General features: G+C 47.3%; 55 protein-coding genes and 3 rRNA genes (1 of these 58 running past the window's edge). 25 read left to right on the forward strand and 33 right to left on the reverse strand.

The genetic code is table 11. The features are described 5' to 3' along the window. The first annotated feature begins 549 nt into the window (after positions 1-549). A complete protein-coding gene (locus tag PRUTH_RS11610; protein WP_045979511.1) occupies positions 550-1,008 on the forward strand; it encodes an RNA recognition motif domain-containing protein in 459 nt (152 codons plus the stop codon). A 25-nt stretch (positions 1,009-1,033) separates the two neighbouring features. Here PRUTH_RS11610 and PRUTH_RS11615 read toward each other — a convergent pair whose 3' ends face one another. Genes PRUTH_RS11615 through PRUTH_RS11625 form a run of 3 tightly spaced genes read right to left on the reverse strand, consistent with a single transcriptional unit; the run spans position 1,034 to position 5,366 of the window. Next, on the reverse strand, positions 1,034-1,774 hold the full coding sequence (locus PRUTH_RS11615) for a phosphoadenylyl-sulfate reductase (RefSeq protein WP_045979512.1): 741 nt from the start codon (positions 1,772-1,774) through the stop codon (positions 1,034-1,036). A gap of 25 nt (positions 1,775-1,799) precedes the next feature. Next, a complete protein-coding gene (gene cysI, locus PRUTH_RS11620) occupies positions 1,800-3,518 on the reverse strand; it encodes an assimilatory sulfite reductase (NADPH) hemoprotein subunit (protein WP_022946132.1) in 1,719 nt (572 codons plus the stop codon). Between the two features lie 36 nt (positions 3,519-3,554). Next, on the reverse strand, positions 3,555-5,366 hold the full coding sequence (locus PRUTH_RS11625) for an assimilatory sulfite reductase (NADPH) flavoprotein subunit (protein ID WP_151173326.1): 1,812 nt from the start codon (positions 5,364-5,366) through the stop codon (positions 3,555-3,557). Positions 5,367-5,661: 295 nt separating this feature from the next. Here PRUTH_RS11625 and PRUTH_RS11630 point away from each other — a divergent pair, with 295 nt between their 5' ends. Further along, complete coding sequence (locus PRUTH_RS11630; protein ID WP_151173327.1) at positions 5,662-7,284, forward strand: endonuclease; 1,623 nt, start codon at positions 5,662-5,664, stop codon at positions 7,282-7,284. 53 nt (positions 7,285-7,337) lie between these two features. Here PRUTH_RS11630 and PRUTH_RS11635 read toward each other — a convergent pair whose 3' ends face one another. Beyond that, positions 7,338-7,721, reverse strand: coding sequence for a hypothetical protein (locus PRUTH_RS11635; RefSeq protein ID WP_022946129.1), 384 nt, complete (start codon positions 7,719-7,721; stop codon positions 7,338-7,340). Positions 7,722-7,832: 111 nt separating this feature from the next. Here PRUTH_RS11635 and PRUTH_RS11640 point away from each other — a divergent pair, with 111 nt between their 5' ends. After that, on the forward strand, positions 7,833-8,540 hold the full coding sequence (locus tag PRUTH_RS11640; RefSeq protein WP_151173328.1) for a hypothetical protein: 708 nt from the start codon (positions 7,833-7,835) through the stop codon (positions 8,538-8,540). Between the two features lie 42 nt (positions 8,541-8,582). Here the strand turns inward: PRUTH_RS11640 and PRUTH_RS11645 are convergent, their stop codons facing one another. Then, on the reverse strand, positions 8,583-9,467 hold the full coding sequence (locus PRUTH_RS11645) for a LysR family transcriptional regulator (protein WP_151173329.1): 885 nt from the start codon (positions 9,465-9,467) through the stop codon (positions 8,583-8,585). A 120-nt stretch (positions 9,468-9,587) separates the two neighbouring features. On the opposite strand from PRUTH_RS11645, the gene PRUTH_RS11650 reads away from it, so the two are divergent. After that, positions 9,588-10,157: an NADPH-dependent FMN reductase gene (locus PRUTH_RS11650; RefSeq protein ID WP_022946126.1), complete on the forward strand. Its 570-nt coding sequence runs from the start codon at positions 9,588-9,590 to the stop codon at positions 10,155-10,157. On the opposite strand, the gene PRUTH_RS11655 is transcribed toward PRUTH_RS11650, so the two are convergent. The 3 genes from PRUTH_RS11655 to PRUTH_RS11665 are packed head-to-tail and all read right to left on the reverse strand — an operon-like array spanning position 10,141 to position 11,737. After that, a complete protein-coding gene (locus PRUTH_RS11655) occupies positions 10,141-10,647 on the reverse strand; it encodes a YgjV family protein (RefSeq protein WP_151173330.1) in 507 nt (168 codons plus the stop codon). The genes PRUTH_RS11650 and PRUTH_RS11655 overlap by 17 nt on opposite strands. A gap of 55 nt (positions 10,648-10,702) precedes the next feature. After that, the gene (locus tag PRUTH_RS11660) at positions 10,703-11,266 is read right to left on the reverse strand and encodes a Crp/Fnr family transcriptional regulator (RefSeq protein WP_235420161.1); all 564 of its coding nucleotides are present in this window, start codon (positions 11,264-11,266) and stop codon (positions 10,703-10,705) included. A gap of 21 nt (positions 11,267-11,287) precedes the next feature. Beyond that, positions 11,288-11,737, reverse strand: coding sequence for a tellurite resistance TerB family protein (locus tag PRUTH_RS11665; RefSeq protein ID WP_045979520.1), 450 nt, complete (start codon positions 11,735-11,737; stop codon positions 11,288-11,290). Positions 11,738-11,806: 69 nt separating this feature from the next. Between PRUTH_RS11665 and PRUTH_RS11670 the strand changes: the two genes are divergently transcribed. Then, complete coding sequence (locus tag PRUTH_RS11670) at positions 11,807-12,154, forward strand: hypothetical protein (RefSeq protein ID WP_052698221.1); 348 nt, start codon at positions 11,807-11,809, stop codon at positions 12,152-12,154. 10 nt (positions 12,155-12,164) lie between these two features. Here the strand turns inward: PRUTH_RS11670 and PRUTH_RS11675 are convergent, their stop codons facing one another. From PRUTH_RS11675 to fabR, 6 genes are all read right to left on the reverse strand, one after another. After that, the gene (locus PRUTH_RS11675; RefSeq protein ID WP_151173331.1) at positions 12,165-12,767 is read right to left on the reverse strand and encodes a hypothetical protein; all 603 of its coding nucleotides are present in this window, start codon (positions 12,765-12,767) and stop codon (positions 12,165-12,167) included. An 85-nt stretch (positions 12,768-12,852) separates the two neighbouring features. Then, positions 12,853-13,452 (reverse strand): 3-isopropylmalate dehydratase small subunit, encoded by a 600-nt coding sequence (gene leuD / locus PRUTH_RS11680; RefSeq protein WP_138510414.1) that lies wholly within the window; start codon positions 13,450-13,452, stop codon positions 12,853-12,855. Next, complete coding sequence (gene leuC / locus PRUTH_RS11685) at positions 13,449-14,852, reverse strand: 3-isopropylmalate dehydratase large subunit (RefSeq protein ID WP_130147987.1); 1,404 nt, start codon at positions 14,850-14,852, stop codon at positions 13,449-13,451. The genes leuD and leuC overlap by 4 nt, the downstream gene beginning before the upstream one ends. 20 nt (positions 14,853-14,872) lie before the next feature. After that, positions 14,873-15,949 (reverse strand): 3-isopropylmalate dehydrogenase, encoded by a 1,077-nt coding sequence (leuB, locus tag PRUTH_RS11690; RefSeq protein ID WP_022945941.1) that lies wholly within the window; start codon positions 15,947-15,949, stop codon positions 14,873-14,875. Continuing rightward, entirely contained in the window at positions 15,946-17,496 is a 1,551-nt protein-coding gene (leuA, locus tag PRUTH_RS11695) for a 2-isopropylmalate synthase (RefSeq protein ID WP_151173332.1), read from the reverse strand. Before leuA ends, leuB begins: the two co-directional genes overlap by 4 nt. A 385-nt stretch (positions 17,497-17,881) precedes the next feature. Then, positions 17,882-18,496, reverse strand: coding sequence for an HTH-type transcriptional repressor FabR (gene fabR / locus PRUTH_RS11700; protein ID WP_151173333.1), 615 nt, complete (start codon positions 18,494-18,496; stop codon positions 17,882-17,884). Positions 18,497-18,607: 111 nt separating this feature from the next. On the opposite strand from fabR, the gene PRUTH_RS11705 reads away from it, so the two are divergent. From PRUTH_RS11705 to PRUTH_RS11715, 3 genes are all read left to right on the forward strand, one after another. After that, positions 18,608-19,738: an acyl-CoA desaturase gene (locus tag PRUTH_RS11705; protein ID WP_022945938.1), complete on the forward strand. Its 1,131-nt coding sequence runs from the start codon at positions 18,608-18,610 to the stop codon at positions 19,736-19,738. 17 nt (positions 19,739-19,755) lie between these two features. Beyond that, on the forward strand, positions 19,756-21,195 hold the full coding sequence (gene sthA / locus PRUTH_RS11710) for a Si-specific NAD(P)(+) transhydrogenase (protein ID WP_022945937.1): 1,440 nt from the start codon (positions 19,756-19,758) through the stop codon (positions 21,193-21,195). Between the two features lie 124 nt (positions 21,196-21,319). Beyond that, positions 21,320-22,699, forward strand: coding sequence for an energy transducer TonB (locus PRUTH_RS11715; protein WP_151173334.1), 1,380 nt, complete (start codon positions 21,320-21,322; stop codon positions 22,697-22,699). Between the two features lie 73 nt (positions 22,700-22,772). Here the strand turns inward: PRUTH_RS11715 and hemE are convergent, their stop codons facing one another. After that, on the reverse strand, positions 22,773-23,837 hold the full coding sequence (hemE, locus tag PRUTH_RS11720; RefSeq protein ID WP_022945935.1) for a uroporphyrinogen decarboxylase: 1,065 nt from the start codon (positions 23,835-23,837) through the stop codon (positions 22,773-22,775). Positions 23,838-24,302: 465 nt separating this feature from the next. Between hemE and rsd the strand changes: the two genes are divergently transcribed. After that, positions 24,303-24,770, forward strand: a complete 468-nt coding sequence (gene rsd / locus PRUTH_RS11725; protein WP_151173335.1) for a sigma D regulator — start codon at positions 24,303-24,305, stop codon at positions 24,768-24,770. Positions 24,771-24,862: 92 nt separating this feature from the next. Here rsd and fkpA read toward each other — a convergent pair whose 3' ends face one another. Beyond that, positions 24,863-25,618 (reverse strand): FKBP-type peptidyl-prolyl cis-trans isomerase, encoded by a 756-nt coding sequence (fkpA, locus tag PRUTH_RS11730; RefSeq protein ID WP_022945933.1) that lies wholly within the window; start codon positions 25,616-25,618, stop codon positions 24,863-24,865. 208 nt (positions 25,619-25,826) lie between these two features. Here fkpA and PRUTH_RS11735 point away from each other — a divergent pair, with 208 nt between their 5' ends. Further along, positions 25,827-26,813, forward strand: coding sequence for a WD40 repeat domain-containing protein (locus tag PRUTH_RS11735; protein WP_151173336.1), 987 nt, complete (start codon positions 25,827-25,829; stop codon positions 26,811-26,813). Next, complete coding sequence (locus tag PRUTH_RS11740; RefSeq protein ID WP_022945931.1) at positions 26,810-27,022, forward strand: SlyX family protein; 213 nt, start codon at positions 26,810-26,812, stop codon at positions 27,020-27,022. The genes PRUTH_RS11735 and PRUTH_RS11740 overlap by 4 nt, the downstream gene beginning before the upstream one ends. On the opposite strand, the gene PRUTH_RS11745 is transcribed toward PRUTH_RS11740, so the two are convergent. Further along, entirely contained in the window at positions 27,023-27,223 is a 201-nt protein-coding gene (locus PRUTH_RS11745) for a YheV family putative zinc ribbon protein (protein WP_022945930.1), read from the reverse strand. 133 nt (positions 27,224-27,356) lie between these two features. Here PRUTH_RS11745 and PRUTH_RS11750 point away from each other — a divergent pair, with 133 nt between their 5' ends. From PRUTH_RS11750 to PRUTH_RS11765, 5 genes are all read left to right on the forward strand, one after another. Next, positions 27,357-29,270, forward strand: a complete 1,914-nt coding sequence (locus PRUTH_RS11750) for an ATP-binding cassette domain-containing protein (RefSeq protein WP_151173337.1) — start codon at positions 27,357-27,359, stop codon at positions 29,268-29,270. Then, positions 29,257-29,730 carry a TIGR02444 family protein gene (locus PRUTH_RS11755; RefSeq protein WP_170268939.1) on the forward strand — a complete coding sequence of 158 codons (474 nt, stop codon included), beginning with the start codon at positions 29,257-29,259 and terminating at the stop codon, positions 29,728-29,730. The genes PRUTH_RS11750 and PRUTH_RS11755 overlap by 14 nt, the downstream gene beginning before the upstream one ends. A gap of 85 nt (positions 29,731-29,815) precedes the next feature. Beyond that, the gene (locus PRUTH_RS19140) at positions 29,816-29,962 is read left to right on the forward strand and encodes a hypothetical protein (RefSeq protein ID WP_165381132.1); all 147 of its coding nucleotides are present in this window, start codon (positions 29,816-29,818) and stop codon (positions 29,960-29,962) included. Between the two features lie 164 nt (positions 29,963-30,126). Further along, positions 30,127-31,101, forward strand: a complete 975-nt coding sequence (locus tag PRUTH_RS11760; RefSeq protein ID WP_026111259.1) for a hydrolase — start codon at positions 30,127-30,129, stop codon at positions 31,099-31,101. Continuing rightward, entirely contained in the window at positions 31,098-31,361 is a 264-nt protein-coding gene (locus PRUTH_RS11765; RefSeq protein WP_045979527.1) for a YheU family protein, read from the forward strand. The genes PRUTH_RS11760 and PRUTH_RS11765 overlap by 4 nt, the downstream gene beginning before the upstream one ends. Positions 31,362-31,901: 540 nt before the next feature. Here PRUTH_RS11765 and PRUTH_RS11770 read toward each other — a convergent pair. Continuing rightward, positions 31,902-32,294, reverse strand: coding sequence for a hypothetical protein (locus tag PRUTH_RS11770; RefSeq protein ID WP_130147969.1), 393 nt, complete (start codon positions 32,292-32,294; stop codon positions 31,902-31,904). 224 nt (positions 32,295-32,518) lie between these two features. On the opposite strand from PRUTH_RS11770, the gene PRUTH_RS11775 reads away from it, so the two are divergent. Continuing rightward, on the forward strand, positions 32,519-33,712 hold the full coding sequence (locus PRUTH_RS11775; protein WP_022945922.1) for a dipeptidase: 1,194 nt from the start codon (positions 32,519-32,521) through the stop codon (positions 33,710-33,712). A gap of 48 nt (positions 33,713-33,760) precedes the next feature. Here the strand turns inward: PRUTH_RS11775 and PRUTH_RS11780 are convergent, their stop codons facing one another. From PRUTH_RS11780 to rph, 15 genes are all read right to left on the reverse strand, one after another. Then, positions 33,761-35,182, reverse strand: a complete 1,422-nt coding sequence (locus tag PRUTH_RS11780) for a protein adenylyltransferase SelO (RefSeq protein ID WP_151173339.1) — start codon at positions 35,180-35,182, stop codon at positions 33,761-33,763. Between the two features lie 8 nt (positions 35,183-35,190). Continuing rightward, entirely contained in the window at positions 35,191-35,883 is a 693-nt protein-coding gene (locus tag PRUTH_RS11785; RefSeq protein WP_151173340.1) for a DNA-3-methyladenine glycosylase I, read from the reverse strand. Positions 35,884-35,947: 64 nt separating this feature from the next. Beyond that, complete coding sequence (locus PRUTH_RS11790) at positions 35,948-36,892, reverse strand: hypothetical protein (protein WP_151173341.1); 945 nt, start codon at positions 36,890-36,892, stop codon at positions 35,948-35,950. After that, complete coding sequence (locus tag PRUTH_RS11795; RefSeq protein ID WP_138547939.1) at positions 36,889-37,956, reverse strand: vWA domain-containing protein; 1,068 nt, start codon at positions 37,954-37,956, stop codon at positions 36,889-36,891. The genes PRUTH_RS11790 and PRUTH_RS11795 overlap by 4 nt, the downstream gene beginning before the upstream one ends. Positions 37,957-37,962: 6 nt before the next feature. Next, positions 37,963-38,733, reverse strand: a complete 771-nt coding sequence (locus PRUTH_RS11800; RefSeq protein WP_151173342.1) for a MotA/TolQ/ExbB proton channel family protein — start codon at positions 38,731-38,733, stop codon at positions 37,963-37,965. Positions 38,734-38,864: 131 nt separating this feature from the next. Then, entirely contained in the window at positions 38,865-40,853 is a 1,989-nt protein-coding gene (locus PRUTH_RS11805; protein WP_151173343.1) for a PEGA domain-containing protein, read from the reverse strand. 5 nt (positions 40,854-40,858) lie between these two features. Continuing rightward, positions 40,859-42,295, reverse strand: coding sequence for a coiled-coil domain-containing protein (locus PRUTH_RS11810; protein ID WP_151173344.1), 1,437 nt, complete (start codon positions 42,293-42,295; stop codon positions 40,859-40,861). A 23-nt stretch (positions 42,296-42,318) separates the two neighbouring features. After that, positions 42,319-43,584 carry a hypothetical protein gene (locus tag PRUTH_RS11815; protein ID WP_257220930.1) on the reverse strand — a complete coding sequence of 422 codons (1,266 nt, stop codon included), beginning with the start codon at positions 43,582-43,584 and terminating at the stop codon, positions 42,319-42,321. A gap of 14 nt (positions 43,585-43,598) precedes the next feature. Next, positions 43,599-44,108, reverse strand: a complete 510-nt coding sequence (locus PRUTH_RS11820; protein ID WP_151173345.1) for a hypothetical protein — start codon at positions 44,106-44,108, stop codon at positions 43,599-43,601. A gap of 299 nt (positions 44,109-44,407) precedes the next feature. Further along, a 5S ribosomal RNA gene (gene rrf, locus PRUTH_RS11825) occupies positions 44,408-44,522 on the reverse strand. A gap of 115 nt (positions 44,523-44,637) precedes the next feature. Continuing rightward, positions 44,638-47,522: ribosomal RNA gene (locus tag PRUTH_RS11830) — 23S ribosomal RNA — on the reverse strand. Between the two features lie 260 nt (positions 47,523-47,782). Beyond that, a 16S ribosomal RNA gene (locus PRUTH_RS11835) occupies positions 47,783-49,317 on the reverse strand. The 16S, 23S and 5S rRNA genes sit together here, the layout of an rRNA operon. Before the next feature lie 625 nt (positions 49,318-49,942). Continuing rightward, positions 49,943-50,329 carry a diacylglycerol kinase gene (locus PRUTH_RS11840; RefSeq protein ID WP_026110905.1) on the reverse strand — a complete coding sequence of 129 codons (387 nt, stop codon included), beginning with the start codon at positions 50,327-50,329 and terminating at the stop codon, positions 49,943-49,945. 62 nt (positions 50,330-50,391) lie between these two features. Next, the gene (pyrE, locus tag PRUTH_RS11845; protein ID WP_138508657.1) at positions 50,392-51,036 is read right to left on the reverse strand and encodes an orotate phosphoribosyltransferase; all 645 of its coding nucleotides are present in this window, start codon (positions 51,034-51,036) and stop codon (positions 50,392-50,394) included. Positions 51,037-51,066: 30 nt separating this feature from the next. Continuing rightward, positions 51,067-51,780: a ribonuclease PH gene (gene rph / locus PRUTH_RS11850; RefSeq protein ID WP_151173346.1), complete on the reverse strand. Its 714-nt coding sequence runs from the start codon at positions 51,778-51,780 to the stop codon at positions 51,067-51,069. A 169-nt stretch (positions 51,781-51,949) separates the two neighbouring features. On the opposite strand from rph, the gene PRUTH_RS11855 reads away from it, so the two are divergent. The 8 genes from PRUTH_RS11855 to PRUTH_RS11890 all read left to right on the forward strand — a co-directional run. Next, positions 51,950-52,810 (forward strand): YicC/YloC family endoribonuclease, encoded by an 861-nt coding sequence (locus PRUTH_RS11855; protein WP_151173347.1) that lies wholly within the window; start codon positions 51,950-51,952, stop codon positions 52,808-52,810. A 167-nt stretch (positions 52,811-52,977) separates the two neighbouring features. Beyond that, positions 52,978-54,219: a tyrosine-type recombinase/integrase gene (locus tag PRUTH_RS11860; protein ID WP_045980694.1), complete on the forward strand. Its 1,242-nt coding sequence runs from the start codon at positions 52,978-52,980 to the stop codon at positions 54,217-54,219. After that, positions 54,220-54,972, forward strand: coding sequence for a hypothetical protein (locus PRUTH_RS11865; RefSeq protein ID WP_045980693.1), 753 nt, complete (start codon positions 54,220-54,222; stop codon positions 54,970-54,972). It abuts the gene before it with no gap. A gap of 97 nt (positions 54,973-55,069) precedes the next feature. Beyond that, positions 55,070-55,303, forward strand: coding sequence for a helix-turn-helix transcriptional regulator (locus tag PRUTH_RS11870; protein ID WP_045980692.1), 234 nt, complete (start codon positions 55,070-55,072; stop codon positions 55,301-55,303). Then, on the forward strand, positions 55,300-55,524 hold the full coding sequence (locus tag PRUTH_RS11875) for a helix-turn-helix transcriptional regulator (RefSeq protein WP_045980691.1): 225 nt from the start codon (positions 55,300-55,302) through the stop codon (positions 55,522-55,524). The genes PRUTH_RS11870 and PRUTH_RS11875 overlap by 4 nt, the downstream gene beginning before the upstream one ends. Before the next feature lie 179 nt (positions 55,525-55,703). After that, positions 55,704-56,711, forward strand: a complete 1,008-nt coding sequence (locus PRUTH_RS11880) for a YagK/YfjJ domain-containing protein (RefSeq protein WP_052698308.1) — start codon at positions 55,704-55,706, stop codon at positions 56,709-56,711. Continuing rightward, positions 56,698-57,234, forward strand: coding sequence for an HGGxSTG domain-containing protein (locus PRUTH_RS19360; RefSeq protein WP_045980690.1), 537 nt, complete (start codon positions 56,698-56,700; stop codon positions 57,232-57,234). Before PRUTH_RS11880 ends, PRUTH_RS19360 begins: the two co-directional genes overlap by 14 nt. Positions 57,235-57,562: 328 nt before the next feature. Then, positions 57,563-57,671, forward strand: partial view of a PM1101 family membrane protein gene (locus tag PRUTH_RS11890; protein WP_045980689.1) — the 5' end (the start) only. Its footprint extends 260 nt past the window's final position; only the first 109 of its 369 coding nucleotides appear in the window; its start codon is at positions 57,563-57,565; its stop codon lies off the right edge, out of view.

Raw genomic sequence — 57,671 nt, forward strand, 5'->3', positions numbered from 1 at the left:
TTTAATAACTTATGGTCACTCAGTTCATTTGAGACTCTAAATTTGTTTGCGTCATCTAGCGAACTAGAATCGGCTGTTAGAACTCAATCTGTACGAGTGCCCACACAGATGATTGCTTCATATTTTTAAAGAACGTTTTAGGCTTTCGCCTCGGAAGCTTTGCTCCCGTTCAGGGCTGCGCATTCTACGCTTTCCTGATTTTGTGTCAACACTTAATTTTAAGTTTTTTTAATTCGCTTTAAACTAAGTTTTATTTGACTCACCTGACTCATTGAAGTGCTTGTTTGTAAGCAGTCCGCCGTGTCGGTGGATGCGCATTATAGGGAGATCGAAAATGAGATCAACACTTTTTTTAAAGATCTTTTCTGATCGCTCAATTTAGCAACAAAAATGTGTTTTTTGCTCATTTTTAATACATCTATACTGAGCTTGAGCAATAAAACCCGAAGTTTCCCGCTTTACTTGTTGCTATGTGTTGTAATGTCGTTAAGATAACACACTGCATTTTGTTAATTTTATGTTTATTCTATGTATATTTGGTAGATCACAATGACGTCACCTAATTTAAAAGCAATTATAATCTCAGTTTCTATCGCTGTTCTGGGTTTTCTTATACTGCAATTTGCAGTTCCTCAGTTGCAGCTTTCACCAGCCGTTACATTTGCGCTAGGCGCTATATTGGCGGGTTTCGCTCCCTTAGCTTTCAACCAGTCACCGCAGCATGATGCGGTAGATGCCGATGTAACCGATACGAAAACACTCTATGTTGGTAACTTACCCTACCGTGCAAACGAGCATATGGTTAAGGAGTTATTTGAACAGCATGGCACTGTTTTCAGTGTGCGATTACTCAAAGATAAACATACAGGCAAGCGCCGAGGTTTTGGTTTTGTCGAAGTCGCATTGAAAGATGCGGATAAGATAATTGATAAACTGAATGACAATGAGTACCAAGAACGGACTCTGAAAGTTAGAGAAGCGAAGCAAAAGCAAGAAGGCAACGCATAAAAAAAGAGGGCTTAAGCCCTCTTTTTTATATTCCATCACCATCTATATGCAAACCACATTCTCGATTAAGGCCAAAGAAGCGCGTTTCCTCTTCGCTCATGCCCGGCTCCAGTTTACGAGTAGTATGCACATCCCCCATCGAAACATAGCCTTGCTCCCACAAAGGGTGATACGGCAGATCATGTTTAGTTAGATACTGGTATACATCACGGTTCGTCCACTCCAATATAGGATAAACCTTGACCGTACCGCGACTAATTTCAACCACATTTTTGTCCTGGCGAGTGCTCGACTGCTGACGACGTAAGCCACTGAACCACGTACCTACTTCCAGCTCGTTCAATGCTCTGGTCATGGGCTCAACTTTGTTGATCTGGTTATAAAGCTTAATGCCAGCCTCTCCCTGCTCCCACAACTTCCCATACTTAGCTTCTTGCCATGCGGGACTGATAGCTGCTTTATAGACTTTTAGATTAAGCTGTAAGCGCTCAGTCATCTGCTCTATAAACTGGTAGGTTTCTGGAAATAAGTACCCTGTATCAGTCAGCACTACGGGAATGTCGTGCTTTTGCGCCGTTAGCATATGCAGCATCACCGCCGCTTGAATACCAAAGCTGGAGGACAGCATGGGTGTGCTTGGCAAGTTATCCAGCGCCCATGCAACACGTTGCTCTGGGGTTTTGTCCGCAAGTATTCCGTTGATATCGGTTAGCAAGCTTTGTTGCTGCTCTTTTTCAAGCGTTAAAATGTGCTTAAAATCACTCATGACTTGTCCTCATTCCCGCACTTAGTTATGCGTGGAAATCTGTCTTTGATACTTTGACTTCAGTAACGATGCCTTGGCGAATAACAAAATCCCCAAACCCTTCGTCTTGCTCGCGTTCATTGGCCCAACGACCGATTAGCTCGTCTAGGGCTTCTAAGTAAGTCTCTTCGCCGACATTTTCGAGATACAACTTAGGAATACGTGTTCCTTCTCGGTTGCCCCCGAGATAGAAGTTATACTTACCCGGCCCTTTACCCACTAAACCAGCCTCGGCGAGCATGGCTCGACCACAACCATTAGGGCAACCAACCACGCGCAAAATAATGTGCTCATCGGCAACATTGTGCTTGGCTAGTAAGGCTTCCGTTTTTTCGATTAAACTCGGTAAATAACGTTCAGCTTCTGCCATCGCCAACGGACATGTGGGCAATGACACACAGGCCATAGACGCTTTGCGCTGCTCACTATCGCCGTCGTCTATCAGGCCATGCTCGCGCGCCAACTGTTCTATTGTGGCCTTTTGCTGTGCAGGTACACCGGCGATGATAAGGTTCTGGTTTGCAGTCATGCGGAAATCACCTTGGTGGATTTCAGCAATTTTTCGGCATCCTGTTTTTAAAGGCTTACCAGGAAAATCTAGGATACGGCCATTTTGAATAAACAAAGTAAGATGGTGTTTACCATCGATGCCCTCAACCCAACCAAAACGGTCACCACGATGAGTAAACTCATAGTCACGACTTGGTTCAAACTTGACGCCAGCGCGCTTTTCAACTTCCGCTTTAAAGGCATCGCTACCAAAGGTGTCTAAGGTGTATTTCGTTTTCGCGTTTTTACGGTTTACGCGGTTACCCCAGTCACGTTGTACTGATACCACATGCTCTGCAATCGCTAAGGTGTGTTCTAAAGGCACAAAACCAAAGTCGTCTGCTTTACGCGGATAGGTATTCACGTCACCATGAGTCATGGCTAAGCCACCGCCCACAAGTACGTTGAAACCAATAAGCTTGCCATTTTCAGCAATCGCTACAAAGTTCAAATCATTGGCATGTACATCCACTTCATTATTCGGTGGAATAGTGACCGTCGTCTTAAACTTACGCGGCAGATAAGTAGACCCCAAAATAGGCTCTTCATCTGTACTCTCTGACTTTTCACCATTAAGCCAAATTTCCGCGTATGCTCGGGTCTTCGGCAACAAATGCTCAGAAATCTTCGCAGCCCACTGATAAGCTTCTTGATGTAGCTCAGACTCTACTGGGTTTGTGGTACACAACACATTACGGTTCACATCACCCGCAGTAGCGATAGAATCGATACCGACACTATTGAGCATCTGGTGCATATCTTTGATGTTAGGTTTGAGCACGCCGTGAAACTGGAAGGTCTGCCGCGTCGTCAAACGGATACTGCCGTACATGGTTTTTTCATCCGCAAATTTGTCGATGGCCAACCACTGTTGTGGCTTGATAATACCGCCTGGCATCCGCGCCCGTAGCATCACATTGTGCAATGGTTCTAGCTTTTGTTTTGCCCGCTCTGGGCGAATATCGCGATCATCCTGCTGATACATGCCGTGAAAACGGATCAACTGGAAGTTATCAGCGTTAAAACCACCGGTGATCTGATCCTTAAGATCAGTTTCAATGGTGCCACGCAAAAAGTTACTTTGCGTTTTAAGACGCTCGTTGTCAGCAAACTTCGCCTCGGGGTCATGCTTGCTATTTGGCTTGTAGTCGCTCATATCAATTCCTACATTATTTGCGCTGACGGAGTGCGCTTAATAAACATCTTTTTGGTAACGGTTGGCGCTGCGTAAATCTTTAATGTACTGCTCAGCACTTTCGTCGTCTTTGTTGCCATGAGTTTTCACAACATCAATTAAAGCTTGATGAACATCTTTGGCCATACGGTTCGCATCACCACACACATACAGGTGAGCTCCTTGCTCTAGCCATGCGAAGAGTTGTTCACCTTGCTCACGCAGACGATCTTGGACATACACTTTTTCAGCCTGATCGCGACTCCAGGCAACATCAATGTTAGTGAGTAAACCCGATTTTAAATAACCCTGAATTTCGGTTTGATACAGAAAGTCTTGCGTAAAGTGTGGGTTACCAAAGAAGAGCCAGTTTTTGCCCTGTGCGTCACGGGCTTCACGCTCTTGTAAAAACGCTCTAAATGGCGCAATGCCGGTTCCTGGACCAATCATAATGACTGGCGTGTTATCATCACTTGGCAAACGGAAGTTATCATTGTGCTCAGTGAATACGCGAACTTCACTGCCTTCTTCTGCAACACGACATAAGTAACCTGAACAGCCGCCTAGGTGGTTCTCACCAAAGGCGTCAAACTCAACGACACCAACGGTAAGGTGTACTTCGTCCTCAACCTCGCTTTGGCTCGAGGCAATGGAATACAAACGCGGCTGCACCTTGCGCAAACTATCAACCAACTCTTGAGCACCAATTTGTGCCGGATGCTGGAAAATCACATCAAACGTTTGTCGCGCTTCAATGTATTCACGCATCGCCGCTTTATCTTCGATAAGGGCTAATAGCTCTGGTGTGTTAGTAGCTAAGGCATACTTTTCCACAAACCCTGGGTAAGACTGAGTAAGTTCTAACTTCTCTATTAACGCATCACGTAGGCTGAGACTCTCATCACCGAGCGTTATTTGCGTAGCACCATCCAGCTGCAAGAGTGACAATACCTTGTCGACCTTGCTTTGCTCATTTAAAAAGTACACACCTAATGAATCACCTGGAGTGTAGGTAATATCCGACCCCTCTAAGGAGATCTCGATGTGACGCACATCTTTGCTCGAATCACGGCCGGTAATTTTTTGCACCGTCAGTAGCTCTGCTGCAAAGGGGTTTTTCTTGTTGTACTGACTTACCGCTGGGCTCGCAGCACCAAATGGCATGCTCACCACATTTGCCTCGCCGCCTTGTTGCGCTTTCAGCTCAGGCTCAAATGCATCTAGGGCTCCAGCAATCCAGGTCTCGCTTTGATCTTCATAGTCAACATCTAGATCAGCGCGTTGGTAAATGCTTTGCGCCCCGAGCTTAACTAAGCGCTCTTCAAAATCTTTCGCCGTTTGACAGAAGAACTCATAGCTAGAGTCGCCTAACCCAAGCACCGCAATTTTAACGTCATCAAGCTTTGGCGCTTTTTTGGTGGTTAAAAATTCATGTAAGGCCTCAGCATCTTCTGGCGGCTCGCCTTCACCATAAGTAGAAACCACGATGCTAATAAATTTTTCTTTCTTTAATGCTGTAGGCTTGTAGTCCGCCATACTAACTAGTTTCGCGGCTAACCCTCTGCTTTGGGCTTGCTCTTTAAGTTGTGTGGCCACAGCTTTCGCGTTACCCGTTTGTGACCCGTAAAGGATCGTTAAAGCAGCAGCCTCAGTGGCAGCGGGCGCACTCACAGCTCCACCAGCCAAGGCTGCAGTATTTGCATTGGCAGCGAGATAACCACTGACCCACGCCTGCTGAATTGGATTAAGTTCAGCCACCAAACCTTGGAGCTTCTGCACCTGTTCAGGTGTAAGCGGGCTTGCAGCCGCATGCAGCTGGTTTAACAACATTTTAATTCCTCTGACCCATGAAAAACGCCACCATTTAAGTTTGCGGTGGCTGATTAAATTCGTACTACGTTGGCAACCCAAGTCACTTTTTTGGGTTTTTGTTAGCGTGAAGCATACCTATGAGCGACGCTTGGAAAAAAGAATAGAATCTGCTTTGTTATTCCATTTGGTTATGAAATTAGAATTTATCCAACAAAAACAATTTAACGGATCAGCGACTATAGTTACCCTGTGTCACTTTGGGGTAATACTCCTTCGGCACAATTTATAACCAAAAGAATCAACAGGTATAACAATGAGAAATTTTTCACACAACATCGTGGCGCTCACGCTACTGTCAACGGCTAGTTTCGCTGCTCAAGCTCAGGTATTGGATAATGGTGGGTTTGAGGCTTGGAACGCGAATGTTCCTTCCGGGTGGAGCACGATCGATACTGGTATTGAAGTAAGTCAAGAATCTGCCAATATATATGCTGGCAGCTATGGTGCCAAGGTGCGCGTAACCACTGGCTCACAAAGCAGTACGGATCTACGACAAAGCGTTGACGTAAGTGCCGGCCAGCAATATCAATTTACCGTTTGGGTTAAACATACCGAAGGCAACGTGCGTGCACGGCTGTACGTTGATGGCTATCAAAACTACTCTAATCCAGCACAAACAAATCAATGGCAACAATTAAGCTATACCTATACTGCTACTAGCAGTGGTCAGATAGAAGTTGGCTTACGCTTTTATGATGTCAGTGGCTTTGATGGCAGTGAAGTGGTTTATATCGACGAATTTACTCCGAACAACGGCCACAGTGAACCACCAACAGGCTCTTGCAGTGAGCACACTGTCACCTTAACTCTGCACACCGATAACTATGGTAGTGAAACAAGCTGGGAGCTGAGCCAACAAGGGGGCAACGTTGCCAATGGCAGTGGCTACCAATCTAACCAAGAATACAATGAAGACATGTGCTTGGCCGATGGTGACTATACCTTCACCATTTTTGATAGCTATGGCGATGGGATGTGTTGTGGACAAGGCTCTGGCTCTTACGAATTAAGCAATGGCAGCACCGTACTAGCCAGTGGCGGGCAATTCACCTATTCGCAAGCCACATCTTTTACCCTTGGCGACAGCGACCCAGTAGAGCCCCCTCCAGTCGACGGATACTATAGCTCAGCTTCAGGGTTAAGCGGATATGCCTTAAAAACCGAACTACATAACCTCATCAGTAACCATACCAATCAGGGTTATGGTGCCATTTGGGGTTTCTATGATCAGTACGCTCGAGACAGCTATTATGAGAATGACAACAGTATTCTCGATCGCTACTCAGAGCGTCCTTCAAGCACTGACTCACACAGCTTCATTAGCATCAACGACCAATGTGGCAGCTACAGTCGAGAGGGTGATTGCTACAACCGCGAGCATAGCTTTCCAAAGAGCTGGTTCGGTGGCAAGGTTGAGCCTATGAACTCAGACGTGCACCATATTTTCGCATCTGACGGCTATGTAAATGCCAAACGTGGAAGTTATCCTTTTGGCGAGGTCGGCAGTGCTAGCTACACTTCCAGCAATGGTTCAAAATTAGGCGTTGCGCGCAGTGGCTTAGGTTACAGTGGCACGGTGTTTGAGCCAATTGATGAATTCAAGGGCGACTTTGCACGTGCCCACTTTTACATGGCAACACGCTATCAAGACCGTATTGCCGGTTGGAAGAACAATTCGACTTATGGCAGTGCCGTGCTTGATGGCAGCAGCAATCAAGTATTCAGCTCATGGGCACTGACGATGTTATTGCAGTGGCATCAGCAAGACCCAGTCTCTCAAGCAGAAATAGACCGCAATAACGGCGCTTACAACCATCAAGGCAATCGGAACCCTTATATCGATCATCCCGAGTTTGCAGCCCTGATTTGGCAATAGTCGTTCACAACTAAAAAGGCGCCAATTGGCGCCTTTTTACACTTTAAATAACTTTAATCTTGTTCTAAGCCGTACAGCGTAATCTCAATACCTGCACCAATAGCAGAAATACGAAGTAAAGTGTCGGCGCTAATGGCTTCATTAAAACATTTAGGCGAGTGACCAGAACTAAAGCCCAAATCAAACGTACGACGTGAGCAGCTCAGCCATTGTTTAAGTCCGGCTTTAGAACATGACTCAATCAGCTCGCACAACTCATTGATGGCTTTATCTGGGCTCGGGCTATCGACGTTAGCCTCAATACGCGCAAGCTGGCGTGTTTCGTCTTTGTCGTAGTGCAAAACAATGGCGCTTTTGTCTAAATCAGCGACTAGCGCGCTAATATCATGTTGTGACTCCAGCTCAAGATCCACATTAAGAAATTGAATATCTGCCATGCACCGTTCCTATTATCCACGCACTAGTTATTAACTGCGTCATTGTGTCACATTGACCGCCAATAACAAGAGCGTAAACTGAGTTACACCTGCCACAAAGACAACAACAATATGAATAAACGTCTTTTCAAGCACAGCCGAACATTACACAAATGGGCTGGATACGTACTTGTGTTGCAATTATTTGCATGGCTCATGGGTGGCCTTGTGATGAGCGCACTACCACTCGACAAGGTACATGGTAAGCATTTGGCAAAGCGCACGCTAGAGAACCCCTTTTCCAGTAGCGACTATACCGCCTCCTTGGATAACATTCGCATGCAGATGCCCTCACTGAGGCGGCTACAGTTTACTCACCGCCTCAATCAACCAATTATTATCGCGGCAGAGGGCAAGCAAGAGCATGTTTTTCACGCCCGAACGGGTCAGCTATCTGCGGCTCTTAACCAAGAGCAGGCTGAGCGTATTGCCTATAACCATTATCTTGGTGAAGGTAAGGTTAGCCTCGCAGAGCACCTTATCACTGGGCCACAGGAGATCGGTTACCGTCAAGATGTGTGGCGTATCGAGTTCGATGACTGGTGTGCAACAACGCTATATTTAGACGCGTACAGTGGCCAGTTTATTACTGTACGCTCAACTATTTGGCGCATTTTCGATTTCTTCTGGATGCTGCACATTATGGATTACCAAGAGCGCAAAGATTTCAACAACCCGCTGCTGATAAGCTTTGCAGCTGCCTCTGTGTTATTTGCTATCACAGGAGGTGTGTTGTTGCTGCAAAACCCACCTTGGCGACGGCGGAAAAAGCGCAGCTAATGTCTAAAGAGCGATGTCTCAAAGGTGAGCACACCGCCATTGCTATTTACGAAAGTGTTGCTTCAATAATTGCGCGAAGGCTTGGACCTTAGCACTGCGATGCACTTGATGGTGAGTCACCAACCAAATATCACTGTGCCAGCTTAACTCACTGCCAAGCACAGGCTTTAGCTGTGAGTATAAAGCTGCCACTTCTTTTTGCATCCCGCCAATCCCTAGGCCGCTGGCAATCGCCCGATTGGCATCAGACGTTTCTGACACCCGCAAGGTGATCTGCTCACCCGGTATATGCTCATCCACCCAAGCAAAATAAGGGACTCGACTATTGAACCCGGCCACACCAGATATGAAATGATGCTGTTGCAACTGGGCCATGGACTGTGGTTCACCGGTGCGAGCCAAATAACGTTCATGAGCGTACAACCCTGCCTCGATAGTACTGAGGTGTTGGGCAATATAATCGCCCTCATCTGGGCGCGGACCAGCACGCACAGCAATGTGTGCTTGGCCATGATCGAGGCGCAAGCGCTTTTGATCCAACAGCACTTCTAATTGAACCTGGGGGTGCAGTGTTTGAAACTGCTCACATACCGGCGCCAACACATCGATAAAGCCGCTTACTGTTGTTAGCAGTAACGAGCCAGACAAAGTCGTGTCTGCAGCCATAATATCGTTGTGTAATAACTCTAACTTCTCGTTGATTTGCTCTGCACTTGCAAACAGTTTGGCACCGGTTTCTGTCATGGAGTAACCTCGAGCATGACGGTGAAACAATCGCGCATTCAAACTTTGCTCGAGATGATTAATGCGTCTTAGCACTGTGCTATGGTGCACACCTAAGGCTTCGGCCGCTGAGGTAAGAGTCCCTCTTCTGGCAACTTCAAATGCTACTTTGATATCCTGCCAGTCGTTAAATTCTATCGCCATAGTTGCATTCTCTGTGTATATACGCACACAAGCTTTGCGTTTTTTGCGCTTTTTTGCAAGTCTGATTTTGGCTAAAGTACGTACTAACACAGACCAACTGACAGCATTAGGATATTCACTATGGCAACAGCAAAAATTATCGCCCTCGCAGGCAGCCTTCGTAAAAATAGTTTCAATCAGGCAGTGATCAATCATGCCGCACAATTGGCGCAACAGCAGGGCGGCGAAGTCGAAGTAATTTCTTTGGCGGAGTTAAACTTGCCCATGTTTGATGAAGACATTGAAGCACAAGGTGTACCAAGCAGTGCGCAACAACTAAAAGATAAATTGCGTTCAGCGGATGCTATTTTACTTGCCAGCCCGGAATACAATGGCTCAATCACAGCGGTATTAAAAAACGCCATAGACTGGGCATCACGTACTGAAGCCGGTGCGACGCCCGCATTTCGTAACAAGGTGGTAGCGTTATTCGCAGCGTCTCCTGGCGGGCTAGGTGGCCTACGCGGCTTAAATCACGTGCGTGACATCCTCAGTGGCATTGGCGCATTAGTGCTTGGTGACCAACTCGCTATTGCTGGTATCCACGGCTTTGTCAACGACCAAGGAGAGCTGACCGACAGCGCCACCAGCGAGAAAATAGCCGGGCTTACGTCACAACTTATCGACGTAACGTCTAAGTTGAAAAGCTAAAAAGCTGCCGGCGATAGCGATATAGCGCAGTGACGTTGCTGCTTACAAACAAGCCCTCAAGTAACGCAGCCATGGGGGAGCCTGCAGCAACGCCATACGCTAGCCAACAACCACTACCCAAGAGCATCAGTAAACGCATCGTCAATTGCCGGCGCTGAAATGCAGCGCAGGTTTGTATACAACTTCCCGCCAAAGCCCACAGCGAAATAGGCGACTGCCATACAAATAAAGTTGTCAGTATCGACAGAGCTATAAATATCACCATTAGCCGCCGCTGTTGATAATGAATACTGAGCGCAAAGCGCAAAGACGCCAGCAGCATCAGGATGGCACCGCTGTACTGAGTTAATAAAACATAATGGCCACTGGTCAGAGCCGTAGATAGCACCAGGCATATTAGGACACTGCGCCTTTGTGGTAATTGAAACGATACTAAATCGCAGACAATAGCGATAGCAACCAGCAACTGAGATAACCAAAACCAATCCATACTCCCTCCACTGCCGGAGTATGCCGAGTATAGGCTGGGGCCGCCTTAACCTTTGTTAATTCAATCCTAAACGAGCGCGTATCCGCGACAGACTCACGGCACTAATCCCTAAATATTTGGCCACTTGCGTAAGCGATAATTGCGCCAACCAGTGTGGTCGGTGGGTTAATAAAAACTGGTAACGCTGCTGTGGACTTTGCAGCAACAGGAAGGCTTCTTTAGACTCTTTAAATAATACTTGTTGCTGTAGCAAAGCCATAGTTAATGAGTGCCACCGAGGCTGTGCCAGCTCTGCCAGGGGCACACGCAACAAGCGGCTGGGTTTGAGTACCTCTAAGCTGTAGTTTGCAGGCTGTTGAGTGATCCAGGCGCTGTATATAAAGGCCAATTCACCCTGAAAATAGAACTCTTTATAATGTTGTTGTCCTTGCTCATCGAGATACGCGGCAACTAACACCCCGGATTGTACAAAGTATGCATAATTCTGTTGTTGTTGCTGTTCGAGCAATACATCATGAGTGTTCATCTCTAAGCTTTTGATAGCATTACTGTGAGCGAGTAACTGTTGCAGTTGCTCACTCACAACTTGACTGGCCTGCCCTAATTGCTGATAAGCCAAGACACAAGCCTTTGCAACTGATTAATTTTGCACATTTGTCGCTGCCAACTTTGCTTGAATAAAATCATTGTGAGTTACATAGAGTAAATCAGCTACACGGCGAATAACATGCTCTTCATGCTTATCTAATTGACCATCTGCATAGGCCAATCGCCATAACAACTCGATAATCTCAATACGCTCCTGTGCATTGGTATTGTCATTTATCTGCTTAGAAAAACGGAAGTAATCAATGGCTTCATCAAGGTCTTGACTGGCCGCTGTGATTAAGTTGTTTACTTCTTCCTCACCTAAATCAAAGTATTTCTGTAACAGCACGACCATGGCTTTGCGCTCATCTTCTTGTAGTTCGCTATCGGCACGCATAACCTCAACCAGTAGCGCTGCGACTGAGGTTTTAAAATCAGGCGAGTCATCTTGCTGTGGCTGTGACTGTAAAGAATTAAAGAACCGTTTTAAATTATTGAGCATGGCACGCCTCCCGCTTGGTGTTACACTCACTGTAAAGGATACTCCCAGTACACACAACAAGGGTTGTTTATGTCGTCATATCGCTATGCTTTTCTGCTTTTCATGGTCGCAATGAACTGGGGATGTAGCTACACTCCTGCGCCTATTGGTGAGCAAGAAAAGTTCTATGACTTTGATAATAAAGTGCATTACTACCAAACTAGGTTAAGTAAAAAGCGCTATCGTCTGGAAGTGGTTGAGGATGGCTACCAACAGTTCACCAACCAGAGTGTGTTTTTATTACGTCACAGTGCTCAGTTGTGTAACGATTCCACCTTCTCTTTGCGCATTACCCAAGGTGTGCAAGACTATGAACGCTTCCCTACTCACCCGCGAGGTTATGAGCCCAACTTGGTTGCTGAGCTCATTTGTGAGTAGCCCTGCGCAATTAGTCTTTATATCCCCAAGGGGCTTTTGGCGGGGTAATGGGCTGGGTCAAATCAAAATCAACGCGAAACTCTCGTCCTTGGCGCACTAGCCGATAAGTAAATTGCTCTGGGTAAATATACATTTGCCAAGTATTACCCTCTGATTGCGGGATCCCTTGCTGTACAAATAACTCTTTAGAGTACTGATCGGCCGGGAATGACTGCATGGTGGCATAACCGGCATCCACGGTATGACCGCCGTACATAGTCGAGACGTCATCGCTGCCATCCTTATGGCGATGGTCATGCTTTAAGCTTAAACCACTGCCCGTTTTAGTAATAATCCAGGTGCGCGAGGCATCATCACCGACATGAAACGGCACTTGTAACTCGCGCTCTGTACAACGGCGCACGTGCATAACCAGCTTTGCTTCGCTGAAGCTACTTGGTCCAGCGTTATCAACCGTCACCTTTCCTTGATACGCTTTACCACAATGCGCTTTGATATTATTAAAAAATGCATCGTGGGAAGGGATTGAGACCAAAGGCGCAGGGCGCGCTTGCGCACCAGTGGCAACAGCGCCTATCACAGATAACGCCGCACACGTAATCGCTAATTTCATGCTGAGTTCCAAGTAAAGTAAAAGCGCCAATATAGCGCTTTCACTGTTGCTTTCCTACTTTTTACGTTGAAGTACTAGCGGCCACTCACTGCCAGGGGCGCTGCGCCTTTAGTTGCTGTTCAAAGGCATCAATTTGAGCATTGTATTGCTCAGTCACACCGATAAAATCCAGGCCACTTAGCAACCGCTCTTTCACGTCTGCACGTACCGAGAAAGTAATCGGTGCAAAGCGTGAACTGCGCAGCTGCTGATTCGCCAAGTCCACCTCAATATGCAGTGCTTGCTCAGACTCACACAGTGCAAATAAGGCATCCAGCTGCGCGCTCGCCAAGGCGATAGTCAACATTTGGTTATTAGCACAGTTATTAAAGAAGATATCAGCAAAGCTCTCGGCAATGATCACCGTAAACCCATATTGCTTCAGTGCCCAGGGTGCGTGCTCCCGTGACGAACCACAGCCAAAATTATCACGGCTAAGAAGAATACTAGCCCCTTGGTATTGCGGGTAATTAAGCACAAACTCTGGATCGGGTTGGCCATCGCCAAGGTAACGCCAATCGTAAAACAGGGCTTTATCGAACCCATCTCGACTGGTGGAGGTTAAAAATTGCTTGGGGATAATCTGGTCGGTGTCGACATTATTCTTATCCAACGGGGCCACTAGCCCCTGATGAAAACAGCTCATTGTGCCTCTCCTTGAATATCAGTAAAGCGCCCAGTTATTGCGGCCGCAGCGGCCATCGCCGGACTCACCAAGTGGGTGCGCCCGCCCCGCCCTTGGCGTCCTTCAAAATTGCGGTTGGAGGTCGACGCACAACGCTTGCCCGGAGCGAGTCGGTCATCATTCATAGCTAAACACATGGAGCATCCAGGCTCTCGCCATTCAAAGCCTGCGGCTTTGAAAATATCCGCCAAGCCTTCTTCCTCAGCCTGCTGTTTTACCAGTCCTGAGCCGGGCACAATTAATGCTTCTATGTCTTTGGCTACCTGCTTACCGGCGACCACCGCAGCGGCCGCGCGCAAGTCCTCAATGCGGCTGTTGGTGCATGAGCCAATAAACACCGTATCGACACAGATATCACTGATCTTTTGCCCAGGTCGCAAATCCATATACTTTAAGGCACTGCGAATAGCATCAGCCTTTATCAAATCCGTTTCTTTATCCGGATCGGGAATAACCTCATCCACGCCCAGCACTTGCTCTGGACTGGTACCCCAGGTGACTTGTGGCTGCACCTGCTGAGCATCAATGTCGATGATCTTATCGAAGTGCGCGTCAGCATCCGAGTGCAATGTGCGCCAATAGGCAACGGCCTTGTCAAAGTCTTCACCTTGCGGGGCAAAAGGCCGCCCTTTAATATACTCATAGGTGGTTTCATCGGGGGCAATAAGTCCTGCTTTGGCCCCCATTTCAATGCTCATATTGCACAGCGTCATACGCGATTCCATCGACAAAGCGCTAATTGCCTCGCCACAGAACTCGGCAACATAACCGGTGCCACCCGCCGTTCCTAACTGGCCGATTATAGCCATAATTAAGTCTTTCGCTGTTGCCGTGCTTCGCAGCTTGCCATGAACGTGAATTTTTAACGACTTCGCCTTTTTTTGCTGCAATGTCTGGGTGGCAAGCACGTGCTCAACCTCGGACGTACCAATACCGTGAGCCAATGCCCCAAACGCACCATGCGTGGAGGTATGGCTATCACCACAGACAATGGTAGTCCCGGGCAGCGTGATCCCCTGCTCGGGACCCATCACATGCACAATGCCCTGATTAATGGAGTTGAGGTCGTACAATCTAATGCCGAATTCATCACAATTCGCCTGCAATGCCAGTAACTGGTTACGCGAGACAGTACTTGCGGCATCCAAAGAGCGAGATTTGGTCGAGACGTTGTGATCCATGGTTGCGAAGGTTTTTTCTGGACAACGTACGGTGCGATTTTTCTCGCGCAATCCGGCAAAGGCTTGGGGTGAGGTGACCTCATGCACAAGATGACGGTCTATGTACAGTAAGTCGGTTTGTTCATTTAGGCTGGCGACGCAATGAGCCTGCCAAATTTTATCGTATAACGTGTATGCCACTTGCTACATCCTTTTACTAGTTAAATGCGCTCGACGATGGCTGCCGCTACATCGCGCGTGGTATAGCCTGCATCGGGAAAGATATCTGGCGTGCCAACCCCTGCAGCTACGGCTTCGGCTACGGCTTTCTCAATACGCCGTGCAGCCTCGTCTTGCGCTAATGAGTAGCGCAACATCAATGCCGCACTAAGTATTTGCGCAATGGGATTAGCGACCCCTTTACCAGCAATATCTGGTGCCGAGCCGCCGGCAGGTTCATATAAACCGAAGCCGGATTGATTAAGACTAGCCGAGGGCAACAACCCCATAGAGCCGGTGATCATGGCGCACTCATCAGACAAAATATCGCCAAACAAGTTGTCACACAGCAGCACGTCAAACTGGCTCGGCTGCTTCACGAGCTGCATCGCGGCATTATCAATGTAGATATGATCGAGCGTGACATCCGGGTAGTCTTTACTTACGTCATTCACTACCTCTCGCCACAACACACTGGTGGCCAAGACATTGGCCTTATCTACCGAGGTAACATGATTATGGCGCAGCCGCGCCGCTTCAAAAGCAAACCGAGCGATGCGCTCAATTTCACTACGAGCATAGGTTTGCGTATCAAACGCAGCTTCGTGCTGCCCTTCACCACTGCGTCCTTTCTCTCCGAAATAAATCCCCCCTGTTAACTCGCGTACACAGAGTATATCGAAACCATGAGCGCTAATATCTTGGCGCAGCGGAGAGGAGGTGCTCAGTGCAGGCAATAATTGCGCCGGGCGTAAATTACAAAATAACCCAAAGTGTTTGCGTAGCGGCAATAATGACGCCCGCTCCGGCTGTTGCTCCGGGGGCAGGTTTTCCCATTTTGGTCCCCCTACGGCGCCAAACAGTATCGCGTCAGCGGTTTCACATGCCGCCAGCGTTTGCTCCGGCAGCGCTACACCAAACTCATCAATGGCGCCGCCGCCAACGGCGTGATGGTGCAGGTTAAGGCTAAAGCCAAATTCGCGACTGCAGGCCGCTAATACCATTTCTGCTGCGGCCATCACTTCTGGACCAATGCCATCGCCGGGTAATACGGCGATACTGTAACTGTTTTGACTCATCCTGCTTTCCTTTGTTGCTGCTTTAAGCTCGACACTTGCTGTGCTCGATGAATAATGTTGTAAACGCGGATCATGGCACGTACCGACGCTTCGACGATGTCGGCGGCAAGCCCCGCACCGTGATAGGTACGCCCCTGATATTGGGCAATAATGTCAACCTGGCCTAAAGAGCTAGCTCCTTGCCCGGTGGCATCTAAGTTGTATTCAATCACCTCCACCGCCATGCCGGTTAGTCGGGCTATGGCAGCAAAAGACGCTTCTACCGGGCCGTTACCCGTGGCCGCTTCTTGACGCTGTTCACCGGCAATACTCAAGCCGATGGTCGAACTGGCGACTGATTGTGAGTTCGACGCGGAATTAACAAACTGCAACTGGTAATAATCGTCTTTATCGGTGATTTGATTGAAATAAATAATGGCTTCAAGGTCGTAGTCGTATACCGTGCCTTTTTGATCGGCTAGCTCCAAAAAGCTGGCGTATAAGCTATCCATATCGTAGTCACCGCCTTGATAACCTAGTTCACTCAAGCGATGTTCAATAACATGGCGGCCTGAGCGTGAGGTCATATTCAGTTGATTATTGGGCACTCCAACACTCTCTGGCGACATGATTTCATAGGTATTTTGCGCCTTGAGTACACCGTCTTGGTGAATACCTGAGCTGTGGGCAAAAGCATTTTCGCCGACAATGGCCTTGTTCGGCTGTACTGGCATATTGCAGATCTTAGCGACCTGGCGCGACGCCCGATATATCTCCTCACTGCGAATATCGCTGTGCACTTGCAGATGGTCTTGGCGCATTTTCATGATCATCGCTACTTCCTCTAACGAGCAATTTCCAGCGCGCTCACCAATGCCATTAATGGTGCATTCGATTTGTCGTGCTCCCGCTTGCACAGCGGCAATAGAGTTGGCTACCGCTAAGCCTAAATCATTATGGCAATGCACACTTAAGCGCGCTTGATCAATATTGCTGACATGCACTTTGAGATAACGGATCATGGCCGCGTATTCATCTGGAGTAACATAGCCGACCGTGTCAGGCAGATTAATGGTGCTGGCGCCAGCGGCAATGGCGCGCTCAACGACGTAACATAAATCATCATGGGGGGTGCGCCCGGCATCTTCGCAGGAAAACTCAACGTCATCGGTGTATTGGCGGGCTTGGCTAATTGCTTGCACCGCCATGTCGGTGGCCTCGGCGAGCGTCATGCGTAGCTTATGTTCCAGGTGCAGTGGACTGGTGGCGATGAAGGTATGTATGCGGGCCCGCTGCGCGCCCTTGAGCGCCTCCCCGCATGCTTCAATGTCTTTGCTCACTGCTCGTGCTAAGCCACAAATAATGGGCCCTTGCACCTCATTAGCAATACGCTGGACAGCACGGAAATCAGCAGGGCTGGACACCGGGAAACCAACTTCCATCACATCCACGTTAAGACGACTGATTGCATGAGCCAGTTGCAGTTTGTCGTCTTCCGTCAAACTTGCTTTCAATGCTTGCTCACCATCGCGAAGGGTGGTGTCAAATATCCATACCTTGTCTTGCATACTCAGTCCTCTAAAAGATTACCGCCGGAAATAAAAAACCCCGCTCGGGAGGGCGGGGTTGTGTTCGTTTCGTATTACTAACAATCAATACATCACGCCCCGCTAAAGCTCACAAGGAGTAGCAGGTTTAGGAGCAATGTAATGAATTGATTGGTGCGCATAATTGAGCATCGCTGTTAGTAAGATGGCTATTTTTTAACACTAAGAGAACAGCGGGGCAAGCATAAATATTTCAACAATACCGGTTAAAACCCGCAAATAAAGAAATATAAATCCAATAAAAACAACCAAAATGAATTAATATAACAAATTAGAGATCAAGAGAACAAAGAAGGCGCTCGAGAAACAGAAATAGCGCCAAGGTTATTTTATTTTCCAAAAGCGTTTATTTGCTCGCTTTTTGTGCATAGTGGTTGCCGCCATGAGAGATATAACGCAGCTGCCAAATCAGCCGTTCTATTAACTCCTCACGCGACTGCCCTTCTGGGTCGAGCGCTTCAGCGCCAGATGTGAACACTATGGTGACCATGGCTTCGGCTTGCATATGGGCGTGCGAGGCATCACAGCGCGTCTCGCTTTCCAAATAATGCGCTAATTCGAGGATAAAATGCTTAATTTCTCGGGCCACGGCGGCACGGAACGCTTTTGAGGTGCCTGAGCGCTCGCGCAATAGCAGTCGAAACTGATTCGGTTGATTATCGATAAACTCCAAAAAGGTCAGTACCGATGTGGAAATGACGCTGCCACCACTGGCTATTCGTCGCCGAGCTTGGCGCATTAGCTGACGCAGAGTCAGGCCTGCCTCATCAACCATAGTTAAGCCCAGCTCATTCATATCTTTAAAGTGGCGGTAGAAAGAAGTGGGAGCAATCCCCGCCTCGCGCGCGACTTCACGTAAACTCAAATTGGAAAAGCTATGTTCAGCACTGAGCTGATTGAATGCTGCTTCTATCAGAGCTTGACGAGTTTTTAGTTTTTGCTGGGCGCGAACTCCGGCCATCTTTGCCACCTAAGCAGTTAAAAACTTAAGTCTAATACTTGACGCTAAAGGATTGAACCTCTATTTTAGCGTACAGTTGTACGCTGAGATTATTTATAGAATAGTTATAGAATGAAAAAACCACCTATTTTGTGGGTCAATGTGCTATTTTTTAGCCTGTCATTTTTGGCCGCCATTACGTTAGTTCCCTGGTATGGAATCACCTACGGATACACAAGCGCGCACTGGATTGCCTTTATTGCCTGTATGTTTTATGCCGGGCTGTCGATCACGGCTGGATATCACCGATTATGGGCGCACAAAGCCTATGAGGCACACCCTGTTATCGAAGTGATTTTCGCACTCGGCGGGGCCTTCGCACTGCAAAACAGTGCGTTGCATTGGAGTAGCGATCACCGCGTACACCACGGCCAGGTTGACGATCCAGTAAAAGACCCCTACGCCGCCACGCGCGGATTCTGGTACAGCCATATTGGCTGGATGCTCAGAGATTATCAGGGTGAACAATACAGTAATTACAACAACGCCCGTGACTTACAGCGCAATAAAGTAGTGATGTGGCAGCACCGCCATTATATGAAGCTGGTCTGGGCGATGAACCTCGGCCTGCCGCTGCTATTAGGGCTGATCTTTGGTAACGTGCTAGGCATGATGTTACTCGCAGGCTTACTGCGCCTGGTACTATCACAACACTTTACGTTTTTTATTAATTCTTTGGCGCATATTTGGGGTTCACGCCCATACACCGAAAAAAACACCGCCCGCGATAATGGTTTCTTGGCGCTATTAACTTATGGTGAGGGCTATCATAATTTTCACCATATTTTCGCCAGCGACTATCGCAATGGCATTCGTTGGTGGCATTATGATCCGACCAAGTGGCTGATCCGCGCCTGCTCATGGGTCGGCTTAGCGAAAAAGCTAAAGCGCACTCCAGTGGAGCGTATTGAGCGCGCCAAAGCACAAACTTTAATGAGCCGTACCCAAGGTAAACTGGCAGCCATTGAAAGTGCTCAGGAAAAACTGGTTTTGCTTCAAAGCGAGTATGATGTACTGTTGAAAAAACTTCAGCATTTTTGCCAAGTGCAAAAGCAAGTACTTGAAGCAAAGCGCGATTCGGTGCTGCAACAATGCGAAAAATCCGCTTTAATGAAGCAATACCATGAATTAGAAGATGCCTGGCAAGCGCAAAAACAAGCTTGGTTAGCCCTCAACGCCCGCTTGCTTAAGGCTCATTGTTAATGCCCTAAGGAGTCACCGTGGCAAAGCAAACAGCAAGCAAAAAACAGCAACCTAAAGCAGAGGCATCGTATCAGTACGATGCCATTATCATTGGCACAGGTCCTGGCGGTGAAGGAACCGCCATGAATCTTGCGAAAAGCAATAAGAAGGTTGCTGTCATTGAACGTCAGCAAGCCGTAGGCGGTGGCTGTGTGCACTGGGGAACCATCCCCTCAAAGGCGTTGCGACACTCTGTGAGCCGCTATATTGAGTACAAAGCAAACCCGCTATTCAATATCACCGAACGCCCAGGGCGCATTACCTTTGCCGACATCTTGAATCATACCAGTTCAGTGATCTCTAAACAGTCAAGTTTACGCAGCAGCTTTTACGAGCGTAACCGCATTGACTTGTTTCAAGGAGAAGCCAGTTTCGTTGATAAAACAACAGTGAACGTGCAGCATCAAGATGGTTCGTTTGAACGCTTAAGCGCGCCTATTATTGTAATCGCCACGGGCTCACGCCCTTACCGCCCTAAAGAAATTGATTTTAACCATCCTCGGGTATTCGACAGCGACACCATTTTAAGCCTCAAAGATGATCCTCAGCGCATCCTTATTTACGGTGCTGGCGTGATTGGCTGTGAGTACGCATCTATTTTTAAAGGTTTGGGCATGAAGGTAGACTTGGTCAACACTCGCGACCGTTTGCTGGCCTTTATGGATGATGAAATATCCGACGCTTTAAGTTATCACTTTTGGAACAGTGGCATCTTCATTCGCCATAATGAGGAATTCGACCACGTCGAAACCAAAGACGATGGCATTATCATGCATATGAAATCAGGCAAGCGCGTTAAAGCCGACTGCTTATTATTTGCCAACGGCCGTACCGGTAATACCGATACCCTAAACTTGCAAGCCATTGGTCTTAAAGCCGACGGTCGTGGTCAGCTGAAAGTCAACGAGAGCTACCAAACCGAAGTCGATAATGTTTATGCCGTTGGTGATGTGATTGGTTACCCAAGTCTAGCCAGTGCAGCTTTTGATCAAGGCCGTATTTGTGCCGATGCCATTGTTCAAGGTGAGTGCAAAGAAAAGCTGATTATTGATATTCCTGCCGGGATTTATACCATTCCTGAGATGAGTTCAGTGGGTAAAACAGAGCAACAACTCACCGCCGCAAAAATTCCTTATGAGGTGGGTCGCGCCCAATTTAAACACCTAGCTCGAGCGCAAATCGCTGGCACCGACGTCGGTAGTTTAAAAATTCTTTTCCATAGTGAGACTAAAGAAGTACTGGGTGTGCATTGCTTCGGCGAACGCGCCTCGGAGATTGTCCACATCGGCCAAGCTATTATGGAGCAAAAAGGCAGTGGCAATAATGTCGAATACTTTGTTAACACCACCTTCAACTATCCTACGATGGCCGAGGCCTACCGCGTTGCAGCGCTTAACGGGCTAAACCGTTTGGTTTGATACACATCATATATAACTGAAAAAATGGGCATTGTGCCCATTTTTTCTATAAGAGCTCTTGTTCGCCTGTAAAATTATTGTAAACTCTTAAACATATAAGAAAAAAAAGACAGGTAATGAGGGAATGGGTATACGTGCATTAGGGCTTTGTGCCGCGCTCGGTCTTGCTAGCTTCACCGCTTTCGCTGACTACTCCAGTGCAACAAAAGATCTCAAAAATGAAGATTACACTGCTGCGTTTAACGAATTTAAACAGCTAGCACAACAAGGCCACGCTAAGGCAATGTACGAGCTGGCACGTATGTATGAACTTGGGCTCGGTACCGAGGAAGATATTTACAGTGCATTCTCGTGGTACATGATTGCTTTGGACTTTGGCAACGATGATGCCAAAGATCGCTATCGTAAGATCCGTCGTTTGGTCCCTTCGCGCAAAGAAGGCAAAGATCACTACAAAGCGCTCGCTCGTGATTTTGGTTTTGATGTTCACCAGCGCGTCTTGGCTCCAGTAAAAGATAAATCTGGACATGATGCCCGCTATATCACCGTCAAAAGCAAAGTTGAGCCGGAGTATGGAAGTAGCTTATCTGAAGTACAAAGTGCTTGGGCTACCGTGGGCTTTGACGCTAATCAACAAGGCCAGGTTGTTAACCACCGTGTTATTGCTTCATTCCCTAAAGATGTCATTGATGACGCCGCCCTAGAGGCCATTAGCCAATGGCAATATAAGGTGCCCAACGACTACAGTGGTGAACCGCAAGCCGTTTATGACCTAACCCACACCTTCAAGTTAGAAGCTTCTAAAAAGAGCCATCGTCGCGAGTATGAATCGCAGTTAGCTGAGTATGCACAAAAGCTAAAAGCACTGGCCGAAGATGGTAATAACTATGCTCAGGCTCGCTATGCCATGATGCTAGAGAGCGATCTGATTGAACAGTCAAAAGATCACTATCTAGATTGGTATTACCGTGCTGCCCGCAATGGTAACTATGACGCGCAATTGTGGATGGTGCGCTGTTTTGAGTACGGCACCGCGTGTAAAGCCGATAAAGATAAAGCCTTTTCATGGTTAGAGCTTGCAAGTAACAGTGGTAATGAGCGGGCACAGTATCAACTAGCAACTAAACTACTTGATTATGAAACCATTCATTATGACTTAGATAGAGCTGCAGATATCCTCAGAAAAGCAACTCATAACCAGTATTTACCAGCCATGATCGCATACGCAAAGTTGCTCGCTTTCGCAGACAAAGAGTCAATTCGTAATTACGAAGAAGCGGTAAAATATGCCGAGCTAGCGCGCTCAGATGCGCCTGACAACCCAGTGTTACTGTCAGTACTGGGAGTGGCTTATAGCGAGCTGGGTCGCATGCAACAGGGCGAAAAGTACCTGCGCCAAGCCTATGACGAAGCTAAACGTCGTAATTGGCCAACACAAAACTACTTAGAGCTGATGGAAGGCCGCGCATCCATGATGGCCAATGGCACCAGCTTAATATATTAACGCCTGATATAACCTCTTCATTACAAATACAAAAAAGCCCGCGAAAGCGGGCTTTTTATTGCTTAGTAAATCGTTACTTGTGGTATTTACGGCTTAACTCACCTACGGCATTAATAAACGCACCAGCGTGCTCTGGGTTAACATCCGGAGTAATACCGTGGCCCAGGTTAAAGATATGTCCTGTGCCCTCGCCAAAGCCTGCAAGAATAGTTTCAACCTCTGAGCGGATGCGCTCAGGCGAAGCATGCAGCATAGACGGGTCCATATTTCCTTGCAGAGCGACTTGGTCTCCCACTCGGCGCTTAGCATCGGCAATATCAATGGTCCAATCCAAACCGATTGCATCACAACCGGTAGCCGCGATTTTTTCAATCCATTGGCCGCCATTTTTAGTGAACAAGGTGACAGGCACTTTACGACCATCATGCTCCCTGATTAAACCATCAACGATCTTTTGCATGTAACGCAAAGAAAACTCTTCGTAATCACGCGGGCTTAACACCCCACCCCAAGAATCGAATACCATGAGTGATTGCGCACCGGCCTTTACTTGCGCATTCAAATAGCTAGTAACCGAGTCTGCGAGCTTATCTAATAGCAAATGTAAAGTTTTAGGCTCAGCAAATGCCATTTTCTTAATTTTGCCGAACGTCTTGCTGCTACCGCCTTCAACCATGTAAGTAGCAAGTGTCCAAGGCGAGCCAGAAAAGCCTATCAGTGGCACCTCACCTTTTAATTCTCGGCGAATAGTACGCACTGCATTCATCACATAGCCAAGCTCGTCTTCAGGGTCTGGAATAGCAAGATTGGCAACTTCTTGATAGCTACTTAATGGGCGCTCAAACTTAGGCCCTTCTCCGGTTTCGAAGTAAAGCCCAAGACCCATTGCGTCAGGAATAGTAAGAATATCACTGAAGAGTATGGCGGCATCTAAAGGGTACCGACGCAGTGGTTGCAGAGTCACTTCACAGGCCAGTTCCGCGTTCTTACATAAGCTCATAAAGTCACCCGCTTGAGCTCGTGTAGCGCGATACTCAGGGAGGTAACGTCCAGCTTGACGCATCATCCAGACCGGAGTTTGGTCCACTGGCTGTTTTGCTAGGGCGCGAAGATAACGATCATTTTTCAATTCGCTCATGGCGTGACTCTTTTTTACTGAAAATAAACTGCGATTATTCTAACACAACCGTACTGTGGCACTATGAATTAGATCATTGAATCAAACAAAATCTTGCGCTTTTAAAAAGATTCACTGTTCAGCTTTTAGTGATTTTTGATAAAAAAAAGTAAATTTTTCTGTTAAAGAACTTGCAACACACATACGACCTTGGTATAACTATATCCGTTGCTAGAGAACAATAATAAAAAGCTAGAAACACATTAAATAAAAAGAAGCTCGGTCAACGAGACTGCTAAAGAAATTCGGCCACCCTTGCGGTGGCTTTTTCTTTTCTAACGCCTTCCCCCGCAATACGCCTTGTATAGCCAAGTTTTATGCTGATTCCATACACTTATAGATCGATTAATTCGCAAAAATAGGTTGACCTTTGACGCAGATTTCCTTTTTATAGGGGTATGACCAACGCAGGTTAGGAGAGCAACGATGTTATCGCGGTTGGAAAAAGCACAACAGAAATGGGGCGGCAGCCACACAGTTATTGATAAATGGTTAGCAGAGCGCCAGGAGCTGCTTGTGCAGCACTGCAATATGGCGGGCAATTCGCACAACGCGAAGCATGATAAAGCATTGCCCGAGCCGGCGACTATCCAGCAATTTTGTCAGTTGTTAATGGATTACTTATCTGCCGGACACTTTGAAATCTATGATGACATCGTTAAGCAATGTGAAAGTCGTGGACCAGAGAGCTTAGAGCTGGCTCAATCCCTTTACCCACAAATTTCTGCAACTACAGATGTGGCTTTAGACTTTAACGACAGCTACGCCGAGGTTAAAGGTGATGACCTGATGGAAAACTTCGACAATGACTTGTCAGCATTAGGGGAAGCACTTAGCACCCGCTTTGAATTAGAGGATGAACTAATTCACAACCTCTACACCAATCATACATAGAAAAATAAAGCCTCAGCAAAAAGGAGGCGTTTTTTTAGTGCTTTACAGACACAAAAAAAGAGAGCCTAGGCTCTCTTTTTTTATCTAGCTACTTATTCTGCTGCAGCTTCTTCTTTAGGCTTAACAATCTCGAGCAACTCAACTTCAAATACTAAAGTAGAGTTAGCTGGGATCTTGCCAAGGTCACGCTCGCCATAAGCAAGCTCTGACGGAATAGTAAATTTGTACTTCGCACCCACAGGCATAAGTTGTAGGCCTTCAGTCCAACCTGGGATCACACGATTAAGTGGGAAGGTAGTCGGTTCGTTACGTGAGTATGAGCTGTCGAACTCAGTGCCATCAAGTAAAGTACCTTTATAGTGTACTTTTACAGTATCTGTTTCAGCAGGCTTTTCACCATCACCTTGCTCAAGTACTTCGTACTGCAGGCCTGACTCAGTGACTTCAACGCCTTCTTTTTTAGCATTTTCAGCAAGGTACTTCTCGCCCTCTGCTAGGTTTTCTTGTGCTGCCGCTTTCGCCTGCTCTTGTTGCTTAGCGCGAACAGACTCGTCTAGTGCAGTCAGTACTTCACGGATTTTTTCTTCTTCGATTTTTGCATCACCAGCAAGTGCATCTTTAAAACCACGTAACATAAGCTCTTGATCAAGCTCGATACCCAGTTCTTTTTTATCGGCTAAATCTTTGTTTAAGAAGTTACCAACAGACGCACCAATGCCATAAGATTGCTGCTGAGCTTCGGTTTCTAGTTTTACTTCTTTTACCTCTGGCTTAGCCGCTTCTTGATTACACGCCGTAAGTGCTAGTACAGACGCTGCAACGAGCGATAGCTTAATTGTTTTTTTCATACATAGTCTCCAGCAACTTGGTGTTGCCATTTTAAGGTTACAAAACTAAATTTTGATTAGAGTTAGCATAAAGCTAGCTCTGGCTTTCAACTCCAGCATGAGGCTGTTTTTCTAATTACTTTAATGAAATAATTAGGAAAACAACCTAGAGTTGTGACTTCTAGTCTAACTGCTTGCGACAGCAGAGTTAAGGGACGCTGGTAAATTTATGTTAATAATTCGCTCACTCTCCATTGTTATCTGCTTAGCGCTCTTAATTGCTTGCCAGCCACAACATTCGGATGCCATAAAGCAGTATCAACATGCCAGCGCAGGGGCTTTTGATGCCGCCATTTCTGCCGATGGCCAATACAGCTTGGTCTCCACCATAGAACATGGTGTCGCAGTCTGGGACAATCAAGCCAATGCGTTAAAATTTCAATGGTACCTTAAAGAAGATGAACAGAATCTTGTTATCGCATTAGCTATTGCCGACGACAATAGCACCGCTGTCACGGCAACTAAAACAGAGTTTGCAGTGTGGGATATACAAAGCGGTGAGAACCTTGGCTTTTATAGCATTAAGGCGTCTCACATTCGTGACATCGCCATAGCAAATCAAGGCCGTTATGTGCTTTATGGTCGTGCTGATGGGGTCGCTGTGCATGTAGATTTACAAACCGGGCGGCGCATTGAGTTTTTAGGCCATCAAGAGAAAATTAACGCCGTCGCCTTATCACCTAACGGCCGCTACGCGCTAAGCGGTGCCAATGACTACGCAGCTTATCTGTGGGATACGCGAAGTGGCCAAGTGGTCTATCGCTTTAACCATGCTAGTCGCGTCACCCAAGTTGCACTCGACCCCCAAGGGCGCTTCGCTTTTAGTGCTGGGAGCAAACGCCAAGCGAGTATTTGGGATTTGCGCACAGGTGCACAACATAGCCAATTGCAGTATATTGCGCGACAAAAGATTTTCAGCGCGGTGCGCTTTTCCAATGATGGTCAATGGCTGGCTACAGGTTCGCCTAGCCGCGAGCTTGCGCTATGGGATACTCACTCGGGTAAGCGAGTATTAGACTACCAAGTGGCAGCTAGAGCAAATAGCCAGCCAAAATCTGCGGTGGTGTTTGCCGTCGCCTTTACCAACAACAATCAATTACTCACGGAGAGCTCCAGCGGCTTGAGTGAATACTTCAACATAAAGGGCATGCCATGAACCAATTAGAAACACGTATAGAGAACCTTGAAGCCAAGGTAGCGTTTCAAGACGAAACGATTGATGTGCTCAATGATGAAATCAAGGCCCACCAGCAGCAACTCGCTAAAATGCGCCGACAAATGGAATTGCTGGGTGAGAAGCTAAGAGAAGTGCAAAGTAACTCCGGTGGCACGCAAGAACTTGAGCCACCGCCGCCGCATTATTAATTATTCCGGCTTGAAAACGCCAATCACTTGTTCAAACTGACGCGTGGACGCCTGCACGGCGTTTTCGGGCTGGGTCATAATATGGCCACATTGCACGCACTGCACTTTTTCTACATCGTGCTCTTTATATAGCATCATGGTGTCCATTTGCTGACATTCAGGGCAGCTAGCCCCTGCGATAAAGCGCTTTTTCTGTTTCATTATCATTACCTCTTTGGCCATCGCCGCGTGTGGCTTGGTGCAGCAACTGCCGCTAGTGTATCACAAAAACTTTCCCGCTTGAGTGTGCTGGCCGTGTTATCATTCGCACATTACTAATCAGCGTGCAGTAACTATGATTCAGATTACCGATATCGAGCTTTTACGCGGCCCTAAATGCTTGTTAAAAAATGCCAATGCCACCTTGTTCCCGCAGCATAAAGTGGGCCTAGTGGGCAGCAACGGGTGCGGTAAATCAAGCCTGTTTGCCCTACTCAAAGGTGAGCTACAACTCGATGCAGGCAACGCTAAGGTGCCAAAAGAGTGGTCTATAGCCTCGGTAAAGCAGGAAACGCCTGCATTGGCGATCACTGCCTTGGAATACGTGCTACAAGGTAATCCGGATTACTACGCGTTGCGTTGTCAGCTTAAACAAGCAGAGCAACAAGGCGATGGCGAGACACAAGCTCAAGTGCACCAACAGCTTGAGCTGATGAAGGGCTATAGTACTGAGGCCAAAGCTGGCGAATTGCTGCATGGCCTCGGCTTTTCCAATACCCAAATAGACTATGCGGTCAGTGACTTCTCTGGTGGTTGGCGTATGCGCTTGAATTTGGCGCAAGCGTTGATCCGTGATGCCGATTTATTGTTGCTGGATGAACCTACTAACCACCTAGACTTAGACGCTGTATATTGGCTCGAACGATTTTTACGCAGCTATGCCGGGACCTTGGTTCTGATTTCTCACGACAGGGAGTTCTTAGATGCAGTAGTCGGTGAAATTTGGCATATCGATCAGCAGCAAATTAATGCTTATAAAGGTAACTACTCTCAATTTGAGCGACAAAAAGCCGAGCGTTTAGCGCAACAACAAGCGCAATTCGACAAGCAACAAGAGCAAATTGCTCACTTGGAAAAGTTTATTACCCGCTTTAAAGCGAAAGCCAGCAAGGCCAAACAGGCGCAAAGCCGCGTGAAAGCCCTGGAGCGCATGGAAAAACTGGCGCCTGCGCATGTCGACTCGCCGTTTGATTTTAGCTTCGCAGAGCCGGATGCCCTGCCCAACCCCTTGATTGCCCTCGATGGCGCCCAGGCCGGCTATGGTGACACCACCATTTTACACAGTATTAAGCTAAACCTAGTCCCGGGCAGCCGCATTGCCCTACTCGGGCGCAATGGCGCAGGTAAATCGACATTAATTAAGCTACTAGCCCAAGAGTTGGCCCCGCAAGCGGGTGATGTATTTTTCCACCAAGGCCTCAAAGTGGGTTACTTTGCTCAGCACCAGCTTGAAGCGCTTGATTTACAAGCAAGCCCGGTAACTCATTTACAGCGCCTAAACCCGCAGGCCAGCGAGCAATCGCTACGCGACTTTTTGGGTGGCTTTGCCTTTATCGGCGATAAAGCCTTAGACCCTGTAGCGCCGTTTTCAGGCGGTGAAAAAGCACGTTTGGTATTGGCCATGTTAGTGTATCAAAAGCCCAACTTACTGCTGCTGGATGAGCCCACTAACCACCTTGACTTAGAGATGCGCCATGCCCTCGTGATGGCGCTACAAAGCTTTGACGGCGCCATGGTCACCGTGTCCCACGATCGCCACCTACTGAAAAATACCGCCGATGAGTTTTACTTGGTTGATAGTGGCGAAGTTCGCCAGTTTGGCTATGACTTAGATGCTTACTACCAGTGGCTAACGAAGGCTAACCAAGAGCAAAAGCAGACTCAGGTTGAGCCCGATAAAGCCAACTCCAGCGCCAACAGAAAAGAGCAAAAGCGCAAAGAAGCAGAGTTTCGCAAACATGTGCAACCGCTAAAAAAAGCCATCGACAAGCTGGAAAAACAGCTCGATACACTCGCGCCCAAGCTGGCCGATATTGAAAGTCAGCTCAGCGACAATAGTGTTTACGAGGAGCAGCATAAAGAGAGACTAAAACAATTATTGGCTCAGCAGAGCGATTATGCTCAGCAGCAGGAGGCTGCCGAAGAACAACTGCTCGAGCATATGGATGAACTTGAGCAACAGGAGCAGGCCTTTTATGAAAGCAATTGATGCCGCCGATTTTTGGCAATTCAGCCTAAGTGTGTATGACAATGAGCAAGTACAAAAAACCTTGCTTAATTGGCAAAATGATTATGGTCTGAACGTCAATCTGTGTTTATTTTTGGCTTACCTAGATTATCAACATGTGGCACTTCAAGCAGAGCAGTTAGACTCCTTGATAGCCAGCATTGGCGATTTTAATGAGCATGCACTGCAACCACTGCGTGATATTCGCGGTTACCTCAAACGCAACCAAAGCAGTGTTGTGAACTACAATAATATTCGCACACAGATACTGGACTTAGAGCTGGCCATGGAAAAGCTGCAGCAGCATCAACTTGTGAGCGCCTGCAACACCTTAACTCTGCGCCATAATCCCCAGGCTTTTAACCTCGCATTGTATTTACCTAATGCGTTATTGCCATTAAAAGCTGATCTGGATCAAGCTCTACACCAAAGCCCTGCTTAAGGCCAACGCGATATTGATCTAGGTCATATCTCATCCCCCTGGCGTCCCCTACACTTAACACATCAAAGGAACAGGAGACGCCACCATGCAAGTATTTTTTCGCGACTTTTTCTCAGACCCAGTATTGTTTTTGTCGTTCGGCTTCCTCACTGTAGTGATCCTACTTTGCTTGTTTTATGTGGGCTTTTTTATCAAGAAAGTAATGGACGCTGAGGTTCCTGAAGGACAGTAACAACCAATCACCTCCTCGCTGTGCGAGGTGATAACCAACCAAATTAAGCACGACGCACAAAGCCTCCTCTAATCTCGGTATTAGCGGGGGCTTTATTTTTGTGTCTATAGCCAGCAGTGAAAGTTTGATACTATTAGGCTCTGGATATTCTTGGTTAACATGTTGTGAGCACACATTTTACTCCTGCTTGGTGGATGCCAGGCCGTCACTTACAAACTATCTTACCGCGCTATTTTCGTCCCGGCTTTAAAGTGGCTTATCACCGCGAAGTGATCACCACCGAAGACGATGACTTCCTCGATCTTGCTTGGGCACAGCCCGCACAACCCGATAAGCCGTTGGTGATTATTTTGCATGGCTTGGAAGGCAATATAGATAGTTTTTATGCTAAAGGCATGATGAAGGCATTGCAGCAATCAGGACTTGATGCCGTATTAATGCATTTTCGTAATTGCTCTGGCGAAGTGAACCGCCAACCTCGCGCTTATCATAGTGGTGAAACCGAGGATCTGGGATTTTTAATTCGCACTTTGCAGCAGCGCTTTGGCCAACGCCCCTTAGCGGCCGTGGGCTTTTCGTTAGGGGGAAATGTACTGGCCAAATACCTGGGTGAGCAAGGTGAAAAAAGTGGTCTCAGCGCTGCGGCAGTGGTCAGCGCTCCCCATGACTTATCCAGTTCATGTCAGGTGATTCGTAAGAGTCTAGGAAAGATTTATCAGCACTACCTACTCGGTAGAATGAAAAAGTCCATGGCGCGTAAACTTCCCCAGCTGCAAGACACGCTGGCACTCAATGAACAACAGTTACGCAATATTAATGACCTATGGGATTTTGATAATCAAGTGACGGCGCCACTGCATGGCTTTACCGATGCTGAGGACTATTACCTAAAGAGCAGTGCCAAGCCCTATTTAAAACGCATAGCCACCCCCACACTAATTATCCATGCAGAGGATGACCCGATGCTGGCACCCGAAGCCGTGCCACGCCCTGAGGATGTGTCACATGCCGTCGACTTACGCGTATCCAAGCGCGGAGGGCATGTTGGCTTTATTAGCAATAAAGGCCTATTTGGGGTGGAGTTTTGGCTCGAGAAAGCCGTCCCTGAGTTTTTTGCCAAACACCTAGGACAATCATGATTATTCCCTATCAAGAACTAAGTAAAGAAGCACTTACCAACCTTATAGAGCAGTTCATCCTGCGTGAAGGAACCGACTATGGTGAAACCGAAGTGGGCAACCAAACTAAAATTGAGCAGGTTTTGACACAACTGAAAAACGGCGAAGCACTGATTGTGTACTCTGAGCTTCATGAAGAAGTGAACATTATGAGTGCACAGCAGTTTAAGCAAATGCAGGCCGAAGAAGGGGATTACCAAATCGATCGCGATGAGTTTTAACTCATCGCCCCAGAGCATACAAACTCAATAAGGCCCTGACGTCCGCGAATCCAGCAACGCTTTACAAAACTCGAGTATGGAATGGGCCAGTCCTGACAAGACTCGTATATGTTTACGTATCCCTTATGTAGTGAATTGTCGCAATATATAAAAAAGGGATAGATGCCAACATGAAGAGTATAAAATAAGCTATAAATAAACGCCGAGTGGTTGTTGATACTTGAGCTAATTTATCTTCAACGCCATACCGCCTAGCGGTCCACCTTAAACAGTAAAAACCTCCAAAGTGTAAACCACCTAAACCCGCTAAGATAAAGTTCAGCGAGTACATGCGCTGCCCATCACCAAGAATGTCTTCCATTTCTCGCATTCTCTTACCCTTTATCAGCCAGTGGAGCGGCAACACAGCGAAGATATATAGCACTATACAAGCAAGGCTAATATACATCTCTATATGGTGTAACACTATTTACCTCTCATACATGTCGCTTAAGCACTTTCCAAAGGCTCGCTGATCCGCATCGGCTAAATAAAAAGCGCTCAGTTATTCATAAACTCTTGGATAAAAGCCTCGCTAGCGACGTTTAAACATTGTGTAGTGATACTAGCATCCATCAACTGCCTGCGACCAAACCGACTACCTGTACACCGCCCTATTTTGCCACCCCATTCAGTCGCTTGTGCACGCGATGTAATTGCATTTGGCACCTGCGGAGCAATAGACGCCATGCACTCGGAAAGGTGGTTTTGAGTATGCTGCACACATTGATTGAAATTATAAGTGAAACAAACACGGGCAAATTGCTCGGGCTGACAAAACATCTCCGGAAACTGTTGTTCAAACATATCGAGGAAATGATCCGATGCTAGCTCTTTTTGCGCCAAAGAACTCAGGGGAAGAAGCGAGATAAACGCAATTATCGCCTTTTTCATTATATGTTCTCAACAGGATAAGTTTGCTTCGCGGTACCGGTTGAACTGTTATATAAGATGGCATTTTCAGGTGGCATTGCGTACTCCTTGCTAAAACGAACTTCCTTGCTGTCTACATTATATGCACGGCTGTTCGGTTGGCAACCACCGCGCTGCACTTGAGTTACCGGCTAATTCTAGCGACAATGGTTCACTCACTACGATAACAATAAAGAGCGGCAGATATGAAACTTTCCACCCTAGGCGCAGCGCTAGCAATCGCACTAGGCAGCACAAGTGTTGCAGCACAGGATGACTACCAGGCATCAGAAAAAGCAATTCAACTGGCAAAAGACAATATTCTTATCGATACCCATATCGATGTACCCTATCGCATTCACAATAAATGGGATGATGTCAGTAAAGCGACCGAACGCGGTGACTTTGATTACCCGCGTGCTATCGAAGGCGGCCTTAACGCGCCGTTTATGTCTATTTACATCCCCGCCCACTTAGAGTTCGAAGGTAAGGGGAAAAGCTACGAGTTAGCAAACCAACTTATTGATATGATGGAGGCGCTCGCATACCGTGCCCCAGACAAATTTGCCATTGCTGATTCAGTGGCCGATGTTGAGCAGCAGTTTAAAAATGGCGTTATGTCGCTGGCAATGGGGATGGAAAATGGCTCACCCATTGAGGGCGAGCTGAAAAATCTGCACCACTTCTATGAGCGTGGTGTGCGTTATATCACTCTTGCGCACTCGCAAAGTAACCATATTTCTGACTCAAGTTACGACATTCGCCGCAAATGGAAGGGTTTAAGCCCATTTGGTAAAGAGTTAGTACAGGAAATGAATAACGTCGGCATGCTTATTGATGTTTCGCATATTTCCGACGATGCATTTTATCAGGTCATGGATATTTCCAACGTACCCGTTATTGCCTCGCACTCATCGCTGCGTAAGTACACGCCCGGCTTTGAGCGCAATATGGACGATGACATGCTACTCGCGCTGAAGAAAAATGGCGGAGTGATCCAAATAAACTTTGGCTCTAGCTTTGTGACTAACCAAGCCAACACTTGGTACGACCGCCGTGATGAAGCGCAGCAGCAAGCCAAGCAGTCTGGTAAGGACACCACCGACTTTAAAGCCGCATTCCGTAAAAAGAACCCTTTCCCTTATGCCAGTTTAGAGCAAGTGCTGGATCACATTGATCATGTAGTGGAGCTTATTGGCATCGAACACGTCGGTATTGGCTCTGATTACGACGGTGTTGGCGATTCACTGCCGGTGGGCTTAAAAGACGTGTCGACTTACCCGAACCTAGTACAAGGGCTATTAGATCGTGGCTACAGCGACGCCGACATTAAAAAGATTTTAGGCGAGAATCTACTGCGAGTATGGCGCCAAGCCGAAAGCTACGCCAAAGCCCATTAACTCATAAAGCCCGGTTCATACCGGGCTTTTTTACCGAACGCAGGCGTTTTAAGTGCCGCAGAAAGTTTGATACTGCTCATCACTCGTAGCGGGCGGTTGTTGCAGGTAGTGATGTTGTGCTTGCACTTGATAAGGGTCTTTTAAAGCCGCCAACAAGGGCGCAAGCTTGTCACTGTGGCCTTGCTGTTCAAAGTCCGCAATCACCGCTTCAACTTGATGATTACGGGGGATCACCTGGGGGTTTGCCTTACTCATCAAGGTCGCACTTTGGCGTAAGTGTTGGTTCACCACACTCTGCCATTGCTCTAACCACGGGCCTAAATCCGCTTCGAGTTGAGCCAAGCCCGTTTGTTTACCTTGGCAATAGTCAGTGAGTTGCGCAAAGGTATTGGTAAAATCCAATTGCTGTTGCTGCATGCTCATCAACAGCTCATTAATTAATGGCTCTTGCTCACCGTCCGTTGCCAGTAATCCCAGCTTGCTCATCCACATCTGTTTTAATGCCAAATTAAATTTGTCACCAAATTGGTTTAGCGCATTCGTCAGCGCTTCCACCGCCTGCTCTCGCGACGCCGCAAACAGATCAATTAAGGTCTCAGCAAAGCGCGCTAAGTTCCAGTTGGCCATCTGTGGCTGGTTACCATATGCATAGCGGCCTTGGCGATCTATCGAGCTAAAGGCACGATTAAAATCAAATTGATTGATCATCGCACACGGGCCGTAGTCTATGGTTTCACCACTCACCAGGGTATTATCGGTATTCATAACGCCATGAATAAAGCCAACCCGCATCCACTGTACCACCAGCTCAATTTGCTTCGCCATCACCGCATTAAACAAAGCCAGTAAACGCGCGCCCCCCGTTTCACCTGCCAACTCCGGGTAGTGACGGGCAATAGTCAGCTCCACTAGCTGTTGCAAGGCTTGCGTTTCTTGCTGCGCCGCCAAAAACTGAAAGCTGCCGACGCGGATGTGGCTACTAGCAAGACGACTGACGATGGCGCCGGCACTTGGCTGCTGACGCATAAGGGTCTCGCCGGTTAAGGCCACGCCTAAACAACGGCTGGTAGGCACACCCAACCCTGCCAGCGCTTCACTCATAATAAACTCACGAATTGCGGGCCCTATGGCACAGAGGCCATCGCCGCCACGAGAAAATTGCGTAGCTCCCGAGCCTTTCAGTTGAATATCCCAACTTAAACCTTGCTCATCCACTAACGCGCCAAGCAAATGTGCCCGCCCATCTCCCAATAACGGCACATAATTGCCAAACTGATGTCCAGCATAAGCCAAGGCCGTGGTTTTCTTCACTCCTTGACCCAGCAGCAAGCGCTTTTGCTCATCGTCGCCTAGGCCAAATTGCTCAGCCAATGGGGTGTTCCATAACAACACTTGGGCTTGCTCGAAGTGCTTAACTTCGGCCTGATGACTCAGGGCTGGAATATGTTGATATGGGTTGTGAAGCTTCATAATTGTCCTTAGCTGGCGATGCCAACACAGTTGTCGCCAACACTGTAGGCGATAAGTAAGCTGAGCTCTTGTAAAGAGCGGCCACTTTGTTGTTGCAAGTCGTTAAACATAGCTTGAATAGCGGTGAGTGAGCGTTTACTGTGCAAACCACCGTCGATCACCTCGTGGGCGCGGCAATAGGCTTCCACATCCCGCGATAACACAAAGGTGTCTTTGCCCATACTGCGCAGCGCGTAAGCCCCAGTGTTACCACCTAGGCGCGCACCCTGTTTTTTCAAATACTGCCACAGGCCAATAATGTCGGTGCTTGGCCACTGCGCTACGAAGTTGCTAAAACTGCCGTGCTGCTGCGCTGTTTCATAGATCATATAGCAATTTTCAGGCACCGTTTGTACCTTTTTAAAATTGCGCACGATGCGCTCATCGGCGGCCTTTTGCTCGAGTATTTCTGGCGACATCATCAGCAGCTTGTCGATATTGAAGTCCCAAAAAACCTCACGAAACCCTGACCATTTGGCATTAATAACCGACCAATAAAAGCCACTTTGAAATATCTTACGAGTAAATTCTTCTAACCAGGCATCATCGCTAAGGCGCTGCAGTTGTGCGGTGCTCAGGGGTTGACTCAATAAGGCTTCTAGCTGCGCTGACGAGCCTTTTCGCTCAAGCGCACGCTCGTATATAGCGCGATAGGTTTCCATAACGTACTTACCAATAGACTCTATAGCCGCTATTTAAACATGCGAGCAGCATCAGGAGAAGGCTCTATAAGCCCATAAAAGTGCCGTTGTTTTGTCGCGCCACTTCGCGCATTAACGTGGAGAACTTGATCATATCCCGCGAGGCCCCGCTATGGCGTTTAAAGGCGATACCATGAATCCGAGCAATGGGTTTATTGCCATGGTTTCGATTGAGGCGATTAATTTGTGCCAATGCTGCATCATAGCTAGTGCCAGTATAATCATCACCAAACACATACAGGGCTAAATCACCTTGGTAACGGGCATAAGCCTTTAAGCTGGCGGCAATCCCCTCAACCGGTGAACTGTTTGAGCTGCCACTCCAATGCTGCAATCCCCGTAATACCCCGGCTCGTTGCGCTTTACTGTCGCTACGCCATGAACCGAGTTGACTGCCACCTAACACATCACCGTTATCGGATAATACCTGAAAGCCGGTAACTTGAGGGTGGTTGTTAAGTACCTCATCCAGCGTTGTTAACACACGCGGCCAAATTGTCTTCATTGACCCTGAGGTGTCGATAATAAACACCACATAATTACTATCTACCGGAATGCCGCCTACTTCATCATCACGAGCTGGGGCCTGAGCGGCACTAATGGCTGCTCGTTGGCGTTCAATTAAGCTTTGTTCGAGGCCAGAGGCGGCATCGCTCAGTTGCTGCACGTTATTTTTGGCACGGGCCACTTGCGCTTCCAGTGCGCGTTGCTGGCTGGCATTACTGGCACCTTGTGCTTGCGCCTGCGCCAATGCTTGCTCACTTTGCTTAAGCGCTTGCTGTAATTGCTGTAGTTGCTGCTCGGCGCCATCGAGGGCAATCACTAGATTGGCAACTTGACCGGCGTCGTTATACTCGCCCTGATCGGCATTTTTTGCTAATAAAATAAGCATAACAACCGCCCCAAAGGCACAGGAGATAATATCCAAAAACGACAGGCTGAATATCTCTATGGGCTCGCGTCTTTTCATGGCCAACTCCCTGCCGGGCTTATCATTAAGCCACCGGTGGCATTCGCCCAGTTCCAATAAAGAGCCGGAGCTAAAGGGTCGCCCTCAAGCGGTAACAACACAATATGAGTGGGCACCTTTGGGGCCGCCTCAGCAACACTAAACTGGTGAATACGCGCACGGCAGTCACCATCGATTGTTTTCATATTGCCGCTCAGGGGTTTGCAGTTTTTAGTTTCCCGAAACCCGGGGGCACCGGCCATCATGGTGGGTAAGCCATCGGTAATGATATACAGGGCATCAAGGTTTTCCAAGGTACTGCGCATCGTCTTTAAAGCGGTATATAAGTCTGTGCCATGCTCTGGCACCAAGGCATCAATATCGGCAACGATGGCTTGCATGCTGGACTCGACTTTGGCCGAGTTGATAGCGCGTAGACCCAGTACTTGGGTGCTGGAGTTAAAGCTTATTACACTGACTTGAGCATTGTTAGGAAGGCGCGCTAACAGCCATTTTGCTACGCGCTTAGTGCGCAGCCATTTGGGCCCTTGCTGTTTTTGCTGCACCGAGCCGATTTTTCGCCGGATCACCTGAATTAACTGCTCATCGGTCATTGACGCACTGGTATCAATCAAGATACCAATGCGCTGGCCCTCGACCTTAAGGCCCAACAAGTACTGCTCTTCACCACTCCCACTCAAGGCGACAGGATCATCGGCCTTGGCCGGCCCCGCTGCGGCAATTGACTGCTGCAACTGAGCAACGAGTGCTTGTTGCTGCGCTAAGGCCTGCTGCGCCGCTTGTTGAATCACTTGCAATGCCTCCACCCGCGCTTTACTGATCTGCCCATCCGCCTGCGCTTGCTTAACTTGCGCGCTCATATCGTCCAGCTGTGCTTGTGCTGTCTGAACACGCTGCTGTGCAGCCGCCAATTGCTGCTGTAAGCGCTCTATTTCGGTGCTGGGCACTGCTGTATAAGCTTGAAACTTAATGACAATTAAGATCAGCAATACCGCGCCAAGGCCACATGCCATGACGTCTAAAAAAGATAAGTTAACCCCCTGCTCAGCGCGGCGTTTAAACATCAGCAGTTACTTATGCAAATGCGTCAGCAGATGGGTTTCACAGTTGTTTTTGGTCTTCAACACCATTTCATCTTGGCGGTTATTTAAGTAGAACAACACATACATCAAGACAATGGACAACAGCAGTGACACTAAGGTTGAATTAAAGGCGACACCAAGGTTATCGACCATGCCGGCAATATCCCCAGCGACGGCTTCTTCGGCCTTGGCCAGCGCCGAGCCGATACCGCGCACTGTGCCGACAAATCCGATACTGGGAATGGCCCAAATGAAAAAACGGATCATGGCGTTACCTGCCTCTAACTGCGCGGCAAGAGACTCGACGCTATCACGAATCGCATCGGCAGCGTGCTGCACGTTTTGCGTGTTTTTATAACGACGTAAGCAGTTGATCCACGTAGCAACTGAGCTGTTTTTCGCACTTTCGCCTTGTTCCAGGTAAGCCAGGGCCTCATCCACAACTAAAGGTTTATCCTTGGCAAAGGTTTGCAAATAATCGAAGGTAAACACCGGCTCCTCTTTACTGACAATGCGGTAATATTTGTACGCCATCAGAATCAAGCAGAATATAGCCAAAGTGATACAAGCCTGTTGCTCGGCATCTTTGAGTATTACCCACACATTCGCTGTGGCTCCGGCCCCATGAGCGGCAATAGCGGCCTCAGCAGCGGGACGAATAAGGCCCTGATACAAGAGGTGCACAACAACGACGGTAAGCACAAACACACTCACCGACACCCAAAGTGGTAAATTCATGCGCGTATTATCACTACTCATAGTGCATCCTTAAATATCAACGGGGAAAGTGGCCGGCGAGTCGAGGCTAATTTTTGCAGCCACCGCCACTCCCCCTACCGTGCATGCCAGTATGACACTGACTAAGCCGACAATAAGTTTACGTTTCATTTTTACCTCTCATAACGCGCTATGCGAAAGCCTATAGTGGCGCTTGGCCCGTCGCTGATGATCTTTACAGCGCCGCGCAGCGATTGCATGCGCCCAGATAAATAATTGCCCCCTTTAGCAATGGGGTTCCCAGTAGAGCGCGGCCCGGTGTAGTCGATATGCACCTTACTCAGATCTGGGGTAACATAAGAGCTGCTATCAAACACCCACTCACTGACATTGCCTGCCAAATCATACAGCCCCGCTTTATCAGCGCGAAAGCTACCGACTGGGGCTTTGTTAGCAAAGCCATCTTGATAGTTGGCAAAGTAGAAAGGCTGCTGACCCTTTAAACTGCTATCAGCAAAGTTTCCTGCATCACGAGGAATACGCTCACTATCACCCCATACATATTTAGTGGCGCGGGCGCGTTTTGCTTTTTTCGCCAACCATTCCCACTCCGCCTCCGTTAATAACCGATAACCTCGTGCTTGTGGGTTGATACCAAGCAATTGGTTATTGGCGATGCGATAGTAGGGTGTCAGCGCCTCTTGCTCACTCAACCAATTACAGTATTGCAGCGCGCGTAGCCAATAGATATTGCTCACGGGTAAAGGGGATGGAGCGACATCGTTGGCGAAGGCACTGAATTGCGCTTCACTGATCTCATGTGCCGACACCCACACTGTTCGTGAAAAATCGACCTTTACCGGAAACTCATTGCGTTTACGACCTATTTCATTTTGCGGCGAACCCATGGTAAAGGCATCCATAGAGAAACGCTTCATGTCTACACCTAAAGTTGATACAAACAAAGGCCGCCCTTCCCTACGCCGAGCGTCAAACTCGGTTAATAGCTCAACATGCATAGTGGTTGGGTGCTCAGCGCTCGGTGTAAGCTTTTTGTGTACCGCGCGATAGCCCGGTTTTGCCACCTTTACGTCATGGGCCAACGCTGGCAACATGGTGGTCAATGGGGTGGTAGCCACAGGCTGCTCATCAATATACACCTGAGCTTGGACATTACTGGTAATAGTCACCTTGCCTTGCTCAGGCTTAAGAGTAATAGGATACGCCTTATGGACCTGCGGCGGTAAAATCACCTTGCTATTAAAGCTGTAAAATCCCGGTTTGACATAACGCACGCTGTGCATGGTATTGGCATCAACCGAGAGCTCTGTCTCGCTGACCAACTGACCGTTAACAAATAAACTGCCGCCGCTGGGCTGCAAGGTAAAAGCGAGGGTTGCTTGTTGCGCCTCGAGTTGATAGTTACGCTCCACACTGGGAAACTGCTCGGTTACCTCGAGCTCTTCGGTACTGTCTCTGTAGCCCCGCTTTTGCACGGTGAGTTGATAAATTCCCCCACTAACGGAGAGGGAGAATGGCGTTTGCCCTTGAAGCTGGTCATTGACATAGACATCCGCCCCGCTGGGGACGGAAGCAACGTTCAAGGCGCCCTTAATAGGCTTAAGTAAAGGCTCTAGGGTTAATATTTGTGCACGTTCTAGTTCAATGCGCTTTTGCCAGCGCTGGTAGTAAGGGTTCTCTATGCTTAACTGGTATTGCCCTTGCTCAAGGGGCTCACTGATGGCCGCGCCTTTGCCCAGTAATTGCCCATCCACGACCCACAAGGTATGCTCGGCGAAGGGCACGGATACTTTTGCTGCCAGCGTGCCCGGCTTTGGCTTCAGCTCCACCTCAACCACACTGGCTGTGGTAGCTGTGATTTGCTGTGCATGGTCATAGTAAGTTGGTGATGAAACTTGCACGCTCACATCACTGGCTAAGCGATATAGTACATTGTCAGACAACCACCCCATGCCTGAGGTGACCTTAAACTGCGCCTGTTGCGCAGCAGGCTCAGGTGAGACCTTAATGGTGTGGCCTTTAACTACAAATAGATAGACAACAACCGTAAGTGCTAACAACAGCGCTAGCAAAGCACCAATAAGCATTGGCAACAAAGTGCTTTTTTGTCGCTGCTTGAGTTGTGCGTCTAAATCAGACATAGATCTTAAATCCTTTTAGTACAGGCTATGGTGAGCGATACGCTGTGGCTGTCACTGTTCACGATGAGTTTCTCTTTTACCGTGACATAGCCAGAGCGTCGCCCCTCGATGGTATAGCTGCCGGGCAACAACGGAAGCGTTTTTTCAGTAAACTCACCAAGGCGCTCAACACCAAAAATTCGTACCTGGGTCTCGCCATCTGATAGCAAAGTGATCTGCACAGGCGTGCTCATCTCTTTTAGGTGCGCACGTAAGGTATCAATACCACGAGCTAAATCCCTGGAGTAAGGTTTGAGTGGTTGAGCGCGGGTGAGCGCTTGTTCGGCTTGAGCACGCACGCTGCTATCGCTTAAACGCTGTGGCCGCGTTAAATACACATTAAGTTTTTGCTTGGCGGCTAACACCTCGCGTCCTCGTGCGGCTAGCGCAGTAATGGTGCTATCTCCTGGCGCCTGCTGTAGATATTGCTCGGCCAACTGAATAACCTGTTGCCACTGTTGCTGCTCGCTGGCTTGTAGGAGTAAAGCGCGCGTTTGCTCGGTGCTCAATTGCCTTTGCTGTTTAGCTAACTGAGCCTTTAGCAGCGCAAGAGTATTCTTATCACCTTGCAATTGTGCAATACGCGATATCGCTTGCTGAGCGTGTTGCAGCTGCTGTTGTTGTAACGCCTGCTGAGCCTGCTCTACGGCTGCACTCAATTGGTTTTGTCGCAATGATTCTTGAGCCGCTGCTAATTTTTGTTTTAACTCATCTCGGTTGGGTTGCACTTGAACGAGCTGTTGCAATGCAGTGACTTGCTTAGGTACATCTCGCTCCGCTAACGCTCCTTGATACACGCGCCACCAGTGCTGTTGCTGCGCAAAACCATCAATGCGCTGTTGCAATTCCTTGATGCGCGTATCTTGGTCATTAACCGCCGTTAACTTTTGCACATATAACTGCGCTTCCTGCGGGCGCTGCTGAGTCAATGCCTGCTCAGCTTGTTGATACCAGCTATCAGCTGCCTCAAGCCAGTGCTTCTGTAACTTTTCAGCCATGGCTATCGAATGCTTAAGGTGCGTTTCAACCTCGCGGAATTGGCTTTGGGCAAAGGCTTGCAAGGCCAGTTCATAGGCCTGCGTTGCTTGTTGGTGCTTAGCTGGGGCAAAGGATTGAATCTGACTTCGGGCTAATAGTGGTTGATATTGCTGCTCATAAGCAAGTATCGCCTGCTGCGCTTGCTCACGGTGTTGTTCATTTGCCTCAACAGCGCTGCCTGCCGCCTCTGTCGGCGTGCTGACTTGCTGCTGTACCTCCAAGGTGGTGAAGTAATAAGCCGCAATGCCAGTAGCTACCAACAATACGCTAGCCAGGGCAATCGCCACATAAGTACCCACTTGCGATTGGCGAACCTGAGTCTGCTTTTTTAACTGCTCATCAAGTGAGCTTTGTTCTGGTTGCACAACAATGGCCTTAGGTTACTGCATTAGTTTGCACTACTTTCCAACTGGTACATTTTGCGCAAGTGTGCTTTCCATTGCTCATATTGTTCCGCCGCAGTGCCTGTCAGCTCAACTTCTTGCTCATTGAACTCCATCACCTGAGGGCTTAGGGTGAGGTCCAAGCCTTGACCCATTTCGTCAATAACCGCCGACGCTACTCGCAAATTTTCATTGGCCTGATATGCATCTTTCAATAGCCATGCGCTACCCAACGCTCCAGCAGTTTTTGCTACCGCTGTGGATGTGGAAGTGGAGTTATTACCCAAGGCGAGTGCGGCAATAAAGCCTAACGCCCCAATAACTGCTTTAGTATTGCGCTCGGACCGCGCTTCGCGCGCCCGTACTGCTTCCGGTAAGGTCTCTCTTTGCCACTTACGATAAGGGCCATTAGTTGTTTGCTGAAATACAGCAAACTGATCCTGTAAACGGTCGACAAAAAGCATGTCTTGATTACGCAATACCTCAATGCGCTGCAGCATAGGGTCGTTTTCTGCTGGCAAGGCGTTCAGCTCGTACTTGTAGAACTGCGTCCCTCTTTTACTTTCTAACTGTTGCGATAAATACCCAGCAAAAGCATCGGGGGCATAGTAGTGGGCATAACGCACTAAGGTGGTGTTTTTAAGTTGTTGCTTTTGCTGCTCTGACATATCCGTTAACAGCTCATAGACATAATCGGCTACCTCATCAAACACCGGCTCGTAGGGGTCTTTATCTTGGTTCATTGCATCGCGAAAGAAGCTTTCTGATACTTGGTGTTCAAAGTCTTCAGTATCAATGGGTTCACCGCTACTATCGACCACAGTGACTTCTAAACGAATAAATTCTGAGTCTGAATGTAAGACAGTACCTAGCACGTATAAATCGGCACTGGTGTTAGCATTGGGCACCACGGATACGGAACCGAATGCTTTGGTCTTGGCTAAAGCCTGCTTCGTTTCTACGGCAAAACGCTTGGCCTCAGCACGGCGTAATTGTGGCCATATATCTAACTCATCAAGCTCTTGATAATCAACGTGGCCGGTATCATCGTCGATAGGGAAGCCGGGATTAAAAACAGGAATAGCCACATCTAAATAGATATCGCTGTTATACGTATAGCGCTTCGGCTCAGAAGACGGGCTTTGTGATTGCGTGACGCCCGGCCCCACAGCTATAGGTCCAGTCCGTGTAGTAGTAGACTTGCAACCACTCACCAATAAGAGTGATATCAATAATGCACTCATTAGGTGTATTTGAACTAAATATTTCATGTCACTGCCCATCCTTACTGAGTACAACGATAGTCTTCATACTGCTGCAGTAAAGCACTGCGTGTTGCCTCATTGGTTTCCTTCTGAATCTCTTCGTATAGCATAGTGCAAATTATCGAGTCGTTGTCTTTTGGCGCGACCACTTGCTGCTCTCGACCAGGGCCTACCTTACGCTCTTTATCATCCACCTCAGTGTTATTTTGTGCTTGCTGTTGTAGCATTTCGTTCTGCGCTTGAGCTTGGTCTTGTGTTTGCCGTGTCGCTTGGGCATTGTTATTTCCTGTACCTTCACCCGCCTGCTGTGCCGCCATGCTTTGTTGCACTTGGTCCATGCAAGTACTGTATCGGTTAACTGAATCAAGTAACGCATTTTCCATTAGGCTGATACGCTCTTCCTTGGTTAATGTTGCCGGATCGACCTCTTCAATCTCTACCGCCGTGCAATCATAGGCACGATAAGGAGGTTGCTCAGCACTCACTGATAAACTGCTCAATAGTATTAATAGTACAAAACAAGTACGCATATACCTCCTCGGCAGAGTTCAACTGCTTTATAAAGACAACAGATAGACTATATGTATCGTTTTTTTAGCCATAAAAGCAATCATTAGTTTGTAGGATTTTGTTAGCTGGAGATCTCAACAGTGGCATTGATGGTAGCTTTTGCAAGGCTGAAGCCTTGCCTACAGGTGTGGGGTTCATCTGTTGTTTGGTTCTGTTGTGGGTCGGGATTTATCCCGACTAGATTCTGTAAGGCTAAAAGCCTTGCCTACAGGCATAAAAAAACCCGCTGCACTTCTGCAACGGGTCTCTCTAATTAGGAGCCTGGTGATGACCTACTTTCACATGGGCGAACCCACACTATCATCGGCGCAGTTCCGTTTCACTTCTGAGTTCGGCATGGGGTCAGGTGGGTCCAGAACGCTATTATCACCAAGCATAAACTTGGCCTAACACGGCGTGTTAGTCATTTGGAAAGCTATATAAGTAAATCTACTTTAGTCTCTTAACTTCTGTGCTTAAACAGTCACATACAAACCACTTTGGCGTTGTATGGTTAAGCCTCACGGGTAATTAGTACAGGTTAGCTTAACGCCTTGCAGCGCTTCCACATCCTGCCTATCAACGTTGTCGTCTTCAACGGCCCTTTAGTGGAGTCGAACTCCAAGTGAGAACTCATCTCGAGGCTCGCTTCCCGCTTAGATGCTTTCAGCGGTTATCGATTCCGAACGTAGCTACCGGGCAATGCCTTTGGCAAAACAACCCGAACACCAGCGGTTCGTCCACTCCGGTCCTCTCGTACTAGGAGCAGCCCCTCTCAATTCTCAAACGCCCACGGCAGATAGGGACCGAACTGTCTCACGACGTTCTAAACCCAGCTCGCGTACCACTTTAAATGGCGAACAGCCATACCCTTGGGACCGACTTCAGCCCCAGGATGTGATGAGCCGACATCGAGGTGCCAAACACCGCCGTCGATATGAACTCTTGGGCGGTATCAGCCTGTTATCCCCGGAGTACCTTTTATCCGTTGAGCGATGGCCCTTCCATTCAGAACCACCGGATCACTATGACCTACTTTCGTACCTGCTCGACGTGTCTGTCTCGCAGTTAAGCTGGCTTCTACCATTACACTAACCGTACGATGTCCGACCGTACTTAGCCAACCTTCGTGCTCCTCCGTTACTCTTTGGGAGGAGACCGCCCCAGTCAAACTACCCACCAGGCACTGTCCGCAACCCCGATTCAGGGGCCAACGTTAGAACATCAAACATACAAGGGTGGTATTTCAAGGATGGCTCCATGATTACTGGCGTAACCACTTCAAAGCCTCCCACCTATCCTACACATGTAGGCTCAATGTTCAGTGCCAAGCTGTAGTAAAGGTTCACGGGGTCTTTCCGTCTAGCCGCGGGTACACAGCATCTTCACTGCGATTTCAATTTCACTGAGTCTCGGGTGGAGACAGCGTGGCCATGGTTACACCATTCGTGCAGGTCGGAACTTACCCGACAAGGAATTTCGCTACCTTAGGACCGTTATAGTTACGGCCGCCGTTTACCGGGGCTTCGATCAAGAGCTTCGACAAAGTCTAACCCCATCAATTAACCTTCCGGCACCGGGCAGGTGTCACACCGTATACGTCATCTCACGATTTAGCACAGTGCTGTGTTTTTAATAAACAGTCCCAGCCACCTGGTCACTGCGACCCACTTCAGCTCCAGACGCAGGTCCTTCACCTAATGTGGGCGTACCTTCTCCCGAAGTTACGGTACTATTTTGCCTAGTTCCTTCACCCGAGTTCTCTCAAGCGCCTTAGTATTCTCTACCTGACCACCTGTGTCGGTTTAGGGTACGATTCGATATAGACTGAAGCTTAGAGGCTTTTCCTGGAAGTATGGCACCAACAGCTTCCACTCCGTAGAGTGTCGTCTCGACTCTCAGCCTTAAAGAACCCCGGATTTACCTAAGATTCAAGCCTACTGCCTTTCACACGGACAACCAACGCCGTGCCTGCCTAGCCTTCTCCGTCCCCCCATCGCATCTATACCAAGTACGGGAATATTAACCCGTTTCCCATCGACTACGCCTTTCGGCCTCGCCTTAGGGGTCGACTCACCCTACCCTGATTAACATGGGATAGGAACCCTTGGTCTTCCGGCGTGCGGGTTTTTCACCCGCATTATCGTTACTCATGTCAGCATTCGCACTTGTGATATGTCCAGCATGCCTCCCGGCACACCTTCAGCCACTTACACAACGCTCCCCTACCCCGCAACATAAAGTTGCAGCCGCAGCTTCGGTGGTATGTTTAGCCCCGTTACATCTTCCGCGCAGGCCGACTCGACTAGTGAGCTATTACGCTTTCTTTAAAGGGTGGCTGCTTCTAAGCCAACCTCCTAGCTGTTTTAGCCTTCCCACATCGTTTCCCACTTAACATACACTTTGGGACCTTAGCTGGCGGTCTGGGTTGTTTCCCTCTCCACGATGGACGTTAGCACCCACCGTGTGTCTCCCGGATAGTACTCATTGGTATTCGGAGTTTGCATGGGGTTGGTAAGTCGGGATGACCCCCTAGCCCAAACAGTGCTCTACCCCCAATGGTATTCGTCCGAGGCTCTACCTAAATAGATTTCGGGGAGAACCAGCTATCTCCCGGTTTGATTAGCCTTTCACTCCAAGCCACAGGTCATCCCCTAACTTTTCAACGTTAGTGGGTTCGGTCCTCCAATTGATGTTACTCAATCTTCAACCTGCCCATGGCTAGATCACCGGGTTTCGGGTCTATACCTTGCAACTCAACGCGCAGTTAACGCTCGCTTTCACTACGGCTACCCTATTCGGTTAACCTCGCTACAAAATATAAGTCGCTGACCCATTATACAAAAGGTACGCAGTCACCCTCGAAGGGCTCCTACTGCTTGTACGTACACGGTTTCAGGTTCTATTTCACTCCCCTCACAGGGGTTCTTTTCGCCTTTCCCTCACGGTACTGGTTCACTATCGGTCAGTTGGGAGTATTTAGCCTTGGAGGATGGTCCCCCCATATTCAGTCAAAGTTTCACGTGCTCCGACCTACTCGATTTCACTTATTAGACATTGTCGTGTACGGGACTATCACCCTGTATCGTGGCACTTTCCAGAGCCTTCCACTAACATCAAATAAGCTTAAGGGCTGCTCCGATTTCGCTCGCCGCTACTTTCGGAATCTCGGTTGATTTCTTTTCCTACGGGTACTTAGATGTTTCAGTTCTCCGCGTTCGCCTCTTACACCTATGTATTCAGTGCAAGATACCTGCAAGCAGGTGGGTTTCCCCATTCGGAAATCCTGGCCTCAAGCGCTTTTTACTAGCTTGACCAGGCTTATCGCAAGTTAATACGTCCTTCATCGCCTCCAACTGCCAAGGCATCCACCGTGTACGCTTAGTCACTTAACCATACAACCCAAAGTAGTTTGAGCTGTTTGGTGCGACTGTTTAACTTCGCCAGAAGTTATAGAATACTAAAGTAGACGCACAATTAATCTGTCGATTAACTGGCATTTTCTTTACTTATTGAGAACTCTAAATCACTTTCGTGATTCAAAGTTTTTATCAGCTTTCCAAATTGTTAAAGAGCAAAATATTACCTACCCGCCTTAGCAAGTAAGTAACAATCATCTGTGTGGACACTACGAACAAATTCGTTCTAAATCGTATAAGGAGGTGATCCAGCCCCAGGTTCCCCTAGGGCTACCTTGTTACGACTTCACCCCAGTCATGAATCACTCCGTGGTGATCGCCCTCCCGAAGGTTAGGCTAACCACTTCTGGAGCAACCCACTCCCATGGTGTGACGGGCGGTGTGTACAAGGCCCGGGAACGTATTCACCGCGACATTCTGATTCGCGATTACTAGCGATTCCGACTTCATGGAGTCGAGTTGCAGACTCCAATCCGGACTACGACGCACTTTAAGTGATTCGCTCACCCTCGCAGGCTCGCAGCACTCTGTATGCGCCATTGTAGCACGTGTGTAGCCCTACACGTAAGGGCCATGATGACTTGACGTCGTCCCCACCTTCCTCCGGTTTATCACCGGCAGTCTCCTTAGAGTTCCCGACCGAATCGCTGGCAACTAAGGATAGGGGTTGCGCTCGTTGCGGGACTTAACCCAACATCTCACAACACGAGCTGACGACAGCCATGCAGCACCTGTCTCAGAGCTCCCGAAGGCACCAATCTATCTCTAGAAAGTTCTCTGGATGTCAAGTGTAGGTAAGGTTCTTCGCGTTGCATCGAATTAAACCACATGCTCCACCGCTTGTGCGGGCCCCCGTCAATTCATTTGAGTTTTAACCTTGCGGCCGTACTCCCCAGGCGGTCTACTTAATGCGTTTGCTTTGGAAAACAGCTCCGAAAAGCCGAGCTCCTAGTAGACATCGTTTACGGCGTGGACTACCAGGGTATCTAATCCTGTTTGCTCCCCACGCTTTCGTACATGAGCGTCAGTGTTGACCCAGGTGGCTGCCTTCGCCATCGGTATTCCTTCAGATCTCTACGCATTTCACCGCTACACCTGAAATTCTACCACCCTCTATCACACTCTAGCCTGCCAGTTCGAAATGCAGTTCCCAGGTTAAGCCCGGGGCTTTCACATCTCGCTTAACAAACCGCCTGCGTACGCTTTACGCCCAGTAATTCCGATTAACGCTCGCACCCTCCGTATTACCGCGGCTGCTGGCACGGAGTTAGCCGGTGCTTCTTCTGCAAGTAACGTCACAGATGTAAGGTATTAACTTACACCCTTTCCTCCTTGCTGAAAGTGCTTTACAACCCGAAGGCCTTCTTCACACACGCGGCATGGCTGCATCAGGCTTGCGCCCATTGTGCAATATTCCCCACTGCTGCCTCCCGTAGGAGTCTGGGCCGTGTCTCAGTCCCAGTGTGGCTGATCATCCTCTCAAACCAGCTAGGGATCGTCGCCTTGGTGAGCCATTACCTCACCAACTAGCTAATCCCACTTGGGCCAATCTAAAGGCGAGAGCCGAAGCCCCCTTTGCTCCGTAGAGATTATGCGGTATTAGCCGTCGTTTCCAACGGTTGTCCCCCACCTCAAGGCATGTTCCCAAGCATTACTCACCCGTCCGCCGCTCGACGCCAGAGGTGCAAGCACCTCTTCGTTTCCGCTCGACTTGCATGTGTTAGGCCTGCCGCCAGCGTTCAATCTGAGCCATGATCAAACTCTTCAATTAAAAGTTTTTTATTCTCTACCTAATGAAAGGCGAAGAATCATGCTCAATGAATACTGATTTTGTTCTTGTTTCCAAGAACGAATTGACTGTGCGTTATTACTTTCACTTTTAAAAAAGTAAAATCAAAACAGCTCAAGGCTGAATCTTTTAATAACTTATGGTCACTCAGTTCAATTGAGACTCTAAATTTGTTTGCGTCATCTAGCGAACTAGAATCGGCTGTTAGAACTCAATCTGTACGAGTGCCCACACAGATGATTGCTTCATATTTTTAAAGAACGTTTCGAGTTACTTTCGCGTCTCGAGGGCTGTGCATTCTACTCAACCCTGTTTTATTGTCAACACTTTATTTTAAGAAGTTTGCATTTTTCAATGCGCTTTTTAAAACTCACTTTTACTTGACTCACCCAACTCGTTGAAGTGCTTGTTTGTAAGCAGTCCGCCGTGTCGGTGGATGCGCATTATAGGGAGATTCGATTTCCACGCAACCCCTTTTTTAAAGAAAACTGCAAAAAATGGATCGTTTGCGCACTTTACGCTCAAAACGCACTAAAAAAGACCATTAATTCACTTATTAATGGCTATTATTCTGTTGTTAACTGAAAAGCGGTTTAAAAGATGACCATTACCAGTAGGGTCTGACTGCTTGGTAAATACTGACTCCCCATACCAAGGCTGCAATCAACAATGCCAAGCTTACCGCAGCCGAGCCCATATCTTTAGCGCGCCCAGAAAGAATATGTAATTCCGTAGACACCCTATCGGTGAGCGCTTCAATGGCTGAGTTCAGTAATTCAACAACCAACACTAATAATATAACCACAATCAGTGCTAACCAATGCATCGCGGTATCGGCAATGAAAAAGGAGATAGGAAAAAGGATGAATGCCAAGGTCAGCTCTTGGCGAAATGCGGCTTCGCCCTTATAAGCTGCTTTGAGTCCCCAGTAGGTACAACGCAATGCTTTAACTATTCGCCCTAGCCCTTGGCCGTTTAACTTTAAGCTTGTCATAACGCTTGCCACCTTATTATCAGCCATAAAAAAAGCCCCGATAGCGGGGCTTTTCAATATTGCTATGCAACACCATATTGGTCGCGGTAGGCTTTGACCGCTTGCAGGTGCTCATCCATATTGCCCTGCTGCTCAAGATAGGTGATTAAATCTGCTAGTTTAACTATCGATACCACTTGGGTGTTGAAGTCTCGCTCTACTTCTTGGATAGCCGAGAGCTCTGCTTTGCCTTTTTCCTGACGATCCAGAGCAATCAGCACCCCGCTTAAATCAGCGCCATTGGCGGCAATGATTTCCATAGACTCGCGAATGGCGGTGCCAGCGGTGATCACATCATCCACTAACATCACCTTTCCTTTAAGTTCAGAGCCAACTAGGTTGCCTCCTTCACCATGGTCTTTTTTCTCTTTGCGGTTAAAGCAGTAAGGTACGTCTTTATTATAATGATCTGCCAACGCCACCGCTGTAGTCGTCGCAATAGGGATCCCCTTATAAGCAGGACCAAACAATAAGTCGTAATCAATACCGGCATCTTCAAGTGCAGCTGCATAAAAGCGGCCTAACTTGGCCAAGTCTTGCCCGGTGTTAAACAACCCAGCGTTAAAGAAATAAGGGCTAGTGCGGCCAGACTTAAGCGTAAACTCACCAAACTTCAATACCTGCTTGGCTAATGCGAATTCAATAAACTGCTTTTGATATTCTTTCATTAGATGTCTCTTTAACTAGTCGCTTGGTGCTTATGCCAAAGCTTGCTTTTGGATGTCGATAATTTCGCGGATAGAGTGCTTAGCTAAACTTAGCATTTGCTCTAGCTCATCAAATGAGAACGGTTCACCCTCAGCAGTGCCCTGAACTTCGATGATTTTGCCGGTTTCGGTCAAAATCACGTTCATATCAGTTTCGGCTTGTGAGTCTTCGATATATTCCAAGTCGGTAATAGGTTCGCCGTTGAAAACACCCACAGAGATAGCCGCTATCATGTGTTGCAGAGGGTTAGTATTGATCATTCCTTTCGCGCGCATATAGGTTAATGCATCAACCAAGGCGACACAGGCTCCACTGATAGATGCCGTACGAGTACCGCCGTCCGCTTGAATCACGTCGCAATCAATAGTGATAGTGTTTTCACCCAAAGCTTTTAAATCAACGGCTGCTCGCAATGCACGGGCGATCAGTCGTTGAATTTCCATGGTGCGTCCGCCTTGCTTGCCACGCGCTGCTTCGCGGTTATTACGGGTGTGGGTCGAGCGCGGTAACATGCCATATTCTGCGGTTACCCAACCTTTACCTTGGCCCTTCATAAAACGCGGTACACCCGCCTCAACACTCGCAGTACACAATACCTTAGTGTTGCCAAACTCAACCAGCACTGAGCCTTCAGCATGCATGGTATATTGGCGAGTAAAGGTCACTGGACGAATTTGATTAGGTGTTCTTTCACTTGGACGCATTCACTATCCCCTTCATTAAAAATTTTCGTTCATTATATGTGTTCACCCGCTGCGATGCCACGGCACTTTTATGAATTTCCCTAATTGTGCTGGAAATTTCCGCTAGAGCTCACTCTTTGTTAAGGTATAATGCATGCCGATATATCTGTTTTAAATTAGGAAATCATTCATGATCCACAGCATGACTGCGTATGCTCGCCAAGAAATTAAAGGCGATTGGGGCACCGGAACTTGGGAGATCCGCTCTGTAAACCAACGTTATCTGGAAACCTTCATTCGCGCCCCCGAGCAATTTCGCGGTTTAGAACCTGTGATCCGTGAACGGCTGCGTAAAAACTTACAGCGCGGTAAGGTTGAAGTATTCTTAAAATTTGCCGCCAACCCAGCCCATGTTGGCGAGTTACAAATCAATGAGTCTTTGGCCTCACAATTAGTAAAGAGCGCGCAATGGGTGCAAGCACAAAGCCAAGGCGACATTAACCCCGTAGACATTCTTCGCTGGCCAGGCGTAATGGAAACGGAAGAAATGGATATGGACGTCGTGCAAGGTGAATTGCTCAAAGGCTTAAATGGCGTTATAGATGACTTTAAAGCCGCCCGTGCTAGCGAAGGCGAGAACCTTGAGCAAATGATATTAACTCGCTTAGACGCGATTTTAGAGCAAGTCGCAATCGTCGAAGCGCAAATGCCCGAAGTCATCAAATGGCAACGTGAGAAGCTGTCGCAGAAGCTGGAAGATCTGCAAGCTGAAATCGACGAGACCCGCCTAGAGCAAGAACTTATTTATTTGGCGCAAAAGCAAGATGTTGCCGAAGAACTCGACCGCTTAAAATCGCACGTAAAAGAAACCCGTAAAATTCTGAAAAAAGGCGGCGCCTGTGGTCGTCGTCTTGATTTTATGATGCAAGAGTTTAACCGCGAAGCCAATACACTAGCCTCCAAATCTATTAACACCGAAGTGACCAATGCCGCCGTTGAGTTAAAGGTGCTAATTGAGCAAATGCGTGAGCAGATCCAAAACATAGAATAATATTTCCAGCTGTTCCAAGCTGCTTTCAACTCTTTAAAAAACCTAGCTTTTGCTAGGTTTTTTGTTTTCTAGTGTTCATAATAGCGCCCTATTGTACTAACTCAAGTGGTTACCAAAGTGGTTACCATGGTGGTTGGTAACCAGCTCAATGGTTAGGCTTGTTAAACATGAATGTAAAAGAAATAAAGGCAAATATAAAAAGCTGCAACACGCTTCGATTCAGCGTTGGGGACGGTTTGTACATCAAGCCCAATAAAGGTAAACATAGCGGCGCATGGGAGTTACGATACACCATAAATGGTAGTCGTCGATTCATGACACTTAATGGCTCAGGATTCCCCAACAAGTCCTTGGCTGAGGCCAGAGCAGAAGCAGCAATAATTAAACAACAAATCAAAAATGGCATTGACCCCTTGGCTGAGAGAGCACGCTATGCAGGTGCTGAAATCATAACGTTCGATGACTTATTCAGGGATTGGTATGAAGGTGTCAGCAGAACACTTAAACACCCAAAGGTGCAACTTCGCTACTATGAAAAAGACATCAAGCCGCTGATAGGAAAGCTTAAAGTAGAAGACGTTAACGCCCGAGACATACGAGCTATTATTCAAAAAGTGATGAATGATGGACGCCCCTCCATAGCCAATAAAGCTCTACTGCAATGTAAGCAGCTTTTTAGACACGCTCAGAAGCTAGATATTACCCAGAGGAATCCAGCAAGCGCCTTCAATGAATCAGATGCTGGTGGCGCAGGAAAGAGCCGGGAACGGGCCCTTAGCTTTCAAGAAATTGAAACAACTCTTAATGTTCTTAGAAGTAATGCTCAAATTTTCACGAGAGATAATTATCTAGCTTTAGTCCTACTACTCATTTTTGGTAATCGAAAAACCGAAATTACTCAAGCCAAATGGAGCGAATTCGATTTTGATGAGCAAATTTGGAATTTAGGAACTAGAAATAAGAAAGAAACCGATATTAAGATTCCATTAATTGATGAAGTTATGCCCATATTTCAAGAGCTAAAAGTTAGGGCGTGTGGCTCCGAATATCTATTTCCAGCAAGAAAGTTAAGCAAAACTGGGCATACCTGTGATAACACCCTAAACCATGCATTGGGTAAAATGTTTGGGAAGGCTGTAAGCAAAAAAGAATATCCTAACTTACTTGGTGCCGAGGGAGTCAAGCACTTTACGATTCATGATCTAAGACGCACCTGCCGTAGCTTACTTGCAGAACTGGGATTTGATGGGCATGTAGTCACGCGCTATTTAAATCACAAAATCAAGGGGGTTACAGGTGTCTACAACCGTTACGATTATTTAAATGAGCGAAGACTGCTTACCCGAGAAATGGCAAACAAGATACTTCCACTAGCCAAGATATCTACCAATCCAGTAGAGGTACTTTAAATGAATAAATATCAATTATTCCCGCGATGCCTACAAAGAGAGAAGCTCAAGATACAATCTCAACCACTTTTAGTTGAAATTCAAAAGCATCGAGATATTACACAGGGTGATATAGATAACGCTAGAGTGGAAGAAGAGATATCTCCCGATGGACTGAGAAAGCCAGCCTTAATCATTTCCTCTATTAACAATTTACCCGGTGACAAATTTGACATAGACATCATGCTACTAGAAAAAGAGAAAATAAGAAGAGCTGCAATGAATGTCGAAGGCATTCTAAAAATTCTGCCGGATAAATCAGATGAGGACTACCATTATTGGCTTAACAAACTAATGCACGAGATGTATACCCTAGGCTCCAAAGTTCAAGAGCATAATGACTTCATAGAGCATCTGTATGCGTTAAAAGCTACAGAAAAGCATTCAAGAGATCGAGTATCATCCGGAAGCTCTTCCCCTAAAGCTTACCAGCCTTATATCACTCTGATTAAACAAGTAGTCGAAGACATTCAGAAGCACCCATATATGTCCCGCGTTAGTAGATTAAAACTAGCGGATGCCATTGATGAGTTATTAATCGAGAATACTATTTCTCCTCCATCTCATAAGTCTATAAAAAAGTACATTGCAGAAGCATATGCCTGTCCTGGAAAAAGAGGGAATAAGAGCAGAACAGGCCCTTCACTTAACGAATTAAAAAAGTGGATTTCAGATAACTATAAAAATAAAATTATAACAAAATCAGATTGTTAAAAACTTTAATTAGCCCTTATCAACCTAAGGGCTAATTAACCATGTCCTATATGAATAATATTTCCCCGTCGAATAATGATGAACAAGGGGAACCGACATGAATCAATTATCAGCACCCACACAACAATTTACAGATCGACTAGTTAGAGAAGCTGAGCGCGCAAAAATAACTTCTGTTTCTCGCACTAGTGCCTGGGCATTAGAGAAGAAAGGCAAATTCCCTAAACGTCGCAGACTGCACGCTGACAGCGATAGAGTCTGCTGGTTGTTGAGCGAACTGCTCGAGTTTGTTCAATCACGAGAAGTGATTGATATGGAGCAAGCATCATGAATGACCACAAGCTACCCGATATAGCTCTGTATATAGACAAGGCTCGCCTAATTAAAAAGCCTGAATTACAGCGACTGCTTAATGTTAGCCGTTCCACATTAGGCCGCTGGATAAAGTCGGGCGAATTCCCACCACCAGCCAAAGTAATTAATGGCCGCTCGCTATGGCACTTCCAAGATGTGAATAGGTGGATGATGGAAAGAGCTAGTAGAGCAGGTTAACAGCCTGCTTTTTTTTACCCTTCGATGACCCACTTTGCTACAGATTGATCTAAAAAAAGCACACTAGATCTCCTGCTCTTGCTGGTGGAGGCATTATATTCATTGACCAAAAGTTGACGCAGCTCCCTCTAGCAACGGCGGATATTAAATAATATAAGTCGTAATAGGTTACAGATACTATGTCCTTTGTAATAACAACTAATAATTCCTACGATTTCAAATATAAGAATCACAGCTACAAAGTCTATAAACCTAAATGCGGTGAACAAAATCACTCAGCATTAACGCGGGTATTTAAAGAAGTAGAACAAATGCTGTCTTACTACTCTAAGGTGGTTGTTGTCCGTATTGATTTCAAACCAAACGAATACTCTTCAAATAACTCGCAAATGCTGAAATTCTTACGCAGAAAAAGAGAAGAACTATCGCAACGTTACGACTGCAAAGTAAGCTACATCGTAACTAGAGAACGGCAACACTCTTGCAAGCAGCACTACCATGCAGCTTTCCTTTTAAGCGGCCATAAGGTGAAACACAGCGCACTGGTCAGTAAGGACCTTAAAAGCGACTGGGAAGCTAATAAGCTGGGCGTTGCCTCTTACGTGAAGAATCCTTTCTATTTATTAGCAAGGGGTGATAAAGCCTCTATTGAGCCGGCAATTTATAGGCTCAGTTACTTTACGAAAAAAGTCACCAAAGAGCGTGACTGTAAGGCACACAAGTTTTTGTTCGGCAAGATAGGTTATAGCGATTCCAGATTCACCTCACATGATAACGACAAGCTGCTTGTTTGCCCTAAAGCAACATATCAAAACCACGTCCATGGCTTCCCTTTCGAGAAACAAGTCAATAACACAGCTGGGGGAGTGATGTCTCACACAACCTCCGACACTAACAAAGAAAGCTGTTATAACGATCATCACTCCTACCAGAACCCTATGAACCGAGTAGTGATCACTCAAAGTCAGCGATCACATTCAACAGAAGTGATCACTCATAGTCCTAATTTGAAAATGGTGCATGACTTTAACTCCTTGAATTTATTAGTCAGCAATACCGTTTTCTGCGAAAAAGCTTTGGCAGATGAATTGTCCAGCCCAACCAAATTTCAAAAAGCAAACCCCATGAACCGAAACTTTTCACCGAAAGCGATCACTTCACAAGGGCTTATTTATGACTCGATTTAACCTAGAGTTACTCCCTTTATGCGGGGCAAAAACACGCCAAGGTACTCCTTGTAAAAGAAGGGGCAATAAACGCAATGGCCGTTGTAAATTACACGGGGGTAACTCTACTGGCGCTAAGACTATTGAGGGAAAGCTTGCTGTGCGAGCTAATTCAATCAAAAATGGTGCTAGGTGGTACCTAATGAAGGGGTATGATTTAGAGTTACTCCACAGATCTCAACTCGCGTTCATACAGCTAGCAGACTTAGCAGCTCAAGAGAAACCTAACCAAGCAGAAGTCATTAGTGTAGTAAGGGAGCACAGAGTTGCATTAGAGTGTTTTAAATACCGAATTTTGGAACACTACGGCTCAGACGCTTTCATTGTCATCCAATCAGCATTGGATGCTTTCTACATGGATAATGATGCCAACCATCTTCATTTTCACATTCATACCAAAACCGCTAAGGCGCCATATTTCCAACGGCAAATTAGCTCCCCCCAAAAAAAGGGGGTGCTAATAAATAAACAATCGACACTCTAAAAGGTGGCAGTTTTGTTTGATTACTTCCTCCTTGAGTTGGTGCAACTAATTCAAGGTAAATTGTATAAACGTAATATTACGTCATTGTATTTTTTTATAAATGTAGTTTAAGCTAATGCTTGGTGTCGTTACTTATACAATACAAATGTCTTATGAAAAGGAAAGTTCATGTCAGGAAAAATCCAGTTACCTCACAAATGCCCAAAATGTGGAGCTGTTGCTAATACAGAATCTGAACTAAAGGCTATCTTTGGCTACAGAACAATGAACAGTGGCGTTACTAATCAGAGTCAATGTAAGAAGTGCAGATAGACGAAAGGGAGAAAATATGAAAGTTGTAACTGCAAGCAATAAAGAGGAGTTAAAGGAAGCTATAAACTCTGATGCCACAGAAATCATTATAGATGATGCTTCTTTAGCCAAAAAGTTAAAGGCTA

This window comes from Pseudoalteromonas ruthenica (assembly GCF_008808095.1).
GTDB classification, from domain to species: domain Bacteria; phylum Pseudomonadota; class Gammaproteobacteria; order Enterobacterales; family Alteromonadaceae; genus Pseudoalteromonas; species Pseudoalteromonas ruthenica.

Excerpts from the sequence above, each read along its gene's own strand:
- PRUTH_RS11610 (WP_045979511.1), top strand. The coding sequence starts at position 550 with ATGACGTCACCTAATTTAAAAGCAATTATAATCTCAGTTTCTATCGCT.
- PRUTH_RS11615 (WP_045979512.1), bottom strand. The coding sequence starts at position 1,774 with ATGAGTGATTTTAAGCACATTTTAACGCTTGAAAAAGAGCAGCAACAA.
- cysI (WP_022946132.1), bottom strand. The coding sequence starts at position 3,518 with ATGAGCGACTACAAGCCAAATAGCAAGCATGACCCCGAGGCGAAGTTT.
- PRUTH_RS11625 (WP_151173326.1), bottom strand. The coding sequence starts at position 5,366 with ATGTTGTTAAACCAGCTGCATGCGGCTGCAAGCCCGCTTACACCTGAA.
- PRUTH_RS11630 (WP_151173327.1), top strand. The coding sequence starts at position 5,662 with ATGAGAAATTTTTCACACAACATCGTGGCGCTCACGCTACTGTCAACG.
- PRUTH_RS11635 (WP_022946129.1), bottom strand. The coding sequence starts at position 7,721 with ATGGCAGATATTCAATTTCTTAATGTGGATCTTGAGCTGGAGTCACAA.
- PRUTH_RS11640 (WP_151173328.1), top strand. The coding sequence starts at position 7,833 with ATGAATAAACGTCTTTTCAAGCACAGCCGAACATTACACAAATGGGCT.
- PRUTH_RS11645 (WP_151173329.1), bottom strand. The coding sequence starts at position 9,467 with ATGGCGATAGAATTTAACGACTGGCAGGATATCAAAGTAGCATTTGAA.
- PRUTH_RS11650 (WP_022946126.1), top strand. The coding sequence starts at position 9,588 with ATGGCAACAGCAAAAATTATCGCCCTCGCAGGCAGCCTTCGTAAAAAT.
- PRUTH_RS11655 (WP_151173330.1), bottom strand. The coding sequence starts at position 10,647 with ATGGATTGGTTTTGGTTATCTCAGTTGCTGGTTGCTATCGCTATTGTC.
- PRUTH_RS11665 (WP_045979520.1), bottom strand. The coding sequence starts at position 11,737 with ATGCTCAATAATTTAAAACGGTTCTTTAATTCTTTACAGTCACAGCCA.
- PRUTH_RS11670 (WP_052698221.1), top strand. The coding sequence starts at position 11,807 with ATGTCGTCATATCGCTATGCTTTTCTGCTTTTCATGGTCGCAATGAAC.
- PRUTH_RS11675 (WP_151173331.1), bottom strand. The coding sequence starts at position 12,767 with ATGAAATTAGCGATTACGTGTGCGGCGTTATCTGTGATAGGCGCTGTT.
- leuD (WP_138510414.1), bottom strand. The coding sequence starts at position 13,452 with ATGAGCTGTTTTCATCAGGGGCTAGTGGCCCCGTTGGATAAGAATAAT.
- leuB (WP_022945941.1), bottom strand. The coding sequence starts at position 15,949 with ATGAGTCAAAACAGTTACAGTATCGCCGTATTACCCGGCGATGGCATT.
- leuA (WP_151173332.1), bottom strand. The coding sequence starts at position 17,496 with ATGCAAGACAAGGTATGGATATTTGACACCACCCTTCGCGATGGTGAG.
- fabR (WP_151173333.1), bottom strand. The coding sequence starts at position 18,496 with ATGGCCGGAGTTCGCGCCCAGCAAAAACTAAAAACTCGTCAAGCTCTG.
- PRUTH_RS11705 (WP_022945938.1), top strand. The coding sequence starts at position 18,608 with ATGAAAAAACCACCTATTTTGTGGGTCAATGTGCTATTTTTTAGCCTG.
- PRUTH_RS11715 (WP_151173334.1), top strand. The coding sequence starts at position 21,320 with ATGGGTATACGTGCATTAGGGCTTTGTGCCGCGCTCGGTCTTGCTAGC.
- hemE (WP_022945935.1), bottom strand. The coding sequence starts at position 23,837 with ATGAGCGAATTGAAAAATGATCGTTATCTTCGCGCCCTAGCAAAACAG.
- rsd (WP_151173335.1), top strand. The coding sequence starts at position 24,303 with ATGTTATCGCGGTTGGAAAAAGCACAACAGAAATGGGGCGGCAGCCAC.
- fkpA (WP_022945933.1), bottom strand. The coding sequence starts at position 25,618 with ATGAAAAAAACAATTAAGCTATCGCTCGTTGCAGCGTCTGTACTAGCA.
- PRUTH_RS11735 (WP_151173336.1), top strand. The coding sequence starts at position 25,827 with ATGTTAATAATTCGCTCACTCTCCATTGTTATCTGCTTAGCGCTCTTA.
- PRUTH_RS11740 (WP_022945931.1), top strand. The coding sequence starts at position 26,810 with ATGAACCAATTAGAAACACGTATAGAGAACCTTGAAGCCAAGGTAGCG.
- PRUTH_RS11745 (WP_022945930.1), bottom strand. The coding sequence starts at position 27,223 with ATGAAACAGAAAAAGCGCTTTATCGCAGGGGCTAGCTGCCCTGAATGT.
- PRUTH_RS11750 (WP_151173337.1), top strand. The coding sequence starts at position 27,357 with ATGATTCAGATTACCGATATCGAGCTTTTACGCGGCCCTAAATGCTTG.
- PRUTH_RS11755 (WP_170268939.1), top strand. The coding sequence starts at position 29,257 with ATGAAAGCAATTGATGCCGCCGATTTTTGGCAATTCAGCCTAAGTGTG.
- PRUTH_RS19140 (WP_165381132.1), top strand. The coding sequence starts at position 29,816 with ATGCAAGTATTTTTTCGCGACTTTTTCTCAGACCCAGTATTGTTTTTG.
- PRUTH_RS11765 (WP_045979527.1), top strand. The coding sequence starts at position 31,098 with ATGATTATTCCCTATCAAGAACTAAGTAAAGAAGCACTTACCAACCTT.
- PRUTH_RS11770 (WP_130147969.1), bottom strand. The coding sequence starts at position 32,294 with ATGAAAAAGGCGATAATTGCGTTTATCTCGCTTCTTCCCCTGAGTTCT.
- PRUTH_RS11775 (WP_022945922.1), top strand. The coding sequence starts at position 32,519 with ATGAAACTTTCCACCCTAGGCGCAGCGCTAGCAATCGCACTAGGCAGC.
- PRUTH_RS11780 (WP_151173339.1), bottom strand. The coding sequence starts at position 35,182 with ATGAAGCTTCACAACCCATATCAACATATTCCAGCCCTGAGTCATCAG.
- PRUTH_RS11785 (WP_151173340.1), bottom strand. The coding sequence starts at position 35,883 with ATGGAAACCTATCGCGCTATATACGAGCGTGCGCTTGAGCGAAAAGGC.
- PRUTH_RS11790 (WP_151173341.1), bottom strand. The coding sequence starts at position 36,892 with ATGAAAAGACGCGAGCCCATAGAGATATTCAGCCTGTCGTTTTTGGAT.
- PRUTH_RS11795 (WP_138547939.1), bottom strand. The coding sequence starts at position 37,956 with ATGTTTAAACGCCGCGCTGAGCAGGGGGTTAACTTATCTTTTTTAGAC.
- PRUTH_RS11800 (WP_151173342.1), bottom strand. The coding sequence starts at position 38,733 with ATGAGTAGTGATAATACGCGCATGAATTTACCACTTTGGGTGTCGGTG.
- PRUTH_RS11805 (WP_151173343.1), bottom strand. The coding sequence starts at position 40,853 with ATGTCTGATTTAGACGCACAACTCAAGCAGCGACAAAAAAGCACTTTG.
- PRUTH_RS11815 (WP_257220930.1), bottom strand. The coding sequence starts at position 43,584 with ATGAAATATTTAGTTCAAATACACCTAATGAGTGCATTATTGATATCA.
- PRUTH_RS11820 (WP_151173345.1), bottom strand. The coding sequence starts at position 44,108 with ATGCGTACTTGTTTTGTACTATTAATACTATTGAGCAGTTTATCAGTG.
- PRUTH_RS11840 (WP_026110905.1), bottom strand. The coding sequence starts at position 50,329 with ATGACAAGCTTAAAGTTAAACGGCCAAGGGCTAGGGCGAATAGTTAAA.
- pyrE (WP_138508657.1), bottom strand. The coding sequence starts at position 51,036 with ATGAAAGAATATCAAAAGCAGTTTATTGAATTCGCATTAGCCAAGCAG.
- rph (WP_151173346.1), bottom strand. The coding sequence starts at position 51,780 with ATGCGTCCAAGTGAAAGAACACCTAATCAAATTCGTCCAGTGACCTTT.
- PRUTH_RS11855 (WP_151173347.1), top strand. The coding sequence starts at position 51,950 with ATGATCCACAGCATGACTGCGTATGCTCGCCAAGAAATTAAAGGCGAT.
- PRUTH_RS11860 (WP_045980694.1), top strand. The coding sequence starts at position 52,978 with ATGAATGTAAAAGAAATAAAGGCAAATATAAAAAGCTGCAACACGCTT.
- PRUTH_RS11865 (WP_045980693.1), top strand. The coding sequence starts at position 54,220 with ATGAATAAATATCAATTATTCCCGCGATGCCTACAAAGAGAGAAGCTC.
- PRUTH_RS11870 (WP_045980692.1), top strand. The coding sequence starts at position 55,070 with ATGAATCAATTATCAGCACCCACACAACAATTTACAGATCGACTAGTT.
- PRUTH_RS11875 (WP_045980691.1), top strand. The coding sequence starts at position 55,300 with ATGAATGACCACAAGCTACCCGATATAGCTCTGTATATAGACAAGGCT.
- PRUTH_RS11880 (WP_052698308.1), top strand. The coding sequence starts at position 55,704 with ATGTCCTTTGTAATAACAACTAATAATTCCTACGATTTCAAATATAAG.
- PRUTH_RS19360 (WP_045980690.1), top strand. The coding sequence starts at position 56,698 with ATGACTCGATTTAACCTAGAGTTACTCCCTTTATGCGGGGCAAAAACA.